Source organism: Sanguibacter hominis ATCC BAA-789, from assembly GCF_012396185.1.
GTDB classification, from domain to species: Bacteria; Actinomycetota; Actinomycetes; order Actinomycetales; family Cellulomonadaceae; genus Flavimobilis; species Flavimobilis hominis.
In genome coordinates this window covers 169,125-226,493 of the sequence record NZ_JAAXOW010000004.1, presented here as the reverse complement: position 1 = coordinate 226,493, position 57,369 = coordinate 169,125, and the positions used below count along the sequence as shown (strand labels likewise).

49 protein-coding genes and 1 tRNA gene (2 of these 50 running past the window's edge) are annotated in these 57,369 nt (G+C 72.1%); 12 read left to right on the top strand and 38 right to left on the bottom strand.

The window, feature by feature from the left end; genetic code table 11:
- Together HF995_RS12410 and HF995_RS12405 are read right to left on the bottom strand one after the other, a co-directional pair.
- Nucleotides 1-698 carry the 5' portion of a hypothetical protein gene (locus HF995_RS12410; RefSeq protein ID WP_168448112.1) on the bottom strand. It extends 223 nt beyond the left edge of the window, so only the first 698 of its 921 coding nucleotides appear in the window; its start codon is at nt 696-698; its stop codon lies beyond the left edge, outside the window.
- 50 nt (nt 699-748) lie between these two features.
- Complete coding sequence (locus HF995_RS12405) at nt 749-1,315, bottom strand: RNA polymerase sigma factor (RefSeq protein ID WP_350308888.1); 567 nt, start codon at nt 1,313-1,315, stop codon at nt 749-751.
- A gap of 138 nt (nt 1,316-1,453) precedes the next feature.
- Between HF995_RS12405 and HF995_RS12400 the strand changes: the two genes are divergently transcribed.
- Nucleotides 1,454-2,383: a universal stress protein gene (locus HF995_RS12400; RefSeq protein WP_168448110.1), complete on the top strand. Its 930-nt coding sequence runs from the start codon at nt 1,454-1,456 to the stop codon at nt 2,381-2,383.
- A gap of 46 nt (nt 2,384-2,429) precedes the next feature.
- Here the strand turns inward: HF995_RS12400 and HF995_RS12395 are convergent, their stop codons facing one another.
- From HF995_RS12395 to HF995_RS12370, 6 genes are all read right to left on the bottom strand, one after another.
- The gene (locus HF995_RS12395) at nt 2,430-3,728 is read right to left on the bottom strand and encodes an MFS transporter (protein WP_350308887.1); all 1,299 of its coding nucleotides are present in this window, start codon (nt 3,726-3,728) and stop codon (nt 2,430-2,432) included.
- A 94-nt stretch (nt 3,729-3,822) separates the two neighbouring features.
- Nucleotides 3,823-3,898 (bottom strand) — tRNA-Thr (locus tag HF995_RS12390).
- 91 nt (nt 3,899-3,989) lie between these two features.
- On the bottom strand, nt 3,990-5,603 hold the full coding sequence (locus HF995_RS12385) for an alpha/beta hydrolase (RefSeq protein ID WP_350308886.1): 1,614 nt from the start codon (nt 5,601-5,603) through the stop codon (nt 3,990-3,992).
- Between the two features lie 53 nt (nt 5,604-5,656).
- Entirely contained in the window at nt 5,657-6,796 is a 1,140-nt protein-coding gene (locus tag HF995_RS12380; RefSeq protein ID WP_168448108.1) for a DNA polymerase III subunit delta', read from the bottom strand.
- On the bottom strand, nt 6,793-7,497 hold the full coding sequence (tmk, locus tag HF995_RS12375) for a dTMP kinase (RefSeq protein ID WP_168448107.1): 705 nt from the start codon (nt 7,495-7,497) through the stop codon (nt 6,793-6,795). Before tmk ends, HF995_RS12380 begins: the two co-directional genes overlap by 4 nt.
- 70 nt (nt 7,498-7,567) lie before the next feature.
- On the bottom strand, nt 7,568-8,608 hold the full coding sequence (locus HF995_RS12370; protein ID WP_286189608.1) for a Gfo/Idh/MocA family protein: 1,041 nt from the start codon (nt 8,606-8,608) through the stop codon (nt 7,568-7,570).
- 175 nt (nt 8,609-8,783) lie between these two features.
- On the opposite strand from HF995_RS12370, the gene HF995_RS12365 reads away from it, so the two are divergent.
- Both HF995_RS12365 and HF995_RS12360 read left to right on the top strand, forming a co-directional pair.
- Nucleotides 8,784-9,620: an ABC transporter ATP-binding protein gene (locus tag HF995_RS12365; RefSeq protein WP_210727459.1), complete on the top strand. Its 837-nt coding sequence runs from the start codon at nt 8,784-8,786 to the stop codon at nt 9,618-9,620.
- On the top strand, nt 9,617-12,211 hold the full coding sequence (locus HF995_RS12360; protein WP_168448105.1) for an ABC transporter permease: 2,595 nt from the start codon (nt 9,617-9,619) through the stop codon (nt 12,209-12,211). Before HF995_RS12365 ends, HF995_RS12360 begins: the two co-directional genes overlap by 4 nt.
- 75 nt (nt 12,212-12,286) lie before the next feature.
- Here HF995_RS12360 and HF995_RS12355 read toward each other — a convergent pair whose 3' ends face one another.
- From HF995_RS12355 to HF995_RS12320, 8 genes are all read right to left on the bottom strand, one after another.
- A complete protein-coding gene (locus HF995_RS12355; protein WP_168448104.1) occupies nt 12,287-13,921 on the bottom strand; it encodes a methyl-accepting chemotaxis protein in 1,635 nt (544 codons plus the stop codon).
- A 124-nt stretch (nt 13,922-14,045) separates the two neighbouring features.
- Nucleotides 14,046-16,814, bottom strand: coding sequence for a type I DNA topoisomerase (topA, locus tag HF995_RS12350; protein ID WP_168448103.1), 2,769 nt, complete (start codon nt 16,812-16,814; stop codon nt 14,046-14,048).
- A 108-nt stretch (nt 16,815-16,922) separates the two neighbouring features.
- Nucleotides 16,923-17,555: a nucleotidyltransferase family protein gene (locus HF995_RS12345; protein WP_350308885.1), complete on the bottom strand. Its 633-nt coding sequence runs from the start codon at nt 17,553-17,555 to the stop codon at nt 16,923-16,925.
- A complete protein-coding gene (locus HF995_RS12340) occupies nt 17,542-18,414 on the bottom strand; it encodes an ABC transporter permease (RefSeq protein ID WP_168448102.1) in 873 nt (290 codons plus the stop codon). Before HF995_RS12340 ends, HF995_RS12345 begins: the two co-directional genes overlap by 14 nt.
- Complete coding sequence (locus HF995_RS12335) at nt 18,411-19,205, bottom strand: ABC transporter permease (RefSeq protein WP_168448101.1); 795 nt, start codon at nt 19,203-19,205, stop codon at nt 18,411-18,413. Before HF995_RS12335 ends, HF995_RS12340 begins: the two co-directional genes overlap by 4 nt.
- Entirely contained in the window at nt 19,202-20,032 is an 831-nt protein-coding gene (locus HF995_RS12330; protein ID WP_168448100.1) for an ABC transporter ATP-binding protein, read from the bottom strand. The genes HF995_RS12335 and HF995_RS12330 overlap by 4 nt, the downstream gene beginning before the upstream one ends.
- Nucleotides 20,033-20,042: 10 nt before the next feature.
- Complete coding sequence (locus tag HF995_RS12325; protein WP_168448099.1) at nt 20,043-21,116, bottom strand: ABC transporter substrate-binding protein; 1,074 nt, start codon at nt 21,114-21,116, stop codon at nt 20,043-20,045.
- Nucleotides 21,117-21,248: 132 nt separating this feature from the next.
- Nucleotides 21,249-21,743: a nucleoside deaminase gene (locus tag HF995_RS12320; RefSeq protein ID WP_210727458.1), complete on the bottom strand. Its 495-nt coding sequence runs from the start codon at nt 21,741-21,743 to the stop codon at nt 21,249-21,251.
- A 112-nt stretch (nt 21,744-21,855) separates the two neighbouring features.
- On the opposite strand from HF995_RS12320, the gene HF995_RS12315 reads away from it, so the two are divergent.
- Nucleotides 21,856-22,884, top strand: coding sequence for an XdhC family protein (locus tag HF995_RS12315; protein WP_168448098.1), 1,029 nt, complete (start codon nt 21,856-21,858; stop codon nt 22,882-22,884).
- Nucleotides 22,885-23,109: 225 nt separating this feature from the next.
- Here the strand turns inward: HF995_RS12315 and HF995_RS12310 are convergent, their stop codons facing one another.
- The 11 genes from HF995_RS12310 to HF995_RS12260 all read right to left on the bottom strand — a co-directional run bounded on the left by HF995_RS12310 (nt 23,110) and on the right by HF995_RS12260 (nt 36,096).
- The gene (locus HF995_RS12310) at nt 23,110-25,893 is read right to left on the bottom strand and encodes a molybdopterin-dependent oxidoreductase (RefSeq protein ID WP_168448097.1); all 2,784 of its coding nucleotides are present in this window, start codon (nt 25,891-25,893) and stop codon (nt 23,110-23,112) included.
- On the bottom strand, nt 25,890-26,738 hold the full coding sequence (locus tag HF995_RS12305) for an FAD binding domain-containing protein (RefSeq protein WP_168448096.1): 849 nt from the start codon (nt 26,736-26,738) through the stop codon (nt 25,890-25,892). The genes HF995_RS12310 and HF995_RS12305 overlap by 4 nt, the downstream gene beginning before the upstream one ends.
- Nucleotides 26,729-27,610, bottom strand: coding sequence for a MurR/RpiR family transcriptional regulator (locus HF995_RS12300; RefSeq protein ID WP_168448095.1), 882 nt, complete (start codon nt 27,608-27,610; stop codon nt 26,729-26,731). Before HF995_RS12300 ends, HF995_RS12305 begins: the two co-directional genes overlap by 10 nt.
- Nucleotides 27,607-28,869 (bottom strand): allantoate amidohydrolase, encoded by a 1,263-nt coding sequence (locus tag HF995_RS12295; protein ID WP_168448094.1) that lies wholly within the window; start codon nt 28,867-28,869, stop codon nt 27,607-27,609. The genes HF995_RS12300 and HF995_RS12295 overlap by 4 nt, the downstream gene beginning before the upstream one ends.
- Nucleotides 28,866-30,083, bottom strand: a complete 1,218-nt coding sequence (locus HF995_RS12290) for a pyridoxal-phosphate-dependent aminotransferase family protein (RefSeq protein ID WP_286189606.1) — start codon at nt 30,081-30,083, stop codon at nt 28,866-28,868. The genes HF995_RS12295 and HF995_RS12290 overlap by 4 nt, the downstream gene beginning before the upstream one ends.
- A gap of 50 nt (nt 30,084-30,133) precedes the next feature.
- Nucleotides 30,134-31,546: an allantoinase AllB gene (allB, locus tag HF995_RS12285; RefSeq protein ID WP_168448093.1), complete on the bottom strand. Its 1,413-nt coding sequence runs from the start codon at nt 31,544-31,546 to the stop codon at nt 30,134-30,136.
- A gap of 10 nt (nt 31,547-31,556) precedes the next feature.
- Nucleotides 31,557-32,462, bottom strand: coding sequence for a factor-independent urate hydroxylase (pucL, locus tag HF995_RS12280; protein WP_168448092.1), 906 nt, complete (start codon nt 32,460-32,462; stop codon nt 31,557-31,559).
- A gap of 1 nt (nt 32,463) precedes the next feature.
- A complete protein-coding gene (locus HF995_RS12275) occupies nt 32,464-32,784 on the bottom strand; it encodes a hydroxyisourate hydrolase (RefSeq protein WP_168448091.1) in 321 nt (106 codons plus the stop codon).
- Nucleotides 32,781-33,317: a 2-oxo-4-hydroxy-4-carboxy-5-ureidoimidazoline decarboxylase gene (uraD, locus tag HF995_RS12270; protein WP_168448090.1), complete on the bottom strand. Its 537-nt coding sequence runs from the start codon at nt 33,315-33,317 to the stop codon at nt 32,781-32,783. The genes HF995_RS12275 and uraD overlap by 4 nt, the downstream gene beginning before the upstream one ends.
- Nucleotides 33,318-33,400: 83 nt before the next feature.
- A complete protein-coding gene (locus HF995_RS12265; protein ID WP_168448089.1) occupies nt 33,401-35,026 on the bottom strand; it encodes an AtzH-like domain-containing protein in 1,626 nt (541 codons plus the stop codon).
- A complete protein-coding gene (locus HF995_RS12260) occupies nt 35,023-36,096 on the bottom strand; it encodes an acetamidase/formamidase family protein (protein ID WP_168448088.1) in 1,074 nt (357 codons plus the stop codon). Before HF995_RS12260 ends, HF995_RS12265 begins: the two co-directional genes overlap by 4 nt.
- 94 nt (nt 36,097-36,190) lie before the next feature.
- Between HF995_RS12260 and HF995_RS12255 the strand changes: the two genes are divergently transcribed.
- Nucleotides 36,191-36,883: a DUF1275 family protein gene (locus HF995_RS12255; RefSeq protein WP_350308884.1), complete on the top strand. Its 693-nt coding sequence runs from the start codon at nt 36,191-36,193 to the stop codon at nt 36,881-36,883.
- Between the two features lie 24 nt (nt 36,884-36,907).
- Here HF995_RS12255 and HF995_RS14175 read toward each other — a convergent pair whose 3' ends face one another.
- Nucleotides 36,908-37,969, bottom strand: coding sequence for a phosphatase PAP2 family protein (locus HF995_RS14175; RefSeq protein WP_350308883.1), 1,062 nt, complete (start codon nt 37,967-37,969; stop codon nt 36,908-36,910).
- Nucleotides 37,970-38,124: 155 nt separating this feature from the next.
- On the opposite strand from HF995_RS14175, the gene HF995_RS12245 reads away from it, so the two are divergent.
- Nucleotides 38,125-38,868, top strand: a complete 744-nt coding sequence (locus HF995_RS12245; protein WP_168448086.1) for a response regulator transcription factor — start codon at nt 38,125-38,127, stop codon at nt 38,866-38,868.
- On the top strand, nt 38,865-40,469 hold the full coding sequence (locus tag HF995_RS12240) for a sensor histidine kinase (protein WP_350308882.1): 1,605 nt from the start codon (nt 38,865-38,867) through the stop codon (nt 40,467-40,469). The genes HF995_RS12245 and HF995_RS12240 overlap by 4 nt, the downstream gene beginning before the upstream one ends.
- 19 nt (nt 40,470-40,488) lie before the next feature.
- Here the strand turns inward: HF995_RS12240 and HF995_RS12235 are convergent, their stop codons facing one another.
- From HF995_RS12235 to HF995_RS12220, 4 genes are all read right to left on the bottom strand, one after another.
- Nucleotides 40,489-41,184, bottom strand: coding sequence for an endonuclease/exonuclease/phosphatase family protein (locus tag HF995_RS12235; RefSeq protein WP_168448085.1), 696 nt, complete (start codon nt 41,182-41,184; stop codon nt 40,489-40,491).
- Between the two features lie 740 nt (nt 41,185-41,924).
- Nucleotides 41,925-43,586, bottom strand: a complete 1,662-nt coding sequence (locus HF995_RS12230; RefSeq protein ID WP_168448084.1) for a NucA/NucB deoxyribonuclease domain-containing protein — start codon at nt 43,584-43,586, stop codon at nt 41,925-41,927.
- A gap of 345 nt (nt 43,587-43,931) precedes the next feature.
- Entirely contained in the window at nt 43,932-44,114 is a 183-nt protein-coding gene (locus tag HF995_RS12225; protein ID WP_168448083.1) for a hypothetical protein, read from the bottom strand.
- Nucleotides 44,115-44,234: 120 nt separating this feature from the next.
- Nucleotides 44,235-44,834, bottom strand: a complete 600-nt coding sequence (locus tag HF995_RS12220) for a hypothetical protein (protein WP_168448082.1) — start codon at nt 44,832-44,834, stop codon at nt 44,235-44,237.
- 224 nt (nt 44,835-45,058) lie between these two features.
- On the opposite strand from HF995_RS12220, the gene HF995_RS12215 reads away from it, so the two are divergent.
- The gene (locus HF995_RS12215; RefSeq protein WP_168448081.1) at nt 45,059-45,484 is read left to right on the top strand and encodes a hypothetical protein; all 426 of its coding nucleotides are present in this window, start codon (nt 45,059-45,061) and stop codon (nt 45,482-45,484) included.
- A 7-nt stretch (nt 45,485-45,491) separates the two neighbouring features.
- Here HF995_RS12215 and HF995_RS12210 read toward each other — a convergent pair whose 3' ends face one another.
- The 4 genes from HF995_RS12210 to HF995_RS12195 form a co-directional block, all read right to left on the bottom strand.
- Nucleotides 45,492-47,063, bottom strand: coding sequence for a DUF7059 domain-containing protein (locus tag HF995_RS12210; protein WP_168448080.1), 1,572 nt, complete (start codon nt 47,061-47,063; stop codon nt 45,492-45,494).
- Between the two features lie 28 nt (nt 47,064-47,091).
- A complete protein-coding gene (locus tag HF995_RS12205) occupies nt 47,092-48,072 on the bottom strand; it encodes a hypothetical protein (RefSeq protein ID WP_168447941.1) in 981 nt (326 codons plus the stop codon).
- A gap of 147 nt (nt 48,073-48,219) precedes the next feature.
- Nucleotides 48,220-50,526 carry a sodium-translocating pyrophosphatase gene (locus HF995_RS12200; RefSeq protein ID WP_168448079.1) on the bottom strand — a complete coding sequence of 769 codons (2,307 nt, stop codon included), beginning with the start codon at nt 50,524-50,526 and terminating at the stop codon, nt 48,220-48,222.
- Between the two features lie 203 nt (nt 50,527-50,729).
- Nucleotides 50,730-51,119 carry a phage holin family protein gene (locus HF995_RS12195; protein ID WP_168448078.1) on the bottom strand — a complete coding sequence of 130 codons (390 nt, stop codon included), beginning with the start codon at nt 51,117-51,119 and terminating at the stop codon, nt 50,730-50,732.
- A 323-nt stretch (nt 51,120-51,442) separates the two neighbouring features.
- Between HF995_RS12195 and HF995_RS12190 the strand changes: the two genes are divergently transcribed.
- From HF995_RS12190 to HF995_RS12175, 4 genes are all read left to right on the top strand, one after another.
- Complete coding sequence (locus HF995_RS12190) at nt 51,443-51,994, top strand: RNA polymerase sigma factor (protein WP_168448077.1); 552 nt, start codon at nt 51,443-51,445, stop codon at nt 51,992-51,994.
- Nucleotides 51,991-53,736, top strand: coding sequence for a hypothetical protein (locus HF995_RS13645; protein WP_210727457.1), 1,746 nt, complete (start codon nt 51,991-51,993; stop codon nt 53,734-53,736). Before HF995_RS12190 ends, HF995_RS13645 begins: the two co-directional genes overlap by 4 nt.
- Nucleotides 53,737-54,030: 294 nt before the next feature.
- Nucleotides 54,031-54,582: an RNA polymerase sigma factor gene (locus tag HF995_RS12180; RefSeq protein ID WP_168448076.1), complete on the top strand. Its 552-nt coding sequence runs from the start codon at nt 54,031-54,033 to the stop codon at nt 54,580-54,582.
- Nucleotides 54,579-55,859 carry a hypothetical protein gene (locus HF995_RS12175; RefSeq protein ID WP_168448075.1) on the top strand — a complete coding sequence of 427 codons (1,281 nt, stop codon included), beginning with the start codon at nt 54,579-54,581 and terminating at the stop codon, nt 55,857-55,859. The genes HF995_RS12180 and HF995_RS12175 overlap by 4 nt, the downstream gene beginning before the upstream one ends.
- A gap of 16 nt (nt 55,860-55,875) precedes the next feature.
- Here the strand turns inward: HF995_RS12175 and HF995_RS12170 are convergent, their stop codons facing one another.
- Complete coding sequence (locus tag HF995_RS12170; RefSeq protein ID WP_210727456.1) at nt 55,876-57,147, bottom strand: aspartate aminotransferase type Ic; 1,272 nt, start codon at nt 57,145-57,147, stop codon at nt 55,876-55,878.
- Nucleotides 57,148-57,265: 118 nt separating this feature from the next.
- Nucleotides 57,266-57,369, bottom strand: partial view of an HAAS signaling domain-containing protein gene (locus tag HF995_RS12165; protein WP_168448074.1) — the 3' end only. 610 nt of this gene lie beyond the right edge of the window; the window shows 104 of its 714 coding nt (coding positions 611-714); its start codon lies beyond the right edge, outside the window; its stop codon occupies nt 57,266-57,268.

Here is a 57,369-nt window from a genome sequence, read left to right as displayed (position 1 = left end):
GCACCGCGCTCGCGGCTCACGGCGTAGACGGGGTCCCCGAGCCGCTCCGCAGCCTCCTCGACCGTCACGAGCGGCAGCTCGCCGACGAGCTCACCGCGCACGAGCGTCCCGTTGTCCTCGAACAGGTCGTCCGCGAGCACACCCTCCGTCGGGAGGTCCCCCGACGGGGCGCTCGGGTCGACCGACGGGTCCAGCACCCACACCGACGCCGTACCAGGACCCTCCGGGAGGTCCCCGGCGACGAACGCGAGGCGCTGCGGCTCGTCCGCCTCCTCCGCGGGATCCTCGACGGACTCCGCACCGAGGACGGGGGGCGCGGACGCCACGACGTCCGCCGCACCCGGCGCTCGTTGCGTGCCGATCGCGTAGCCGCCACCAGCGGCGACCGCCACGACCGCGGCCGCGGCGGCGACCCGCACGAACCTGCGACGACCGCGCGCGGCAAGGTTCACGACGACACCCGCGCTCTCGTCCGAGGCAGCGCCCGGCACGTCGACGAGCAGCGTCGACGACCCGCCCGACGACGAGGTGCCGTACTCGCCCGCCCCGTCCTCCTGGGTCCGCGCCATCACGAGCGGCCACAGTCGCTCCGGGTCAGGGACGCTCGCACCAGCGGGGTCGCTGAGGACGAGAGCCTCGAACGCCACGTCCCGCGCGTCGTCGCCGACCAGGTGACCCTGGTTCTCGCGTCCTGTCATGTCTTCCTGCCCTCTCGAACCGTCGTCACCCCTGGGACCCCGTCCACCGCTCATCGCCCCTCCACCGCCTCGCGCTTCTCCCACTGCTCTCGCAGCCGGGCGCGAGCCCGGCTCAGCGCCGCGTCCGCGCCACCGCGGGAGATCCCGAGCACCGCCGCGAGGTCGTCCCCCGTGAGGCCCTCCCACGCGTTGAGCACGAGCACCTGCCGGTCGCGCGACGACATCGACGCGAGCACCTGCCGCACCGACTCGTCGACGACCACCAGGTGCGCCGGGTCGGCGTGGTCAACCTGGTCCGGGAGGCGGTCCACCGGGACCGGCCTGCCCTTGCGGTGGTGGTTGGCGAGCAAGAACCCTGCCGTGCGGTAGAGCCACGGCAGCTCCGCGCCGTCCGGCACGTCGGCGCGCCGGCGCCACGCCACCACGAACGTCTCCGCCGTCAGGTCGTCCACCTCACCGACGTGGGTGCGACGCACGAAGTACCGGTGCACGGCCGGGGCGTGCGTGCGGAAGATGCCCTCGAACCACACCTGGTCGTGCCCTGTCACACCCCCGCCGCCTTCCAGGTCCGCCGTCAGGTCGACAGACCAGACGCTCTCCTCGTCATGTGTCTCCACGCCCCCCATCCTTGCGGCTCATCCTGCGATCCGTGGAATCTCACGTCGCCACCGGCACTGTTGTCCTCCCGCGCGGACAGGGCCAGACTGGAAGAACGGACGCGACGGAGCGTCCGGCGACGGGAGCAGGTGATGACCATGTCCTCGAACCGCGTCGTCGTCGGTGTCGACGGCTCGCTCAACTCAGACCACGCCCTCGCCTGGGCGGCCGACGCCGCCGAGTCGCGGCACGTGCCCCTCGAGGTCGTCCTCGCCTGGGACGCCACGTGGGTCCACGCCTCCGAGGGAATCATGGCGATCACGGACGTCGACGAGACGTTCCGGCGCCTCACCGCGCTCGCCGAGGAGCGGATCGACTCCTCGATCTCCCGCGTGCAGGAGAAGCACGACCTCAGCGGGCTCGAGATCATCCGCACCCCCGTGCAGGGACCGGTCGTCCCCGCAGTCATCGAGGCGGCCGCGGGTGCGTCGATGCTCGTCGTCGGTCGCCGCGGCGTCGGGCGGCTCGGTCGGCTCTTCATGGGGTCCGTCTCGGCGGGCATCGTCCGTCAGGCGCACCTGCCGGTCACCATCATCCCTGACCCTGAACGGGCCGAGCAGCAGCGGGAGGCCGCGCTCGACGGCGCGGAGGCTGACGAGACGCCGCGCATCGTCGTCGGCGTCGACGGCTCGCCCGCCTCGGTCGCCGCCCTCAAGTTCGCCGCCGAGGCCGCGCAGCGTCGCCACCTCCCCCTGCACGCCGTGACGTGCTGGCAGTTCGCCACGAGCGGCATCCCGAGCGAGTCGTTCGGCTGGGTGCCACCGATCGAGGACTTCGAGGACCGCTCCGGCCAGCACCTCGACGAGGCGATCGAGCGCGCGGGGATCAGCCACCTCCCGGAGGACCAGCTCGTCCGCACGATCTTGAGGTCCAGCCCCGGACGCGGGCTCCTGCGCAGCGCGGCAGGTGCGACGTGGCTCGTGCTCGGCTCGCGCGGCATGGGCGGGTTCGAGCGGCTCATGCTCGGCTCGGTCTCCAGCCAGCTCATGGAGCACGCGCCGTGCCCCGTGACGATCGTGCGCACCTGACCCTCGCGCCGCCAGCCCTGAGCGGGCCCGTGCCTGGCCCGGTCGGCTAGACCGGCCGCGCCGGCAGCGGGCGCGCCGACGCGACGGCGAGACCCGCCGTCGCCATGACGGTGAGCGCACCGAGCACGACGACGAGGGGTACGGTCCAGCCACCGCTCGCCGTGTGCACGACCCCGAGCAGCGTCGGCCCCGTCGCCGCGAACCCGTACCCGCAGCCCTGCACGAACGCCGACATGCGCTGCATCTCGCGACCGTCCCGCGCGCGCCGCCCCATGATCGTGATGAGCACCGTGAAGTTGCCGCCCTGGGCGACGCCCGCGCACGACATCCACACGACGTTCGCCCCCGGCGCGAGGAGCAGGCCGACGGGCAGCGCGACCCACAGCAGCGCGAGGCCGACGAGCACGACACGGGTCGACACGCCGCGCGCCATGAGCACCGGCGCGCCGATCGCTCCGACGACAGCGAACGCCTGGAACGCCGCCGACGCGACGCCGGCGCCGTTCGCGTCGAGGCCGACCGTGTCCGCGAGGAGCGTGGGCAGCCACGCGCTAAGCGCGTAGTACGAGAACGACTGGCCTCCCATCGCAGCGACGAGCAGCCAGACGTCGCCCCGGCGCCACACCGGGCGCGCCGGGCCGCCGCTGCCCCGCTCGAGGGCAGCGCCCGTGCTGCGCGCTGCGACGGGCGGGCTACCGGTCGCCGAGGCGTCGCGTGCGCGCCCTGGCGCCGCGTCGACGCCCGCCTCCTCCCCTGCGACAGCCTGTGGGCCCGGCATTGCACGACCGCGCACCCGCCACCACACGGCGCCCGCGACGAGGGTGAGCAGCGCCCACGACGCGAGCGCCCACCGCCACCCGACAAGGTCGGCGAGCGGCGCCGTGAGCGCCGTCGTGAGGACCGAGCCCGCGTTGAGCGACGCCGTGTACACGCCGTTGACGACCCCCTCGCGCCCGCGGAAGTCCCGCCGCACGATCACCGGCACGACGACGTTGCCCACCGCGATCGCCGCACCGATCACGACGGTGCCCGTCACGGCCCACGCGAAGTCGCCGAGCGACCGGACGACCGTGCCGAGCGCGACGACGGCGAGGGACAGGAGGATCGTCGTCTCGAGGCTGGCCCTGCGCATGAGGAACGCCGCGAGCGGGGTCGCGACCGCGAACAGCACGACGGGGATGCTCGAGAAGACCCCGGCCGCGGCGACGGAGATCCCGAGGCCCGCCGCGACGTCCTGCACGATCGGGGCGACGGCGACGATCGGACCGCGCAGGTTGAGCGCGTAGAGCACGACGGCAGCGAGCAGCAGCCCTGCCGCGGTGCCGCCGGTGGCACGTGGACGCACGGGTCCGTCCTTTCCTCGCCCGGCGGGAACCGTCACGGCCCGCATCACCCGGGATATGCAGAAGGCCCTCGGGATGATCCCGAGGGCCTTCTGGTGGAGCCGCCTAAGAGAATCGAACTCTTGACCTTTTCATTACGAGTGAAACGCTCTGCCGACTGAGCTAAGGCGGCTGGTCATCAACGGGCGGACCCGTCGAGCCGCGACAACTATAACCACGTCAACGGGAGCGGTCCAACTCGGTCGGCGCGAGGCGCCCCGACATCAGCAGACGAGGCCGTCCTCGGGGACGGTGCCGTCGAGGAGGTACGCGTCGACGGCGCCCGCGATGCAGTCGTTCGAGCGGCCGTACGCGGTGTGCCCCTCGCCCTCCCAGGAGAGCAGCACACCGGACTCGAGCGTCTTCGCGAGCGACTGCGACCACTCGTAGGGCGTCGCCGGGTCGTTCGTCGTGCCGATCACGACGATCGGGGCGGCGCCCGGCGCCGACGGGTCGGCCGTGAAGGGCTTTGCCGGCGTGGGCCAGCCGGCGCACACGAGAGCGTTCCACGCGAACGACTCGCCGAGGGTCGGCGCGACGGCGAGGATCTTGTCCCGCTCGGCCTGCATGTGCGCGAGGTCGGCGGGGGCGCGGCCGTCGGCGCAGCCGATCGCCGTGAACGCCTCGGTCGAGTTGTCCTGGAACCCGCCGTCGAGGTCCCGGGAGTTGTAGGCGTCAGCGAGCGACAGCAGGCCGGAGCCGTCGTTGCGCTGGAGCGCCATCGTGAGCGCCTGCGTCAGCACGGGCCAGGACTCGTCGGCGTAGAGAGTGATCGCGATCCCGTAGAACGCGAGGGTGCGGGTCAGGACGCGGCCTGCGTCCTGCGTCGGCAGCGGGTCCGTGAACGCGCGCTCGGTCAGGTCGCGGATCTGCTTGAGGCCGTCGTCGACAGAGCCCGTCAGCGGGCAGCGTGCGCCCGCCATGCAGTCGGTCACGTACGCGCGCAGGGCACGCTCGAAGCCCTCGGCCTGGCCGGCGCTGAGCTCGTCTGCCTCGAGCGTGTAGTCGACCGCGCCGTCGAGGACGAGACGCCCCACGCGCTCCGGGAACAGCGCGGCGTACGTCCCGCCGAGCTGCGTCCCGTAGGAGTAGCCGAGATACGTGAGCTTCTCGTCACCGAGGAGCGCCCGCAGCAGGTCCATGTCGCGGGCCGCGCTGCCGGTGTCGACGTGCTCGAGCATCGCGCCGGTGTTCGACTGGCACGCAGCGCCGAAGGCGGTCCACGCCGCCTGGAAGCCCGCTCGACCCGCGTCTGTCGACATGTCGAAGTCGCTGGAGAGCAGCTTGTCCTTGCCCGCGTCGTCGAGGCACGTCACAGGGCTCGACCTCCCGACGCCGCGCGGATCGAAACCGACGACGTCGTACGCCTCCTGGACCTCCGGGCTGATGACCGAGACCGCTGCGTCGAGGAAGTCGATGCCGGACGCGCCCGGACCGCCCGGGTTGATCAGGAGCGAGCCCTGCTTCGTCCCGGACGCCTGGGTCCGCTCGACCGCGAGGCTCGCCTTGCCCGCGGACGCGTCCGCCCAGTCGACGGGGATGTCGATCGTCGCGCACAGGTGGTCGTCGTTGCACTCCTCCCACGCGACGGACTGCTCGTAGAACGGCAGCATCGACGGGTCGAGATCCTTCGGGGCGAGCCCGGCACCGGCACCGGGCTGCCCGGTGCTCGTGGCGCTCGGGTCGACGTCGATCGCTTCCTTGCCCGCCGTGCACCCGGCGAGGGCCAGCACGAGCACGAGGGAGCCTGCGGACCACCGGGCGGCACGCCTGGTCCCGCGGTTCCCGCCGTGCAGGGCGGACGAGACGGACAGGCGGGCGGCGGTGGTCTTCAGCACGTGCTCCACCGTAACGGCTCGCGCCGCTGCGTGTCGGACGTGCGAGACGTTGCTCAGCCCTGGGGGCGCAGGGCGATCATCATCGCCTCGACCGCGAGCAGCGGAGCGACGTTGCCGGTCAGGCGCGTGCGCGCCGCGCCGATCGCGTCCATGCGACGCAGCGTCTGCTCCGGGGTCGACTCCTCGGCGAGCGCACGCACGGTCTCGGCGTGCGCGGTGTTGACGAGCTCGACGTCGGAGCCGAGCTGGATGACGAGCACGTCCCGGTACAGCGACAGCAGGTCGACCATCGCCCGGTCGAGCGTGTCGCGCTGCGCGCGCGTCGCGCGGCGCTTCTGGTCGTCCTCGAGCTGCTTGACCTGCGCGCGCAGGTTCGGCGGGACGGTCTGCCCCGGCTCGACGCCGAGCGTGCGCAGCAGGTCGGCCTTCTCGGCCGCGTTGCGCTCCTCGGAGTGCGCGGCAGACTCCGCCTGCGCGACGTCGACGAGCTCGCCGGCCGCGAGCACGGCGTCCCCGACGCCGCGGATGCGCCGCGCGACCGACAGGACGGCGTCCCGGCGCTCGCGCGCCGAGGGGTCACGGGCGAGACGCCGTGCGAGGCCGATGTGTGACTGCGCCGCGCGCGCGGCCTCGAGCGCGACCGACGGCTCGGCGCCGTCGCGCCGCACCAGAAGGTCCGCGACCGCCTCGACGGGCGGCACACGCAAGGCGATCTTGCGGCAGCGCGAGCGGATCGTCACGACGACGTCCTGCGGGCTCGGCGCGCACAGCACCCACACGGTGCGGGAGGGCGGCTCCTCGATCGCCTTCAGGAGGACGTTGGAGGTGCGTTCGAGCATGCGGTCGGCGTCCTCGACGATGATCACGCGCCAGCGGCCGTGCGCAGGGCTGCGCTGCGCGAGGCCGATGAGCCCGCGCACCTCGTCGATCGAGATGGTGACCTTGTCGGTCGCGACGACCGTCACGTCAGGGTGCGCGCCTCGCATGACCGCGGCGATCTCGCGCTCGTCCACGGCCGGGTCGCCCGTGCACTGCAGCGCGGCCGCGAACGCGCGCGCGGCGTTCGAACGGCCCGAGCCGGGCGGGCCCGTGACGAGCCACGCGTGCGTCATCGCCGCGTCGTCGGCTGCTGCCGCGCGCAGCGGCGCGATCGCGTCCTCCTGCCCGACGACGTCCGCCCAGACGTCCGTCACGCGTCCCCCACTGCCGGGTCGCGCGGGGAGTCCTCGACGACCGCGAGCGACGAGTCGACGTCGATGCCGAGGCGGCGCGCGACGAGCTCGACGACGTGCGCGTGCACCTCCTCGATCGACCGTGCCGCGTCGACGACGACGATCCGACCGGGGTGAGCGGCGGCGCGCGCGAGGTACGCCTCGCGCGTGCGGACGTGGAACTCGGCGCCGGCGCGCTCGAGCCGGTCGAGCCCACCCGGGACGCGGGCGACCCCGATCGCCGGGTCGACGTCGAGCAGGATCGTCACGTGCGGCAGCAGACCGTGCGTCGCCCACAGCGAGAGGTTCTCGATCTCGGCGGCGCTCAGCTCGCGGCCGCCAGCCTGGTAGGCGACGGACGAGTCGAGGTAGCGGTCCGTGATGACGACGCCGCCACGCTCGAGCGCAGGCCGCACGACCGTGTCGACGTGGTGCGCCCGGTCCGCGGCGTACAGCAGAGCCTCGGTGCGCGGGTCCATGTCCTCGCCGTGCAGCACGAGGCGCCTCAGGTCGAGGCCCATCGCCGTGCCGCCCGGCTCACGCGTCGTGACGACCTCGTAGCCGATCCGCGAGAACCAGTCGGCGAGCAAGGAGATCTGGGTCGTCTTGCCGGAGCCGTCGCCGCCCTCGAAGGACACGAAGACACCCGACGCCGAAGGCGATCCGAGGGAGGAGACAGTCACGGCGCCAGCCTACCGACCCCCTCCGACGCAGCGGACCGCGAGCCGGGCCCCGCAGGGCCCGGCCGCCACGTCACTCGCCCGGGTAGGCCACGCCGATCTGACGACGGACCTCGTCCATCGTCTCCAGGACGTCGATCGTCCCCTGCCACGTCATGCGCTCCGACTCCGTGCGCCCCTCGGCGACGCAGCGCGCGACCTCCGCCGCCTCGTACTGCAGCCCCTTCACCGCAGGACGGTCGTACGTCCAGCGCGAACCGTCGTTCAGCGTCACCGTGAACGACGTCGGCGAGTAGAAGCTCCCCGCGACCTCGATGTACCCGTCCGTGCCCGAGACCAGCGCGACCGTGGGCGTCCGCGCCCACAACGTCGTCGACAGCGTCGCGTGCGCACGCTCGCCGTACGTCAGCGCCATCGAGATCTGACCGTCCACGCCCGTGTCCGTCAGCGCACCGACCGCCGTCACCGACGCAGGCGCCCCGAGCAGGTCGTGCGCGAACGACACCGGGTACACGCCCAGGTCGAGCAGCGCGCCGCCCGCGAGCGCCGGGTCGAACAGCCGCGACGAGGGGTCGTGCACGAACTTCTGCCCGTGGTCCGCCGACACGTTGACGACCTCGCCGATCAGCCCGGACCCCACGACAGCGCGCAGAGCGGCGACGTGCGGCAGGAAGCGCGTCCACATCGCCTCCATGACGAACGTGCCCGCCGTGCGAGCAGCGTCGAACACCTCACGAGCCTCCGCCGCGTTGCGCGTGAAGGACTTCTCCACGAGGAGGTGCTTGCCCGCCGAGATCGCGAGGAGCGCCTGGTCCTTGTGCTCCGAGTGCGGCGTCGCGATGTACACGGCGTCCACGTGGTCGTCCGCGACGAGCTCCTCGTAGCCGATGTGCGTCGTCGGGATGCCGTGCGCCGAGGCGAACCGCTCCCCGCGCACACGGTCGCGCGACCCGACCGCCACGAGCTGCGCACGAGTGTGAGCCGTCACCGCTGCGGCGAACGAGCCCGCGATGTTGCCGGCACCGAGGATGCCCCAGCGGATCGACGGCGCCGTCGCCGGGTCAGGGACGGTCGCGGAGGGCATGGACTGGATCAGGGAGGCGTCGTTGCTCATGAGGCAACGCTAGCGCGCACCACCCCCGCCCGCGTGCCCCGTTCAGGGAGCTCTCAGGGTGGGGAATCAGGGGTGCACTGGGGGGAAATCCCGATGACGCCCGAGAGCCCGGCGCGGGAGGCTCATGGAGACACAGACCACACCCACGCTTCTTCACGACACGAACGGAACGATGATGACCGCCACCCCCGACAGCTCGACCGCGACACTCGGTGTCCTCACCGACGGGACCGCCCCGCAGGCGTGGGCCCGCGGCCTGACCAAGGTCTACGGCTCGGGAGAGACCGCCGTGACCGCTCTCGACGGGATCGACGTCGACTTCGCGTCCGGCCGCTTCACCGCGATCATGGGTCCCTCCGGCTCCGGCAAGTCCACGCTCATGCACTGCATGGCAGGCCTCGACCGCGTCACGTCGGGCCGCGCCGTCGTCGACGGCCACGAGATCGGCCGCATGAACCAGCGCAACCTCACCAAGCTCCGCCGCACCCACCTCGGCTTCATCTTCCAGTCGTTCAACCTCATCCCCACGCTCACCGCCGAGGAGAACATCACCCTCCCCCTCGACATCGCCCGGCGACCCGTCGACCGCGCCTGGTTCGACGAGGTCATCGAGACCGTCGGCCTGCGCGACCGCCTGCGCCACCGCCCCGACGAGCTCTCGGGCGGCCAGCAGCAGCGCGTCGCGTGCGCCCGCGCCCTCGTGTCCAAGCCCGCCGTGATCTTCGCCGACGAGCCGACCGGCAACCTCGACTCCCACTCCGCGACCGAGGTCCTGTCGTTCCTGCGCCGCTCCGTCGAGCAGCTCGGGCAGACCGTCGTCATGGTCACGCACGACCCGCGTGCGGCGTCGTACGCGCACCGCGTCCTGTTCCTCGCCGACGGCCGACTCGCAGCCGACCTGCGCGAGCCCACCCACGACGCGATCCTCGCCCAGCTCGCCGAGCTCACCCCCGCCCGCAGCGAAGGTGCGCGCAGCGCGCTCGACGCAGCAGCCGAGGTGCCGGCCCGATGATCCGCGTCGCGCTGCGCGGCATCCGCGCCCACTTCGTCCGCTTCGGGATGGCGGTCCTCGCCGTCGCCCTCGGCGTCGCCTTCGTCGCCGGCACCTACTCCCTGCGCGCCGTCCTGGCGAGCACCTTCGACGCGATCGTCGACTCCTCCTACTCCGCCCAGACCTACGTCCGCGGCGCAGACATGGTCGTCGGCATGGACTCCACGACCGGCTCCGCCGGGAGCGTCCACGCCCCCGTCCCCGCCAGCCTCGTCGACACGGTCCGTGAGGCCGACGGCGTCGACCGCGCCTACGCCGACTACAGCGGCACGCTCGTCCTCGTCGGCAAGGACGGCACCGCGGTGACGACGTCCGGCGCACCGACGCTCGGCGTCGCGCTCGCCCGCGACGACACGGTCGTGCGGGTGACCGACGGCGACTACGCCGTCGGGCCCGAGCAGATCGTCCTCGAGGAGTCGACCGCCGAGCGAGCCGGCCTCACGACCGGCGACCGCACCAAGATCATCCTCGCGGGCGACATCCTCGACGTGACCGTCTCCGGTCTCGCGCACTTCGACGCGACGATGGCCGGCGCGCTGCTCATCGGCCTCGACCCCGAGGTCGCCGCCGCCGCCTACGCCCCCGAGGGCACCGTCCCCACCATCTCCGTGTTCGGCAAGCCCGGGGTGAGCGAGACCCAGCTCCGCGACGCCGTCGCACAGAAGCTCGCCGCGAGCACCTCCGTCGACGGCGCGGCCACCGCCGAGGTCGTCACGGGCGACACGATGCGCGAGGAGCAGAGCGACGCCATCGGCGAGATGCTCGGCTTCATCCAGGTGTTCCTCCTCGTGTTCGCCGGGGTCTCGCTCTTCGTCGGCGGGTTCCTCATCGCCAACACGTTCTCGATGAGCGTGCGCGAACGCATGCGGGAGTTCGCGCTCCTGCGGGCGATCGGTGCGAGCCCGTCACAGGTGTTCGCGTCGATCCTCGGCCAGGCGCTCGTCATCGGCGTGCTCGGCTCCGCGGTCGGCATCGGGCTCGGCATCGGCATCGCCGCAGGTCTGTCTGCGCTCCTGTCCAACATGGGCATGGAGATGGGAGGTGCGGTCGAGCTGACCGCCGACACGGTCGTGATCTCGCTCGTCGTCGGCACCGTCGTCTCGCTCGTCGCGGCCGCGATCCCCGCCCGGCGGGCGGCCCTGACCGCGCCCGTCGAGGCGATGCGCGCGGAGGCGCCCTCCGAGAAGGGGCTGCGCGTGCGCACCGCGATCGGTGCGGTGCTCACGCTCGCGGGCATCGGCGGCGTCGCGTACGCGTCGCTCGCCAAGACCGCCGACGGCCTCGTGGTCGAGGGCGCCCCGACGATGCTCGGGATCGGTGCGGTCACGCTCGTCGTGGGCATGCTGGTCCTCGCTCCCATCCTCGCCCGCTGGATCGTCCCGGTGCTCGCTGCGCCGTTCGCCGCGCTGGGCAAGCCGCTCGGCGGGCTCGCACGCGGCAACGTCGTGCGGAACCCCCGCCGCACCGCGTCGACCGCTGGCGCCCTCATGATCGGCATGGTCCTCGTGAGCGCCTCGGGTGTCCTCGCGGCGTCCACGACCGCGTCGATCGGCTCCGTCATCGAGTCCGACCTCAAGGCGGAACTCATCGTCCAGTCGCAGGGCGGAGACCTCCCTCAGCAGGTCGCCGACGCCATGGCGGCCACGCCGTCGGTCGCCGCGCTCGACGTCGCCGACTACGGCGTGACGTTCGCGTCCGGCATCAGCACCCCGCAGTTCGTGTTCTCCGCGGAGCCTGCGCTCTGGGAACGCTCGATCGACGTCACGGTGGAGGACGGCGAGCTCGCCTCCTACGGACGCGGTGAGGCCCTCGCGCTCAAGCCGGCCGCGAAGAGCAACGGCTGGAAGGTCGGCGACGTCGTCACCCTCGGCTCCGAGCAGGGCGTCACCGACGGCACGGCCGGCACGCAGGTCCGCATCGGCGCGATCATCGACTCGCAGGCGTTCGGCGGCGCGATGTTCGTCCCTCGCGACGTCTACGAGAAGGTCGTGCGACCGGAGCTCTCCGGGATCGCCGTCGCGTTCGCGACCGCAGCCGACGGCGTCACGACGGACCAGCTGCGCGCCGACCTCGTCGAGATCGCCAAGCCGTACTTCGTGATCTCGGTGATGGACTCCGAGGAGATGGTCAACGCGCTCGCCGACCAGGTGAACATGATGCTCACGGTCATCTACGCGCTGCTCGGCCTGAGCGTCCTCATCGCGGTGCTCGGGATCGTCAACACGCTCGCGCTGTCGATCATCGAACGCACCCGCGAGGTGGCGCTGCTGCGGGCCGTCGGTCTGGGTAGGCTCCAGCTCTCGACGATGGTCGCGATCGAGTCGGTGCTGACCGCCCTGTTCGGCACGATCCTCGGCGTCGGCGTGGGCGTGGGCATCGCGACCGCGCTGCCCGCCGTGTTCAAGGACGAGGGCATGACGCAGCTCGTGATCCCGTGGGGCACTCTCGGCGGGATGGTCGTGCTCGCGGCGCTGGTCGGGCTCGTCGCGGCCGTGTGGCCGTCGATCCGGGCGGCCCGCATGCCGGTCCTGGACGGCCTCGCCGCCGAGTAGCCGGCCCGCTGCCAGACGCAGATCGCCCGGTCGCACGCGCAGAGCGTGCGACCGGGCGATCTGTCGTGGCGGCCGTCAGTAGACGAAGCGTGCAGCCTGCGCCCGCAGGTCGGCGGCCATGCGCGCGAGCTCGTTCACCGCGTCACCGACCTGGGCGACGACACCTGAGGTGACCTGCGCGGCGGACGCGACCCCGGTGATGTTCGCGGCGATCTCGCCCGAGCCGGTCGCCGCCTCGTTCACGTTGCGCGCCATCTCGCTCGTGGTCGCGGTCTGTTCCTCGACCGCCGACGCGATCGTCGTCTGGAAGTCGTTGATCCGCCCGATGATCTCGGTGATCTCGTCGATCGCGCCGACCGCTCCGGTGGCGTCCGCCTGGATCGCCTCGATCCGACGAGCGATGTCGTCGGCCGCCTTCGCCGATTCCTGCGCGAGCTCCTTGACCTCCGACGCCACGACGGCGAAGCCCTTGCCCGCGGCTCCTGCGCGCGCAGCCTCGATCGTCGCGTTGAGCGCGAGCAGGTTCGTCTGCTCGGAGATCGACGTGATGACCTTGATGACGTTGCCGATCTCCTGGGAGCTGGCACCGAGCTTCGAGACCGTGTCGTTCGTCGCGAGAGCGACATCGCTCGCCTTGCCCGCGACGCGTGCCGCGTCGCTCGTGCTCTGCGAGATCTCCCGGATGGAGGCGCCCATCTGCTCCGCGCCGACGGCGACGGTCTGGATCCGCTGCGACACCTGGTCCGCAGCCGAGGCCACGCTCCCTGCCTGCACCGACGTCTCCTCAGACGTCGCGGTGATCTGGGAGGTCGACGACGACAGCTCCTCGGCTGCGCTCGCGACCGTGTCCGACGTCGCGACGACGGACGCGATCGTCTCCCGCAGAGCCGTCTGGGCACGGCCGAGCGCTCTCGCCATCTGCCCGAGCTCGTCCGCCGTCCCCACGTCAGCACCGAGAGTGAGGTCGCCCTCCGCCATCGCCTCGAGCGACCGCTGAACCTTGCTGATCGGGCCGCGCACGAACCGGGCGAGCGCGAGGCCGAAGGCCAGGGCGAGGCCGGTCCCGACGAGGATCGCCACCGCGATCGCGAGCATCTGTCGCTGGGCTGCCTGGTCCGCGTCGTTCGCGAGACCCTGCAGGTGCTCGATGATCTCGTCGTTCGTGCTGCTCAGGGTTGCGACGACGGTCCCGCCGATGGGGGTGATCTCCTCGTCGACCTTGGCGTACGCGGCGTTGTCGCCTGCCTGCGCGGCAGGGATCATCCCGTTCGTGAGCAGGTCGCGATAGGCGGCGAGCGACGTCGCGAAGTCGGTGAGGTTCTGCGAGTCTCGGCCTGCCGAGGCGTGAAAGCCGTCGGCCAGCTCGGTCACCGCGCCGTCGAGCTGGGTGGTCGCCTCGTTCAGCGCGGCGACCTGGTCCGTGACGTCACCTCCGATGTAGCTGCCAAGCATCGAAGCCCGGTTACGCATGTTCCAGACTCCGTCCTTGACGGCTGCGAGCGAGACGTTGAGGCTCGCCTGGTCCTGGACGAGGTTGTTCATCGTGCTGCGCAGGGCGCTCACAGACTGCAGCGCGAGCCCGCCCAGCAGAAAGGTCACGAGGGTCGTGACCGCGACGAGCCCGAGCAGCTTCGTGCGGATGGAGCGGTCACCGAAGGCAGCCGAGATTCCCCGGCGGCGAGGAGGGGTGGGTGCGTCGAACGAGTTCATCTCAAGCTCCTGACGGCGTGTGGTATCTCGTCAATCGACGCGCCGCCAGGAGTTTGAAGAAATGACAAGGCCTGTGTGACGAACTTCTCCCGAGCGTTCGGCCGGGCCGCCGCGGGAGGGCGGGCTACTCGGCCGTCTTCTTCGCCGCCGGCTTCTTCGCGGGCGCCTTCGCCGGGGCCTTCTTCGCCGCTGGCTTCTTGGCCGGCGCCTTCTTCGCAGCCGTCTTCTTCGCCGGGGCCTTCGCGCGCTTCTCCGCGAGGAGCTCGACCGCCTGCTCGTGCGTGATCGACTCGATCGACGCGTCCTTCGGCAACGTCCGGTTCGTCGTCCCGTCAGTCACGTACGGGCCGAAGCGGCCGTCCTTGACGACGATCGGCTTGCCCGACGTCGGGTCCTCGCCCAGCTCCTTGAGCGGCGCCGCCGCCGTCGCGCCGCGGCCACGCTTGGGCTGCGCGTAGATCGCGAGCGCCTCCTCGAGCGTGATCGTCAGCAGCAGGTCCTCGCTCGCGATCGTCCGCGAGTCCGTGCCCTTCTTCAGGTACGGCCCGTACCGGCCGTTCTGCGCCGTGATCTCCGCACCCGTCTCCGGGTCGACGCCCACCACGCGCGGGAGCGACAGCAACCGCAGCGCATCCTCGAGGGTGATCGTCTGCAGCGACATGTCCTTGAACAAGGACGCCGTGCGGGGCTTCGGGAGCGCCGCGAGCGCTCGCTTCTTCGCCGCCGCGGACAGCCCCTCCTCAAGCTTCGGCTCGGGCAGCACCTCCGTGACGTAGGGGCCGTACCGGCCGGAACGCGCGACGATCGGGTGACCGCTCTGCGGGTCAGCCCCGAGCACGATGTCGCCGTCCGCCTGCGTCTCGATCAGCTCACGAGCCTTCGCGACCGTCAGCTCGTCGGGCGCGACGTCGTCCGGCACCGAGGCGCGCGGCGGGTTCTCGCCCTCCTTGACCTCGGCGGCGGTGTCCTCGATGTACGGCCCGTAGCGGCCGACGCGCAGGACGATGCCCTCGCCGACAGGGACCGAGTTGATGTCGCGTGCGTCGATGTCGCCGAGGTTGTCGACGAGAGCCTTGAGGCTGTCCTTCGAGTCGGCGCCGTCGCCGAAGTAGAACTTCGACAGCCACGCCGTGCGGTCCACGTCGCCCGCGGCGATCTGGTCGAGGTCCGCCTCCATCGCGGCCGTGAAGTCGTAGTCGACCAGACGGTCGAAGTGCTCCTCGAGGAGCCGCACGACCGCGAACGCAATCCACGACGGGACGAGCGCCTGCCCGCGGGAGAACACGTAGCCGCGGTCGAGGATCGTCGAGATCGTCGACGCGTACGTCGACGGGCGGCCGATGCCGCGCTCCTCGAGCGCCTTGACGAGGCTCGCCTCCGTGAAGCGCGGCGGAGCCGACGTCGTGTGCCCGTCCGCCGTCAGGTCGCGGCTCGTGAGCGCGTCTCCCTCCGACATCTCGGGCAGGCGCGACTCGCCGTCCTTCTTCGCGTCGTCGTCATACCTGTCGGTGTCGCGACCTTCCTCGTACGCGGCGAGGAAGCCCCGGAACGTGATGACCGTGCCCGACGCCGAGAACACGGCGTCGACCTTCGTGCCGTCCGCGCGAGTGCCGTCGACCCCCAGGCGCACCGACGCCGTCGACCCGCGCGCGTCACCCATCTGAGACGCGACCGTGCGCTTCCAGATGAGCTCGTACAGCTTGAACTGGTCGCCCGACAGCTCGCCCGCGACCTGCGCGGGCGTGCGGAACGAGTCACCAGCAGGGCGGATGGCCTCGTGAGCCTCCTGCGCACCCTTCGCCTTCGACGCGTAGTGGCGCGGCTTGTCGGGGACGTACGCAGCGCCGTACAGCTCGGACGCCTGACGGCGCGCGGCGTCGATCGCCTGCGTCGACAGCGCCGGCGAGTCCGTACGCATGTAGGTGATGTACCCGTTCTCGTAGAGCGTCTGCGCCGTGCGCATCGTCTGACGAGAGCTCATGCGGAGCTTGCGCGACGCCTCCTGCTGGAGCGTCGACGTCGTGAACGGCGCCGCCGGACGGCGCGTGTACGGCTTGGTCTCGAGGCTGCGCACCGTAGCGGCCTGGCCGTCGATCGCCGCGGCGACGGCGCGAGCCGTCTCCTCGTCGAGGTGCACCGTCGACGCCGACTTGAGCTCGCCACGGTCCGAGAAGTCGCGGCCCGACGCGACGCGCGCGCCGTCGAGCGACGTCAGACGAGCGTTGAACCACTGGTCGTCACGCTCGCCCTGCGGCGTCGTGAACTCGGCCGTGAGGTCCCAGTACTCGGCAGCGACGAACGCCATGCGCTCCCGCTCGCGCTCCACGACCAGCCGTGTCGCGACCGACTGCACACGCCCCGCAGACAGGCCCTGCCGGACCTTGCGCCACAGCACCGGCGACACCTCGTAGCCGTACAGGCGGTCGAGGATGCGGCGCGTCTCCTGCGCGTCGACCAGACGCTCGTCGATCTCCCGGGTGTTCTCGAGCGCCCGCGTGATCGCCTCGCGGGTGATCTCGTGGAACACCATGCGCTTGACCGGAACCTTCGGCTTGAGCGCCTCGAGGAGGTGCCACGCGATGGCCTCGCCCTCGCGGTCCTCATCAGTGGCCAGGAAGAGCTCGTCGGCGTCCTTGAGCAGACGCTTCAGCTCGGCGACCTTCTTCTTCTTGTCGCCGTACACCTCGTAGTACGGCGTGAACCCGTTCTCGACGTCGACTGCGAACTTGCCGAACGGGCCCTTCTTCATCTCGGCAGGCAGCTCGGACGGCTGCGGGAGGTCACGGATGTGCCCCACGCTCGCCTCGACCTCGTACCCGTCACCCAGGTACGACGCGATCGTGCGCGCCTTCGCGGGGGACTCCACGATGACGAGCTTGCGTCCTTGCGACATGGCCAGCCTGCTTCCTCTGCCGAGCGAGCGCGCCACCGCGGCGCACTCGCAGCCAGCGTAAGGGATGCATCGGACCGCGCGAGCCGGGGCGTCAGCCCGCTGTGGACGTCACCCGCGCGGCGGGGAGTCGACGTCGCACCCTCCGCCGATGTCCGTGCAGTCGACCGGCTCGCAGCCCGCGCGACGCAGGTACGGGCCCGCGCCGCGGTCCCCACCAGCACGATCCACCTGGCGCAGGAGCGCAGCCCAGTGGTCTCTCCCGACGACCACGGGATGCCCGGGAGCGTCGTCGTACACCGCGCGCCGCAGGCTCGCCGCGCACGGCGCGGAGCCGAGCACGCGGCGCACCGCGGCAGGCCTCAGGTCCGGCAGGTCGACGAGCGAGACGACCGCGCAGTCAGCGCGGGCGCGCTCGTCGTCACCGAGGAAGCACGCGAGTCCCGCCGCGAGCGACGCCGACAAGCCCGCCGCCCAGCCGTGCGCCGTCACGACCCGCACGCCCGCTGGCACGAGCGTGCGCGCGACGTCGGCCTGCGCCCCGAGCACGACCGTCACGTCCTCGCAGCCACCCTCCTCGAGGACCTCGACGGCACGGCTCAGCCACGTGCGCCCGTCCGCGTCGCGGACGAGCGCCTTGGGCACGCCCATCCGCGTGCCGGCGCCAGCCGCGAGCACGAGCCCCGACGCACGGGGACGCTGCCACGGCCGCGGCTCGACGCCGCGGCCGTCAGCGAGGACCACCGCCGTCCCCGAACCGGGCCAGCACGAGGCGCTCGACGAGCTGCGCGAACGTGTACAGCACGAGCGAGACCAGCGTGATCGCGGCGACCATCGCCCACACCTTGGTGTTCTGCGCGCGCCCCACCGCCGACACGACGCCGTACCCGATGCCCTGCCCCGTCGCGAGCCACTCCGCGATGAGCGCCCCCGTGATCGCCGCCGGGACCGCCACGCGCACCGACGCGAACAGCGCCGGCAGCGCCGAGGGCAGCGCGACCTTTGTCAGGACCGCCCGGTCGGAGCCCCCGAACACGTGCACGACGTCGCGCATCTGCGGCGACGCCGAGCGCAACCCGAACACGATCGTCACGAGCGCCGGGAACAGCACGACGATCCCGCTCATGACCGCGACCGTGACCGCGCCACGCCCCAGCAGCAGGAAGATGATCGGCGCGAGCGCGATGAGGGGCACCGAGCGCAGCAGCATCGCGACCGGCATGACCGTCGCCTCGACGCCGCGCGACAGCACGATCGCCCCCGCGAGGACGAGCGCGGCGACCATGCCCGTGACAAAGCCGAGCGACGCGTCGCGCAGCGTCTCGCCGAGCAGCGTGACGATCTCCGCGCGGTTCGCGGCCGCCTTCGGCACCTCGACGAGGTACTCCCACACGTCGCGCGGTCCCTTGCCCACGTACGGCGAGACGTCGAAGACGCGCAGCGCGGCCACCCACAGAACGAGGACGATCACCAGGGTCGTGGCGGCGTCGACCACGACGCGCAGCGTCCCCCGGGTCGCTGCGCGCAGCGTCCCGTGGCCTGCGGCCCGCAGCGTCCCCGGGCCTCCGGCGCGCACCGCCACGCTCGTGCTGGTCTGGCTCATCGTGCCGCCTCCGTCCGACCGCCGGCCCACGGCGTCACCCACCGGGCGACGAGGCCGAAGAACGCGTAGCCCGCCCCCGCGACGAGCGCGCACACGAGCGCGATGCCCCACGCACGCTCGGACGCGAGCGACTGCTGCGCGTTGACGAGCGCCGGACCGACACCGCGGTCCATCCCGCCGATGTACTCGCCGAGGATCGCGCCCAGCACCGCCGCAGGCGCCGCGACCTGCAGTGCCGAGACGACGCTCGGCAGCGACGCGAAGAGCTGCACCTTCGTGAGCTGCTTCCACCGGCCGCCGCCGTAGACCGTCACGACGTCGAGGCTCGCGCGGTCCGCCGCGCGCAGCCCCAGGACAGCGCCGACGACCGTCGTGAAGAACACCGACAGCCCAGCGAGGACGACTGCGGTCCCGGACGGCTCGCCCGACGGCGGCGGCCCGATGACGATGTAGATGATCGGCAGGATCGCGACGAGCGGCAGGCAGTAGCTGATGACAGCGACCTGCATGACGACCCGCTCGACCAGCGGCACCAGCAGGACGAGCGACGCGAGCGCGAGCGCGAGTCCGTTGCCGATCAGGAACCCCCGCACCGCCTCCTCGATCGTCACCCCGAAGTTCGCGGAGTAGAACGCCCACCCGTCGTCGACGAGCGCCCGGACGACACCGCCCGGCGTCGGCAGGGTCGAGCCCGCGAGGACCGTCACCGCCGCGACCCACCAGAGCGCGACGAGGGCCACGAGGCCGACGGCGCCCGGGAGCCAGCCACGCAGCCGCTCGACCGTCGTCACGGCTCCTCCCCGACCACCCCGCCCGACCCGAACAGCAGGTCGGACGCGTGGTCGCACAGCGCGTGGAACTCCGGCGTGCGCTGCATCTCCGGGAGGCGCGGCCGCGGGAGGTCCACCTCGATGACCTCCTTGACCCGCCCCGGGCGTGCGCTCATCACCGCGACACGGTCCGAGAGGAAGATCGCCTCGGAGATGCCGTGCGTGACCATGAGGGTCGTCGCCGGCTTCTCCGTCCAGATCCGCAACAGCTCGAGGTTGAGACGCTGCCTCGTCATGTCGTCGAGCGCACCGAACGGCTCGTCCAGGAGGAGGACGCTCGGCCGGACGACGAGCGCACGCGCGATCGACACGCGCTGCCGCATGCCTCCTGAGAGCTGCGACGGCTTCGCCTTCTCGAACCCCTCAAGACCGACGAGCCTGATCAGCTCCTCGACGAGCGCGTCGTCGGGGCGAGCACCGGCCACCTCGAACGGCAGCCGGATGTTCGCCATGACCGACCGCCACGGCAGCAGGGCCGAGTCCTGGAACGCGATCCCCAGCTCGTGCGCCTCGCGCAGCTCGAGCGGCGTGCGGCCGTCGACGAGCGCCGTCCCGTTCGTCGGCTGCTCGAGCCCCGCGAGGATCCGCAGGATCGTCGACTTGCCGCAGCCGGACGGACCGAGGAGGGACAAGAACGTCCCCTGGTCCGTGAACAGCGTCGCGTCGTCGAGCGCCGTGACCGTGCGCCTGCCCGAGCCGAAGGTCTTCGTGAGGTTCTCGATCCGGACCCCCGTGCCCAGGGAGCCCGCGACTCCCTGGGCAGCGGAGCCCGCCACCGTGACGGTCATCGTGCTTCCCCTACTTCGTGAGGTCCGGCTCGGCCGCGAGGAGCTCGGCGAGCAGCGACAGGTCGAACAGGTCGGACGCCTCGAGCTCGATGCCCGACGCCCTGAGCGTCGCGAGGTTCTGCGCGATCAGCTCGTCCGAGATCGTGAACAGGCCGTTGGCCTTCGTGTCGTCCGTGACGATCAGCGACGTCTGGACGGTCGCCTGCTCGACCTCCTTCTCCAGGTCGAGCCCGAGGTCCTTGCCGTACTTCTCGACAGCGAGGCGCGCACCCTCCTCAGGGTCGGCGACCGCGTCCTTCCAGCCGAGGATCTCGGCCTTGAGGAACGCCTTGACCTTCTCCGGGCTCTTCTCGATCATCTCGTCGGTCGTGACGACCGACTCCGCGACGAACGGCAGACCGTTGTCGGCGAAGAGCAGGTTCGTCACCGGGTGCCCCTCCGCCTCGACCGTGATCGCCTCGTTCGTCACGTACGCGAGGAACCCGTCGACGTCGCCGTTGACGAGCGGCGCCGGGTCGTACTCGACCGGGACCTTCTCGACCGTGCTCGCGTCGATGCCGTTCGCCACGAGGAGCGCGTCGAACAGCGCCTCGTTCGGTCCGGCCTGGACGCCGATCTTCTTGCCGACCAGGTCGGCGGGCGTCGCGATGTTGCCGCCGTCCTTGAGGGACAGGATCGTGAACGGGTTCTTCTGGAACGTCGTGCCGACGATCTTCAGCGGCGCGCCCTCCTCCGCGATGACAGAACCGACGGAGACCGCGTTCGAGAGGCCGAAGTCCGCACCGCCCGACAGGACGATCGACTCGGTCGCGCCCGGGCCCGCGTTGAGGATGACGTCGCTGAACCCGGCGTCCTTGAAATACCCCTTCTCGATCGCGAAGAACTCTCCCGCAAACTCGGCGTTCTTGATCCAGGAGAGCTGGACGGTCAGCGTGCCGAGGTCGGCGGCCGCGCCACCCGGCGCCGGGCTGTCCGCTGCGTCGCTCTCGCTGCTGCACCCCGCGAGGGCGAGCGTGGCGGCTGCGGCGAACGCTGCAGCCTTCAGGCCGAGACGACGGCGGTGGGTCGTGGTCGAGACGGTCATGCGGATCTCTTTTCTGTCGGGCGGCCCCAGCCGCACCCGCTTTTCCCCTACGCCACTGAAACTAGGTGGGACGTATTTCAGGAGGGCGCAACGGACGTTTCACTGCGGTAAACCTCTGCAGAGCCGGAGCGTTCAGTAGTCCGTGCGGGCCGCGTGCGAGTTCCACGCGTCGAACGGCGTGAAGGCTGCGGCGGTACGCACACCCTCGACCGGCGTCGGCCACGTGCGGGGCTCCTGCGTCATGAGCTCGTAGAAGGCGCGGTCGTCGAACCCGCCCGCTGCGGCGTCGTGCCGGTCCGCCGCGAAGACGACGCGGTCGATCCGCGACCACAGCGACGCCGACGCGCACAACGGGCACGGCTCGCACGACGTGTACAGCTCGCAGCCCGCGAGCGAGAACGAGCCGAGCTTGCGGCACGCGGCGCGGATCGCCTGGACCTCCGCGTGAGCCGTCGGGTCGAGGTCGCGCGTCACGCGGTTCTGGCCCGTCGCGACGAGCTCCCCGCCGCGCACGATCACGGCGCCGAACGGTCCACCGCCCTCGGCGACGTTGCGGACGGCAAGGTCGACGGCCAGGTCGAGCCACCGCGTCTCGATGGCGGTGGTGGGCTCGGTGGTGATGGTCATGGTGGTCTCCCTCGTCTGGTCCTGCTGCTGTGCCCATGCTGCGCGGCGCGTGTTGCGCGGACGTCTCCGGGCGCTTACGGCCCTGAAACATCTGTTCCGTAGCGTCGTCCGCATGCTCGAGCTCTCCCGAGACCTGCTGGCGTGGCAGCGCCAGGGTCACCGCGTCGCCGTCGCGACGATCGTCGCGGTGCACGGGAGCGCGCCCCGGCCGGCAGGGACGTCGATGGCCGTGCGCGACGACGGCGCCGTCCTCGGTTCGCTGACCGGCGGTTGCGTCGAGGCTCAGGTCCACGAGGCGTGCGTCGCCGTGCTCGCGGGCGAGCCCGCGCACGTGCTCGGCCGGGCCGACGCCGCGTCGTCCGACACCGACGGTGCCGCGGACGTCGCCGCCCTGTTCGAGCCCGCAGGCTCGCCGCCCGACCTGCTCGGTCTCGGCCCGCTGACCGACGACCTGTCGATGGGCGTCACGTGCGGAGGCCGGATCGAGGTGCTCGTGCGCCTCCTCGACGACTCCCCCGACGCTCTGCACCAGCTCGAGCGCGCGGCCGAGGGGCTCTCGGCGCGCTACGGCGTCGTCGTGGACGGTCCCGCGACAGGTCGCGACCACGCGTCCGCACCCGACGGCGCGCCCCTGTTCTGGGAGGAGCAGGCGGCGGCGCCACGGCTCGTCCTCGTCGGCGCGACCGCCGAGGCGGCAGCCCTGTGCACGCTCGGGGCCGCCGCCGGCTGGTCCGTCGTCGTGTGCGACCCGCGCCCCGTGTTCTGCACGAAGGAGCGCTTCCCGGACGCGACGCACGTCGTCGCCGCGTGGCCGCAGCGCGTGCTGCCGACGCTCGGTCTCGGCGTGCGCGACGCGCTGTGCGTCATGGCGCACGACGAGCGGTACGACGCCGCCGCCCTCGGCCTGGCGCTGCGCGCCGGCACCGGGTTCGTCGGGGCGATGGCGTCCCGCCGCACGCGCGACCGCCGCGCCGCGACGCTCCTGGCCGACGGCGTCGACCCCGCGCTCGTCGCGTCCGTGCGCTCCCCGCTCGGGCTCGACGTCGGCGCCCGCACGCCGGGCGAGCTCGCCGTCTCCGTCCTCGCGGAGATCCTCGCGGCCCGCGCGGGCCGCGCGGCGCGACCGCTCTCGGCGGCCTGAGCGCCGCCGATCCTCGGCGAGGGGTTCGGCAGCGGGACCCGCCAGCCAGAGCCGAGCCCGAACCGGCCGCCGAGGTAGGGGCGCCCACGCGAGACAGGGCCCTGCAACCCCCTACCTCGCGCCCACACACCTACCTCGCGCGCAGAGGCCTACCTCGGCGAAGGGCACGGCAGCCGAAACCCGCCAGCCGAAGCCGCGCCGGGACCGGCCGAAGCCACGCCGTGGTCAGGCGTTCGCGAGCCGCCAGACGCGGTCCCGGGACATCGGGAGCTCGTGCGGACGCACGCCGATCGCCCGAGCGATCGCGTTCGCGACCGCCGGGGCGACCGGGTTGTACGGCGCTTCGCTCATGGACTTCGCGCCGCGCGGCCCGATCGCGTCGCAGGTGTCGGCGAACAGGACGGTGATCGGAGGGACGTCCGCCATCTGCGGCACCCGGTAGTCGCGGAACGTCCGGGTGGTGACGGCGCCGTCGTCGAGCATGACCTCCTCGTACAACGCGCCACCGAGCCCTTGCGCGAACCCTCCCTCGACCTGCCCCCGCAGCTGCTCCGGGTTCACGACGACGCCCGCGTCGACCGCCTGGACCGCGTGCAGCACCCGCACCTCTCCCGTCGCAGGGTCGACGGCGACCCGCACGCCCTGCACGTTGAACGCGACCGAGCGCGGCGAGCCGTGATGCTCGCCCTCGCACGTCATCGGCTCGTCGAGCAGCACCGACCACGGCACGAGGACCCCGGCGACGAGGACGCCGTCGGCGACGACGCGACCCGCCTCTCGCGGCGTCTCAGCGACCCGGACCCCCGCGCTCGTCCCGACGACGGCCCCGACCGGGGCGAGGACGCGCTCCTCGGCGCGCGCCACGAGCGCGTCGCGCAGCGCCCGCGCGGCGTTCACGACGGCGCCGCCGGCGACGACCGACCCCGTCGAGCCGTACGCACCCGTGTCGTAGCCGGACGTGTCCGTGTCCGCCGTCTGCAGGCGCACCCGGTCCGCAGGGACGCCGAGCTCGGTCGCGGCGAGCTGCGTGTGCACGGTCGCGGTGCCGTTGCCGAACTCCGCCGTCCCCACCGCGACGGTCACCGTCCCGTCGGGCCCCATCGTGACTGCGGCGTGCGAGTGGTGGCCGCGCGGCGGGATCGTCGCGATCATCGCAGCCGCCATGCCGTCCGCGACGCGCCAGCCCGCGGGCACGTCGGCGTCGACCCCGCGCGCGACCGCCGCGGCGAGGTCTGCCTCGACGAGGTCGAGGCACTGGTCGAGGCCGTACGACCCGAACGCCAGGTCGCCGCCGGGCGGTCCGTTGACGACGAAGTCGTCACCAGGCACGACGACGTTGCGCCGCCGCAGGTCGAACGGCGACATGCCGAGCCGCTGGGCGAGCTCGTCCATCGCCGACTCGATGCCGAACACCACCTGGCCGAGCCCGTACCCGCGGAACGCACCCGACGGCGGGTTGTGCGTGTAGACGGCCTCGGCGTCGACGCGCTTGTTGGCGCAGCGGTACGTCGCGACCGACTCGTGGCAGCCGTGGAACAGCACGCCGGGCCCGTGGTTGCCGTACGCGCCCGTGTCGGACAGCACGTCGACCTGCATCGCCGTGAGCGTCCCGTCCGAGCGCGCACCGAGCGTCACCGAGACACGCATCGGGTGCCGCAGCGGCACGGCCGCGAACTGCTCCTCGCGCGTCAGCTCCCACTGCACGGGCTCGCTGAGCCGCAGGGCGGCGAGGCTCACGAGGTCCTCGACGAGCAGCTCCTGCTTGCCGCCGAACCCGCCGCCGACGCGCGCGGTGAAGACGCGGACCCGCTCGGGGTCGAGACCCAGGACGTGCGCGAGCTCGTCGCGCACGAGGAACGGCACCTGCGTCGAGCTGCGCACGACGAGCCTCCCCGCCGAGTCGACCCACGCGCGCGCGCCGTGCGTCTCGAGGCTCGCGTGCGTGACGCGAGCGGTGCGCCACGTGCCCGTCACGACGACGTCCGCCTCGGCGAGGCCCGCCGCGACGTCGCCCACCTCGCCGTGCGTCTGCGCGACGACGTTGCGCCCCGGCTCGGCGATGCGGCTCGCGTCCGGGTCCTTGTCGCCGTGCACGAGCGGCGCGCCCGGCTGACGCGCCTCCTCGGGGTCGACGACGTGCGCGAGCACCTCGTACGTCACGTCGATCAGCTCGATCGCCGCGTGCGCGATCCGCACCGACTCCGCGACGACCGCCGCGACGCGCTGCCCGCGGAAGCGGACCACACGGTCGAGCATGCGGGTGTCGTCCGGATCGTCGAGACGCGACTCGTGGCGGCCGGTCGAGTACAGGACGTCGGGCACGTCCTCGTGCGTGAGCACCAGCCGCACACCGGGGAGGGAGCGGGCACGCGTCGCGTCGATCGCGGTGATGCGGGCGTGCGCGTGCGGGCTGCGCAGCACCGCGAGGTGGAGCACCCCGACGGTCGGCTGGTCGAGCGTGAACTCCTCGGTCCCCGTGACGATCCGCGGGCCCGCTGGCGCGGCGAGGGAGCGTCCGTGCGGGGCGTCGCCTGCGCTGCTGTGCGCCGCCCGGTCGACGTTGCACGTCCCGGCGAGCGCGTCGCGCACCGAGCGGTACCCGGTGCACCGGCACAGGTTCCCCTTGAACGTGCGCTCGAGCTCGGTGTCCGTCATGGGTGGAAGGTTGCCGTCCTCGTTGGCGAGCGCTGTCGCGGTGACGACGTAGCCGGCGGTGCAGAAGCCGCACTGGAACCCGGCCGCGTCGACGAACCGCTGCTGGACGGCGCCGAGCGTCTCGGGCGTGCCGAGGCCTGAGACGGTCGTGACCTCGCGACCCTCGGCGCGGTGGGCGGGGGTGAGGCACGAGTGCACGGGGGCGCCGTCGAGCATGACGGTGCACGCGCCGCAGTCGCCCGCGTCGCAGCCCTTCTTCACGCCGAGCGTGCCCTCGTCGCGCAAGAACGTGCGCAGGCACTGGCCGGGGGCGGGCTCGTTCGCCGCGGTGCGGCCGTCGATCGTGATGCTCATCGGTCCTCCTGTCCGGCAGGCTGCTCCTGCTCGGGTGTCGCGAGCTCGGCCCGCACCTGCTCGGCCAGCTCGGCGGCCATCGCGGCGCGCCAGTCCGCGGGGCCGTGCGCGTCGGCGTACCAGCCGACGTCCGTACCGAGGTGCGCGACGGCGTCGCGCAGGTCGGCGGATGTCGGGAGCGTCGGGAACCGCAGGACGGCGGGGCGCGGCGTGGCCGCGCTGACGGTCACGGTCGCGGTGCCGTCGAGATCGACGCGGCCGACGACGACGCACGACGAGCGCCCGAGCCTCGTCAGGGCGATCTTGCGCATCGCATGGCGGCCTGCGAGCGCGCGGCGCGGCACGTCGATCGCGCGCAGCACCTCTCCGGGCTCGAGGCTCGTCTCGCGGACCCCGCGCACGAGTGAGGCGACCGCCTCGCGCCGCGGGCCGCCCGGCCCCCACACGACGGCGGTCGCGTCGAGGGCGGCCAGGAGCGAGATCATCGCACCGGCCGGGAGCGCCATGGCGACGTTGCCCCCGACGGTCGCTGCGGTCTGGACCTTGAACGACATGAGGAACGCGTCCACGCACGACCGCACGAGCGCGTGCGCGGGGCCGACGACGCCTGCCGGGACCTGCTGGAGGCGCTCGACGGTGCAGGTCGCGGCGATGCGCAGGTCGCCGTCGGGCAGCACCTCCCAGTCCTCCCACCCGAGGCTGGTCAGGTCGACGAGCCCCGTCACGCCGGGCTGCGGCTGGGAGAAGAGCCAGGTGCCGCCCGCGACGAAGGCCTCGCCGGGGCCGAGCTCGAGGTCGTCGACGGTCCGGGCGCGCCGGTAGCTGGTGACGGTGGTCAGATCCATCGCTCGACCTCCTGCAAGGTCTCGAAGCTGTGCGAGATGCGGCTCGTGCGCTCGCGACCGGCGGGCCCCGTGCGTCCCAGGACGCCGTCGGCGAGGACCGCCGCGACAGCCATGGGCGCCGCGTAGCTGTCGAACGCGAGCCCCGACGCGACGGGGCAGCTCAGCCACGCGTGGGCGGACGCGGCGTGCCGGTGCCCTGACGGGTCGGAGAGCAGCACGACGTAGGCGCCGGTCGCGGCGGCTGCGGCGACGGCCGGCCCGAAGACCGTGGGACGGCGCCGGAAGCCGACCGCGACGACGACGTCGTCCGGACCGAGGTCGACGAGCTCCTCGCCGACGACCTGCCCGGGCGTCGGTGCGACGACGACCAGGCTGCGCGCCTGCAGGAGCTGCTCGCGCAGGTGCAGCGCGACGGGGTAGCTGTTGCGCCAGCCGAGCACGAGCACGCGCCGCGCGGCGACGAGGTGGTCCTGGACGTCGGCGACGACGGCGTCGTCGAGCACGGCGAGCGCCTCACGGACCACCTCCGCCTCCGCGTGGGCGCGCGCGACGAGGGACGACGGCGCCTCGACGTGGCGAGGCTCTCCTGCGGAGCGCAGGTCGCGCAGGTGCTCGCGCACCTCTTCGAAGTCGGCGAAGCCGAGGCTGCGGAACAGCCGGCTCATCGTCGCCTTGGAGACGTCCGCGAGCCTGGCGAGCTCGCTCGCACGGTAGGTGGCGAGGTCGCCGAGGTGCTCGAGCAGGGTCTCGGCGGCGCGCCGCTCCTGGCGGGACAGCTCGCTCATCGCGGCCTCGATGCGGGCTTCGATGCGGGTGGCCGGGGGGACGTCGACGACGGTGCGGTGCGCGGCGTCGGCCGGGCGGACGGTCATCGTGCCTGGCTCCCGGCGACGCGGTCGGCGCACGAGCGGACCGCCGCCTCGAACGCCTCGAGGGCGCGGGCGACGTCGACCGCGCGGACGTCCTCGTCGCGGTGGTGGCTGATGCCGTCGTGGCAGCGCAGGAACAGCATGCCGACGTCGGCGACCGCAGCGACCGCCATGCCGTCATGGCCTGCACGGCTCCACATGACGGTCGGGTCGGGGTCTCCCGAGGCGCGCACGCCGTCCGCGACGGCGTCCTGCAGCCAGGGGGCGCACGGGGTCGACGGCGCGGAGTGCGTCTCGCGGACGTCGAGGGCGAGGCCGCGGCGCGCGCACACGGCGTGCATCTCGTCGAGGAGGCGCTCGTACATCGCGTCGCGCTCGGTGTCGCTCTCGGCGCGCAGGTCGAGCGTGAGCTCGGCACGGCCTGCGATGACGTTGACGGCGCCTGGCTCGACCGTGAGGCGGCCGACGGTGGCGAGGCAGGCGGTCGGGCGGGCGGCGGCCTCGATCGCGACGACGATCTCGCTCGCGCCGGCGAGCGCGTCGCGCCGCCGCGGGTACGGCGTGCCGCCCGCGTGCCGGGCCTCGCCCGCGACGGTGATCGCGAAGCGTCGGGCGCCGGCGATCGACGAGACGACGGCGAGCGACCGGTCGGCTGCCTCGAGCTCGGGGCCCTGCTCGATGTGCGTCTCGAGGTAGCCGACGATCTCCGCGGGGAGCCGGGCGGCCTCGCCGACGCGTTCGGGGTCGAGGCCGAACGCCTCGAGGGCGCCCCACAGGCTGACGCCGTCGGCGTCGGTCACGTCGAGGAGCACCGGGTCCCACAGGCCGGCGACGGCGCGGGAGCCGAGGAGCGGCGTCGCGAACCGGGTGCCTTCCTCGTCGCTGAAGGCGACGACCTCGATCGCGAACGGCGCGTCCGCGAGCAGGTCGGCGACCTGGGACACGACGGCGATCGCGAGGACCACGCCGAGCATGCCGTCGTAGCGGCCCGCGTCGGGGACGGTGTCGGTGTGGGAGCCGAGGACGAGCGCGGGCAGGCCGGGCGTCGCCCCCTCGACGCGGCCCCAGCGGTTGCCTGCCGCGTCCTGCCACGTGCGCATGCCGGCGGCCTGCATCCACTGCTCGACGAGGTCGTGCGCGCGGGCGTGCTCGGGAGTGAGGTGGAGGCGCTCGAGGCGGTCGGGACGCGCGGAGATCGCGGCGAGCTCGTCGCAGCGCGCGAGGATGTCCGTGACGAGAGGGCTGAGCGTGGTGGCCGTCATGAGGCGTACACCGCCTGGGCTCCGTCGACGCCGCCGCCCGCCGGGACACGCACGCCCGCGCGCCGCAGCACCTGCTCGAACGCGGCGAGCGTCGTGAGCACGGCGTCCTTGCGAGCGTTGTAGCCCATCGTGCCGATGCGCCACACGCGGCCGTGCAGCGGCCCGAAGGACGTGCCGATCTCGATGCCGTAGTCGGCGAGCATCTCGCTGCGGACCGCGTCGCCGACCACACCGTCAGGGATGACGACGCCGACGACGTTGTTCATCTTGTGCCGCTGGTCGCCGTAGACCTCGAGGCCGAGGCCCGCGACGCCCGCGGCCATGGCCGCGCCGTGCAGGCGGTGGCGCTCGACGGCGGCGTCCATGCCCTCCTCGACGAGGAGGCGGGCGCACTCGCGGGCGCCGTAGAGCATCGTGGTGGCCTCGGTGTGGTGGTTGAGCCGGCGCGGCCCCCAGTAGTCCATGATCTGCGCGAGGTCGAGGTAGTTCGACGCGATGCGGCGGCCGGCCGCGTCCTGCTCGTCGGCGTCGCGGATGCCGGCCTCGGTGTGGCGCCGGGCGACGATCCGGTCGACGGCGCGCGGGGAGAGCGTGACGGGCGCGCTGCCGGACGGCCCGCCGAGGCACTTCTGCAGGCCGGCGGTGACGACGTCGAGCGCCAGGTCGTCGGTCGCGAGGTCGTTGCCGCCGAGGGACGCGGTCGCGTCGACGTAGAGGATCGCGTCGTGGCGTCGGCAGATCTCGCCGAGCCCGTCGAGCGGCTGGGCGAGCGTCGTCGACGTGTCGCCGTGGACGATCGCGACGACGGACGGCCGTACGCGCTCGACGGCGGCCTCGATCTCCTCGGCCTCGAACACCTCTCCCCAGGGCCGCTGGATCGTGTGCACCTCGGCACCGCACCGCTCGGCGATCTCGACGAGGAGGTGCCCGAACCTCCCGAACACGGGGACGAGCACGCGGTCGCCCGGCTCGACGAGCGACACGAGCGCCGCCTCGATGCCCGCGCGGGAGGTACCGTCGACGAGGAGCGTCTGCTCGTTGTCCGTGCGGAGCACGCCGCGCAGGAGACCCATCGTCTCGGTCATGTAGCCGGTCATGACCGGGTCGTACTGACCGACGAGCTGGGCGGACATCGCGCGCAGCACCCGCGGGTCCGCGTTGACCGGGCCCGGGCCCATGAGCAGGCGGGGCGGTGGTGCGATCTGGCTCGACATCGTGGTCCTTCGGGGTTCGGGTGCGGGTCGGGCGACGAGGGTCGGGAGGGTCAGGGCCGCGTCAGGAGCGCGCCTCCCGCGGGCGCCTCGAGGTCGAGGACGCGCCCGCCGAGGACGGTCGTCGTGACGGCGCCACGGATCTGGCGACCGTGGTACGCAGAGATCGGGTTGCGGTGCGCGAGGAGCTCTTGGTCGACGACGACGCGCGCGTGCGGGTCGTAGACGAGGAGGTCCGCGGCGGAGCCGACGGCGATCCCGCCCTTGGCCGGACGGCTGCCGCGCACGTCGAGGCCGACGAGCCGCGCGGTCGCGGCCGACGTCCAGCGTGAGACGTCCGCGAGGGAGACGCCGCGGCGTCGGGCCTCGTCGGCGAGGGCGACGAACCCGACCTCGAGGCCGGAGATACCGCCCCACGCGGCCTGCAGGTCGCCGTCGCCGCGCTGCTTCTCCTCGGCGGTCGAGGGCGAGTGGTCGGAGACGACGCAGTCGATCACGCCGTCGGCGAGCGCCTCCCACAGCAGGTCGCGGTTGGCCTCGGAGCGGATCGGCGGGCAGCACTTGAGCTGCGGCGCCGCGTCCGGGATGGACTCGGCGGCGAAGCACAGGTAGTGGTGGCACGTCTCGACGGTGAGCGGCAGGCCCTCCGCGCGGGCATCCGCGAGGAGGTCGAGCGCGCGGGCGCTCGACAGGTGCAGGAGGTGCGTGCGGGCGCCCGTGCGCCGGACGGAGTCGATCAGCCGCGCGATCGCTGCGGTCTCGGCGGAGTCGGGGCGTGACGCGAGAAAGTCCTGGTAGGAGCGGCTCGGCCCGTGGGCGGCGGCCTCGAGCTCGGCCGGGTCCTCCGCGTGGACCACCATGAGCGCGTCCAGCCGGGCGATCTCGCGCAGGTGCTCGTCGAGCGCCGCGTCGTCCTCGAGGTGCCCGAACTCGGGCACCCCCGAGGGTGAGAGGAAGCACTTGAAACCCATGACGCCCGCGTCCCACAGGCCCGCGAGCTCGCGCACGTTGCCGGGGACGGCGCCGCCCCACAGGGCGACGTCGACCGCGAGCCCCGCAGCGGTCGCCGCCGCGCGCTTCGCCTCGAGGCCCGCGACGGTCGTCGTGGGCGGGACCGAGTTGAGCGGCATGTCGACGACCGTCGTGACGCCGCCGCGTGCCGCGGCGCGCGTCGCGGACGCGAAGCCCTCCCAGGAGGTGCGGCCGGGCTCGTTGACGTGCACGTGCGTGTCGACGAGGCCAGGCAGGACGACGTGCCCGTCCGGCACGGTCCACGTGTCCCCGGGTGCGGCGTCGTCCGGGGCGGCGTCGTACGGTGCGATGGCCGCGACCCGGCCCTCGGCGAGGACGAGCGTCGCCGGCCGGAGCGCGCCGTCGACGAGCACCTGGCGGGCGCGCAGCAGGCCGACCGGGCCGGGCGCAGGCGCGGGTGCCTGCACCGGGGCCGTCCGCACGTCGGGAGTCATCGCGCCGTCCTCAGCAGAACCCGGCGACGGCGGCCCAGACGTCGGGGCGACGCGTGCCGCCCGAACGCTCGACCGTCGCCTGGATGAGCCCGTACGGGCGGTCGGCGGCGAAGAAGACCTCGCCCGGGTTGTCGAGCCCGAACGGCTCGAGGTCGACGAGGAAGTGGTGCTTGTTCGGGCACGAGAGGCGTACCTCGACGATCTCGTCGAACACCTCGAGCACGGCGCTGCCCATCTCGAAGATGGTCTGCTGGAGCGACAGCGAGTGCTGCGTCGCGAACGTCTCGAGCATGAGCCGGCGCACGGCGTCGTACGTCTTGTCGAAGTCGACGTCGGTGCTCGCGTAGCGCCACCAGGCCGTGACCGACGTCGCCAGGATGCGGTCGTCCGTCTCGGTGAGGGTCGTGTAGCGATCGCGCGGGAAGCCGTGGAACTCGGAGCCGGTCGACTTCAGCACGGTCGCGTCGGTGAAGCCCGAGACGACGACCGTCTCGTCGCCCTCCGTGATGACGGTCGTGCGGCGCACCTCGCCGCCCGCCCGGGCGAACGCGTGGTCGTGGCCGACGCCGTCGACCGCGATCCGGTCCCACGCGTACGACTCGGCCGACAGCACCGCGCCGGTGACCCACTCGAAGCTCCCGGTGAAGTGCTTGCTGAGCCGCAGCAGGAACTCCTCCGGGGTGCCGATGCCGTGCTCGCGGGCGAACGCGTACACCGTGTTCTTCTGCGTGTCGGTCGCGACGACCTTGGCGTTGTCGCCGGTCGCGTGGCAGTCGGTGAAGTCGCCGAGGAGCTGCGTCGTGACGTTGAGGTCCTCGATCTGGTGCGTCGCGGAGTCCCGGGTGACGCGCACGAGGCGAACCTCGCCCTTCCCGTACTGGTTGGCTCCCAGGACGATGTCGGAGGCGGTGGTCATGTCAGCTCCCTCGGTAGGCGGTGCAGGCGAACGGGCTCAGGAGGAGAGCCACGTGGTAGTGGTCCTGGGCGGGGTCGACCTCGAAGCCGAGGACGACGCGCGTGAGGAACGTCGGGGTGTCGACCGCAGCGAGGTAGTCGCCTGCAGCGATGACGAGGTCGTGAGGGCCGCCGGCGATCTCGCCGTCGAGCCGGAAGCGGCCGTCACCGTCGGTGCGGGCGCTCGCGACGACGCTGCCTGCGGCGTCGCGCAGCTCGAGGTGGACGCCGATGGCGGGGCCGCCGCGGGCGGCGTCGAGGACGTGCGAGGAGAACGTGGTCATGCGGGTCCGCCCGTCGGGTCGAGGGTTGCGCTGGTCGGCGCGTGGTCGAGGAGACCGGCGAGGCGCAGTGCGCAGATCTCGCGGAGCTCGCGCGCGACGACGCGCAGCTCGGTCGCGGGGTCGTTGCCGAGCCGCTCGTCGAGGAGGGCGAGGATCTCGGGGGCGGTGCGGCCTGCGGCGCGGACGAGGTAGACGCGGCCGAAGCGCTGCTCGTACAGGCGGTTGCCCGCGGCGAGACGCTCGCCCGGGTCGGCGCTCGCGCGCAGGGCGGCCTGCTCGCGGGCGGACGCCTCGGCGCTCGCTCCCGTCCCCGCGTGGTTCTCGCCGAGGCGGGGGTGGTCCGCGAGCGCGGCGTCGACCTCGGCGTCGGTCCAGGTGGCCGCGAGGCGGTCGGCGTGGACGAGCAGCGACTGCGCGTCGGGGTAGGGCCGCCCGTCGGCGACCTGGGCGGCCCAGGCGGGCACGGCGGCGCACGCGACGAGCGCGTTGATCGCGTCGTCCCTGCTCAGGGCGTTGAACTCGGTGACGTTCATGCGTCACCTCCTCTCCGCCCTCGACGGTACGGAGCGGATGTTAAGCGGGCTGCAACGCCTGTTTCGATGAGGTAAAACCTGTGTCAGCCGTGCCGGGCGGCGAGGGTGACGGCAACGGCGAGCAGGTCGGCGTCGCGCCCCGGGGCGCTGAGGAGGCTCACTCCGCACGGCAGTCCTGCGGCGGTGCGCAGGGGGACGGTCAGCGCGGGCAGGCCTGCGATCCCGGCGATGCAGGTCAGCTCCATCGTCCGCTGCCGGGCCGCGTCGACGGTGGCGACGTCGGCGGTACCGCCCGCGAGGGCGGGCGCGACGGACGAGGCGGCGGGCAGCGCGACGATCGCGTCGCCGAGGTCGGCGCGGACCGTCTCGCGGACCTGGTCGACGACGTCACGTGCACTGCGGGCGGCGTCGTCGGTCACGGTCGCGGCGTGCGCGAAGCGGCCGCGCACGTCCGCGCCGAGGACGTCGAGGCCGACCTCCTCGAGCCATGCGCCGTGCGCGCGCCACGCCTCCCAGGCTTGGACGGTCTGGAACGCGGTGCGCCAGGCCGGCAGGTCGACGCAGGCGAGGATCTCTGCGGTCTCCCAGCCCTGCAGTGCGGAGAACGCGCGGATCGCGTCCGCGACGTCCGGGTCTGCGTGCGCGACGAGCGCGGGCAGCACGACGACGTCGGCTGCGCGGCTCGCGCCGTCCGACGGGACGGAGGTGCCGGGGAGGAGCACGTGCGTCGCCCGCGCGAGCACCTCGGGTGTGCGGGCGAGACAGCCGACCGTGTCGAACGAGGGGGCGAGCGGCACGAGGCCGTCGCGCGGGACGGCGCCGTGGGTCGTGCGCAGCCCCCACAGGCCCTGGTAGGCGGCGGGGACGCGGACCGAGCCGCCCGTGTCGGTGCCGAGCGCGATGCTCGCGTGCCCGAGGCTCACGGCCGACGCCGGGCCGGATGTCGAGCCGCCGGGGACTCTTCCCGGAGCGGCGGGGTTGGGCGGGGTGCCGTGGTGCGCGTTGGTCCCGGCGAGGGAGTACGCGAGCTCGTCGGTGCGCGCGATGCCGACGACGTCGGCACCCGCGTCGACGAGCGCCGCGACCGCCCAGGCGTGCTGCGTCTCGACGGGCGCTCCCGCGAGCCAGGCAGGGTTGCCTGCGCCGATGCGCTGGCCGGCGACCGCGAAGAGGTCCTTCACGGCGACGGTCTCGCCTGCGAGCGGGCGCGGGGCCCCCGGAGCGGCGCCGTGCCCGCGCTGGGCGTGCGCCTCCGGGCGCGCTCCCGGGACGAGGGGCTCGCCGACGACGCGCCACACCCGCCCGTCCACGCGCGGCGCCGGGACGGTCACGTCGGCCGCGCGCACGGCCCATCCGTCGGACCCGCGGTGCCAGAGCTGCGTCTGCCGCCCCCGTCCTCCGCGGGCGAGCGCGGTCACGGCGACGACGAGAGCGTCGTCGGGCGTGATCGTCCGGACGTGCACCGCGAGGACCGTGCGGCTCGGCGCTCCCCCGCGCGAGGACCGGAACGCGGCGATCTGCGCGTGCCCCACGAGGAGGCCCGCAGCGTCGCCCCGGAGCGTGTGCGGGCCCGCCGCGAAGAGCCGGTCGAGCTCCGCGACGTCGTCCGTGCCGAGGGCGCGCTCGTACGCCCAGAACGCCTCGAGCAGGCCGTCGGGAACCTCGCCGTCTGCGTGCAGGACGGCCGCCGTGAGCAGGTCCGCGCTCATGCGAAGTCCGCCAGACGGATGCGCGCGTGCACGCCCTTGACCACGTCGACGACCTGCGAGATGTCGAAGTCCGTCGCAGCGCTCAGGTAGGCGTACGCCATCCGCCGGTCCATGCCGTACCGCGCCTCGAGCAGCGCGAGCGCCGCCCGCACGCAGTTCGCGACCGCCGTGTCGAGGTCCTCGTCCATGCCCGTCGGCACGAGGTGCTCGCTCGTGCGTGCGAGCGGCCCGACGAGGTCGCCGAACTGCGCGACCGCGTCCTCGCGCGCCACGACGTCGAACCGGACGGTCGCGCGCAGCGACGCCTCCATCGCCGTGAGCGCGACCTCGCCGTCCCCCTGCGCGAAGTGCGGGTCGCCCACGTACGCGAGCGCGCCGTCGACCTGGATCGGCAGGTACAGCGTGCTGCCTGCCGTCAGGAGCTTGATGTCGATGTTGCCGCCGTGCGCGCCCGGGGGGACCGAGTGGGGGCGTGCGTCGTCGTCGACCGCGACGCCCATGATCCCGAGGAACGGCGCGAGCGGGAACCGCACGTGCCGGTCACCGCCCGGGACGAGCGGCAGCAGGCCGTGCGTGCCGGCCTCGTCGACCGCGGCGAACGCCGAGAACGTCTCCCCGTCCGCGGGCATCTCCCCGGGCAGCGCGCCCTTGCCGTGCCGGTTCGAGATGACGCCGTACGGGACGCGCGGCGTCGCGTCGACGAGCGTCATCGCGAGGAGGTCGCCGCGACGCGCTCCGGCGACGCGGACGGGGCCCGTCACGACGTGCGGCCCGTCGACCCCCCACGTGCGGGGATGGTCGGACCCCGCGAGCTCGACCGCATCGTCGAGCACGTGGTCGCCGTCCACGCCGTGGCCCCCGAAGAAGGCGCGCGGGTCGCGGCCCTGGTCCTCGAGGATCCCCTCGTGGCTGATCGTGTCGAACGTGACCGCGGTGCCCGGGTCGATCGTCAGGACCGGCGCGTCAGCGGCGCACGGGAGGCGTCCCCACAGCACGGTGTCGAGCTCGGCAGGCAGATAGGTGGGCGACGTCGTCGGGCCCGCTCCCCGGTGCAAGATCTCGTGTGACATGCCGCCACGGTAGGAGGACGCTGCGAACAGCAGTTTTCCGCCATGAAACGAACGTGTCACAAGGCTGAGCGGACGGCCCCGCACAATGGTCCACGTGATCGACCGAATTCGCGGCGTCGCGTCCGACCGGATGCACCTGGCGCTCATGCTCATCCTGACCTTCTCGACCGGCATCATCGACGCGGTCGGCTACCTCGGCCTCGACCGTGTGTTCACCGGCAACATGACGGGCAACGTCGTCATCCTCGGCATGGGCCTCATGGGTGCCGACGGGCTGCCCGTGCTCGGCCCGGTCGTCGCCCTCGGCGGGTTCATGGCGGGGGCTGCGGTGGCGGGGCGGGCGCTGCGCGGCCGTGGCGGCTGGAGCAGCCGGTCGACGGCGCTGCTCGGCGTGGTCGGTGGTGTCATGGCGGCGCTCGCGCAGACCGTGCTGCTCGTCCCCGAGCTTCCGCACGTGCTCGCGGTGAGCGTGACGTGCGTCCTCGGCGCCGTCATGGGGTTGCAGGCGGCGGTCGCCCGCGTCATCGCGGTCAAGGACGTGACGACGGTCGTCGTGACGTCGACGATCACGGGCCTGGCTGCGGACTCCGTGCTCGGTTCGGGTGCGGCGCGCGCCGCGGGCAGCGGGAGCGGGCGCCGCTTCCTCGCGGTCGTGCTCATCCTTGCCGGGGCTGGTGCGGGTGCGCTGCTGCTGCGGATCGACCTCGCGGCGGGTCTTGCGGCGTCGGCCTTCGTGACGCTGGCCGTCGCCGCGGTGGGCGCGGTGCACGAACGCCACCACCGCTGAGCGCGGCCCCGGGGTGCCCGGTGGTCAGTACTCCGCGCGGCCCCGGGCCGTGGACTGGCGCAGCAGCAGGCTGACCATGAAGACGAGTCCCGTCGTCGCGACGACGGCGAACGCCGTCCCCACGTAGTCGACGACCTCCTGGCCCCGGTCTGCGAACAGGCTGACCGCGCCGGTCAGCAGACCGGCCGCGAGCACTCCCGCGACGGCCGTGCCGATCGCGAGGAGGGTCGTCGCGACGGTCGTCCCGACGGACGTGTGCTTCGCCTTCCGGTCGATACCTGTCGACGGGGTGAGCGCGAGCACGAGCGCCGTCCACACGAGGACGACGAGGAGCGCCGCGACAACGTCGGACGGCCGGTGCCAGCCCCCCACGAGCGTCGAGACTCCCGTGAGCGCCGTGTACACGGCGCCGAGCAGCGCGACCGCGGGCCGCATCCTGCGCGGCACGACGAGCAGCAGCGCGATCGACACCGACGCCGCGACCGTCGTGTGCCCGGACGGGAGCGAGTTGCCCGGACGCTCGGTCAGCACGCCGAGGTGCCCACGCTCGAGCACCTGGTGCTTGAGGATCTGCGTCGTGAGGTTCGCTCCCGCGACGAGGACCACGACCTGGGCCGCGAGGCCCCAACGGCGACGCAGGAGGGAGATGAGGATCGCCCCGCCGAGGGCGAGGACGACGAACGAGTTGGAGACGACGTCGAGCACGGGCTCGCCGACCTTCCACAGCGTGCCCTTGCCGAACGACGTGCCCGCGAGCGCGCTCTCGTCGAGCTCCTGCCCCCAGACGGTCCCGAGGGCCAGCCGGGTCACGTACGCGAGCGCGACCACGCCGAGGAGGGCGACGAGAAGGCCGACGACGCGCGGTGCGACACGCGCTTCCGTCGCGTCGACGACGGTGCGGGTCGACGCCGTCGTGTCGCCTGCGGGTCGCGCGTGCGCGGGCGCGTGCGAGCCCCCGGGGGCAGCGGCGGGCGTCCCGAGCGCGGGGGTGCCGAGAGCTGGCGTCCGCGGCTCGACTCGTGCGATCGACACGGTCGGGGCATCGGGGCGCTGCTGCTCGTGCGGGCGGGTCGGCGGAAGACTCACCCGTCCACCGTAGGGCGTCGGTGTGTGGATCTCGCGCAGACCCGGTCGGGGCGTCGCGTCGTTTCGCCCAGAGTGTCCGCTGGGGACAGCAGCCTCACAGGTGACGCACAGGAGCCCCTGACGTGGTTCGCAGGGCGGCGGGGCACGCTCGTCCCATGAGCCCGCCCACTGTCGACCGTTCGGAGTTCACCCGCCCGGACGGACAGCCGATCCGCGCACTCGTCGTCGATGACGAGCCCAACCTCGCAGAGCTCGTCGCGACCGCCCTGCGCTACGAGGGCTGGGACGTGCGTACCGCGCACGACGGCCGGTCCGCAGTCGACGTCGCACGCACCCACGATCCCGACGTCGTCGTGCTCGACATGATGCTTCCCGACCTCGACGGCCTCGCGGTCCTGCGCCGCATCCGGGAGCGTGGCTGCCACGCGCCTGTCCTGTTCCTCACGGCGAAGGACGCGGTCGAGGACCGCGTCGCGGGACTGACGGCGGGGGGCGACGACTACGTGACGAAGCCCTTCTCTCTCGAGGAGGTCGTCGCGCGGCTCCGCGTCCTGCTGCGCCGCGCGGGCGCACGGCAGGAGCGCGAGGAGGCGGTTCTCGTCGTCGGCGACCTCGTGCTCGACGAGGACGCCCACGACGTCGTGCGGGCGGGCACGCCGGTGCACCTCACGGCGACCGAGTTCGAGCTGCTGCGGTTCCTCATGCGCAACGCCCGTCGGGTCGTGTCGAAGGCGCAGATCCTCGACCGGGTGTGGAGCTACGACTTCGGTGGGCAGGCGAACATCGTCGAGCTGTACATCTCGTATCTGCGCAAGAAGATCGATGCTGGCCGCGAGCCCATGATCCACACGTTGCGCGGGGTGGGCTACGTGCTCAAGCCTGGCGTGGACGTCGTGTGACGGCCGGACCCGGTGCCGGCGCTCCGGTCGCGCGCGCTGCGGGGCGCGCACCGCGTCGTCGGGCGTGGTCGCTGCAGCGCCGCCTCGTCGTCACGGTCGTCGCGCTCCTCGCGGGCGTGTGCCTCGCTCTCGCCACCGTCTCGACGCTCGCACTGCGCGCGAGCCTCGTCGAACGGATCGACGGCTCGCTCGGTGCCGCGTCGATGCGCGCGGGCCGTGCGCCAGACGGGAGCGCACCGGTCTTCCCCGTCCCTGGCGACGTCCCGTCGCTTCCGGACGTGACCGATCCGTCGACGACGGCGCCGGGCACCACTGCGCCGCCCGTCGCCGACGGACGCCCACCGTTCCTCGCGGTGCCGGGCCAGTCCACAGGGACTCTGGGGCTGCGCCTCCAGGAGGGTGAGGTGCGCGAGCAGGGATATCTCGACGATGACGGCACCGTGCAAGACCTCACAGCGGACCAGCTCGCGATCCTCGCGTCGGTCGAGCCTGACGGCACTCCACAGACGGTCGACCTGCCCGGGCTGGGCTCCTACCGGGTGGTCGCGGTCGAGCGTGGCGGCGCGACCGCGACAACGCCGTCGTCGGTCCAGGTCACGGGCCTGTCGCTCGACGGCACGACGGCAACGTTGACGAGGTACCTCACGGTCGAGATCGGCATCGGCGTCGCAGCGGGCGTGCTCGCGGCGATCGCCGCGAGCATCCTCGTGCGGCGTGCGCTGCGCCCGCTCGCGCACGTCACGCAGACTGCGACGCGCATCGCGCGCCTTCCTCTGCACGAGGGTGCGGTCAACCTCCCCGAGCGGGTCGACGACGACGACACGCGCACCGAGGTCGGTCGCGTCGGGGCCGCGCTCAACCGGATGATCGACCACGTCGAGAAGGCGCTCTCCGCGCGCTTCACCTCGGAGACGCAGGTCCGCCAGTTCGTCGCGGACGCCTCCCACGAGCTGCGGACCCCGCTCGCCTCGATCCGCGGGTACGCGGAGCTCGTGCGCCGCTCCGACGACCAGGTGCCCACGGCCACCTCCCAGGCACTCGCCCGGATCGAGTCCGAGTCGGTGCGGATGTCCGGGCTCGTCGAGGACCTCCTGCTGCTCGCGCGGCTCGACGCCGGCCGGCCGCTCGAGCGCGAGGCGGTCGACCTGCTGCCGCTCGCGGTCGAGTGCCTGGCGGACGCGCACGCTGCCGGTCCGGACCACGTCTGGCGGCTCGACCTGCCCGCCGAGGACGAGGACACGACATCCTTCGAGGTGACGGGCGACGACGCGCGCCTGCGCCAGGTGCTCGTCAACCTGCTGTCGAACGCGCGCGTGCACACCCCGCCGGGGACGAGCGTGACCCTCCGGCTGCGCGCAGCTGCTGACGGAGGCGTCGACGTCGACGTGTCCGACGACGGGCCCGGCATCGCCCCGGACCTGCTGCCGCTCCTGTTCGACCGCTTCACCCGTGGCGACTCGGCGCGTGGTCGCGAGGCAGGATCGACCGGTCTCGGGCTCGCGATCGCGCACGCGATCGTCGCCGCGCACGGCGGCGAGCTCAGCGTCACTACCACTCCCGGCGCGACGACGTTCCGCGTCCACCTGCCTCGCCCGGCCTGACGGGGCCCGTACTGCGGCCCTACCAGCTCATGTCGAGCACGGCGGGACGGTGGTCGCTGCCGACGAGGACGTCGGGCCCGTCCGGCACGGTGACCCCGTGGACCGTGACGGTGCTGCCGACGAGGAACCCGTCGAGCCTGGTGCGTGGCACGTCCACGGGCTCGGTGTGCGCCTGGTCGGCGTCGGCGTCGCGCAGCGGCGGCTGGAGGGCGAGGACGCTCGGCCCGCGCGGGTTCTCGTTGAGGTCGCCGCCGAGCACCAGGTCGGGCGCCTCGCGAGCCACCAGCTCCACGTACACGGGGACGTGCCGTGCACGCTGCGGGCGCTGCGCAGACAGGTGCACCGACACGAACGTGAGGGCCCCGCCGCGACCGTCGCCGCGGGCGAGACGGGCGAGCGCGTAACCGCGCGGCGTCGGGAAGCCCTCACGGAAGCGCACGGTCCGCGGCTCGAACGCCACGCCACGCCCTTCGACGACCTGAGGCACGAGATGCGGGGCGACGGCGATCGCCGCACCCCGTCCCGCGATGCCACCCGCGACGACGACCATGCCGACGTCCCGCGCGAAGCTGCGCGTGCGGCGTCGACCCCGTACCCACCGGGGCGCCTCCTGCAGCAGCAGGACGTCCGGACGCTGCGCGCGCACGACACGGCGCGCGGCAGCGCCGTCGAGCTCGAGGCTCTTGATGTTGTACGTCATCACGCGCAGGTCCACACCGCGAGGCTATGCGGCACGTCCGGGGCGCGCAGCACCGCCCGTTGCCGTCGCGGCCACCGCCCGAGGGACTCCCAACGACGGGCGGCGATACCCCTGAGCGCGCTGCGTCGCGCGACCCTAGTATCCGGGCTCCGTGAACACGTGCAACTCCCGAAGAGACTCGGGCAGCGGCAGCCCCGATCGGTCCCACGGCGCACCCCGGTCATAGTTCCGGCGGAAGAATCCGTGCTCGAGCAGCTCGCTCAACGTGTCCGCCAACCACCGGACGCCTCCGCAACCGACCACCTTGGATGAGCCTCCGACCAGAGGCGCGAAGATCACAGGAGCCCGGTCGTCTGCCACATCGACAGCCCAGGCCACGCTGTTCGATCCGATGAGCGGCACCCACGACGGACTCCAGAACGAGTCCGCAGTCTCCGCGGGCTGCGTTTGGGCCGCAATAGTGCAATACCAGCGGGCATACTCGGCCGCATCCCCTGCGGGTAACGCAAAACCACCTAGAGGCAGGAAGTGCAGGTTTCGCACCGTCCCATCGCCCAGATCAAAAGAGGCTGCCCATTCCCACCAGGACCGCATGTCCCTGAGCCAGACGGGCGGAATCGCAGGCCAAGGCGCCAGGCTCAAGGGAATACCCGGCGAGGCAGCCGGTTCGTAGTAGATACGGTCACCTTGAACGTCGCGGAGCGCCGTATCAAGGCGCTCGACCCACTGCGGCAGTGCACTTTTCGACACGCTCGTCACCCTACCTCACAGAAGCCTATGGTTGGGGGTGCCGACAAGTTCGATTCAAGCTCCTCGCCGTCAGGCTGGACCGCGTCGACTACCGTAGGCACAACAAGGAACATCTCCCCATTGTCTACATTGCATCGAGCCCAGAAGGAGCTCAGAAACGCGCCCTCGGCAGAATTGCTGGATCGATCGATAATTCGCAGCGAAGCACGCGCTTTCCCGAAAGGAACGGCAGGCCCTCCCTGTTGTGTTGATCTGTATGGATACTCATCGCAGGGCGTGGCCGGACTGCTTCCCACGCACTCTGCCTCATTGGCATACCAACGCTCCTTGGACTCGGGACGATATCCTCGGGTGAGTTGGATCCATTCAGGGTGTTGGACGATAGCTCGGTGCTTATGCTTGGCTGCGCCAAGAATGTTCGACCCCGGCATGAATATTGCCCGCGACTCGCATGGGTGAGGCCTCCCGCCGCTGGTAAACAGGTAAGCGGCCGTCTTATAGCACTGCCGAGCGAGAGTGCGGGCTTCCCCCTCTCCCAGCGTGCGCGTGGCGTCTGAAGCGAGAAGCCGAGTCTGGATACGATCGATCCACACAAAATAGGGATCGCCCACTATCTCCGGCGTCTCACCGGGAGGGTCGACGGGATTCGGCGGCGGAACAGGTCGTGCAGGATCAGTTGCGGCCTGATCTGACGGATACAGGGCGTTCGCGATGAGAGCTGACACTACAGACAAACCGTACGTCGCCGCGATTGAACGTACGAACGACGTCGTGATGCCGGCCTGCCCAAGAGTGGTGCACGTCAGATAGGCCTCCGTCGTCGAGCCGTCGCTCGGGGTCCGCAGATTATTGAGCGGGAGGCAGATTTCCTCTGGAGTGAGGGAAGACTCGGCGAGGAGTGCCGCCGAGAGGGCAAGGTTCACGCCGTTCGACACCTGGTCATTCTTCCCCGGAACAGCGTACGACTGACCGAACTCTCGCCGAGCCGCGTGGAGGTTCGATAATGCCGGCATGACGCGCTCAAACTCACCGATTGAAAAGTAGCCACGAATTTCAGATTCGGCACTACTCTTAATGAGACGCTTTTCGCCGGACGGATAGACGCCCCACAGTTCTATATTACAGCCCGATTCGCAGACCTGGCCCGGAAGCCACCTCCGCTCGTCCCGTTCGATCCGTACTTGAAACTGCACATAACTTCCCTTAGTGTACCATTCCTTCGCATTCATCGCAATGGGCAGGACCGGGTGCGGCTTGTAGATCTGAGTCAATGCGCTACTAAGTTCGGCTCCCGTCCAGCCATTCTTGAGCCTTACGCGCATGTGCGTAGTCCGCGGGGGCGCGCTGGCATTAAGTTGGAATTCTGCCGGGAGCGGATTGGATTGACCGGCGACCGTGACGCTTTCCGGGTCGTGAGGGAGACTCCACGGTCCAGATGGATCGATGTAGGAGTACTCGGCGTAGATCTCGCGGCTGTTCTGTGGAATCTTGTTGAGCGCCGAAAGGAAAGACGCATCATTGACGGAAACGATGATGCCACCACTCTCGGAGCGGCTCAGAGTCAGCCCAGAGGACTCCTCTGCAGAAGCAGGACTCGGGGCTGGCGATACAACGGACATGAGACTCGTGGCGACGATCGCGGCAAGAACTCTCGAACGAATGCGCATGTTTCCCCCTGCATTAGCGCCTAGGATTTTTCCGTGTTCACGTATGCCTCCTGAGCGACCCAGCCGACCCATGAGGGCAAACGCCTCACCCTCTTGGCCTCATGCGAGCCGAACATGCTCAGTGAAGCATGACCCGTAGCAGATCTCCGGCTTCTTTGTGGTGGAGATCCGCCAGGACGCACCACTGATATCCTGTCCACTCTTGCTTCTCAGGTCAATGCCAAGCTCTTCATCCGAGGGTGCATACAGCGTCCTGGCAGCGTGCGATGCCGCCGGTGTTGAAGCGAGCCTCCATCTCGACACGCCCCGGACGTGTTGACTGGCTAGGACTCCGGAGATCCACACTCACGTTCGAACCGGCTCATGGTCGTGGCCATCCCAGCGCCGTTTGGTCGGTGTTTCGCCTGCTCGTGAACTTGCACGCTCGTCTCGACGAAGCGCGCGAAGCTGTGCGCGCACGACACGGCGCGCGGCAGCGCCGTCGAGCTCGAGGCTCTTGATGTTGTACGTCATCACGCGCAGGTCCACACCGCGAGGCTATGCGGCACGTCCGGGGCGCGCAGCACCGCCCGTTGCCGTCGCGGCCACCGCCCGAGGGACTCCCAACGACGGGCGGCGATACCCCTGAGCGCGCTGCGTCGCGCGACCCTAGTATCCGGGCTCCGTGAACACGTGCAACTCCCGAAGAGACTCGGGCAGCGGCAGCCCCGATCGGTCCCACGGCGCACCCCGGTCATAGTTCCGGCGGAAGAATCCGTGCTCGAGCAGCTCGCTCAACGTGTCCGCCAACCACCGGACGCCTCCGCAACCGACCACCTTGGATGAGCCTCCATCCAGAGGCGCGAAGATCACAGGAGCCCGCTCGTCTGCCACATCGACAGCCCAGGCCACGCTGTTCGATCCGATGAGCGGCACCCACGACGGACTCCAGAACGAGTCCGCAGTCTCCGCGGGCTGCGTCTGGGCCGCAATCATGCAATACCAATCGGCGTGCCCGGCTGCGTACTCCGCGGGCAGCGCCACGCCCCCTAAGGGCAGGTAGAGCAGGTTTCGCGCTACCTCTTCGCCCAGATCGAAGGAGGCCGCCCAGTCCCACCAGGACTGCATGTCCCTGAGCCAGACGGCCGGAATCGCGGGCCACGGCGCCTGACTTAAAGGAATCCCTGGCGCCGGAGCGGGGAAGTAACAAATATGTTCGTCTTGCACGTTGCGGAGCGCCGTATCAAGGCGCTCGATCCACCCAGGCACGCCACTTTCCAACATTCTCGTCATCCAATCTCACAGATACCCACGATGGGAGACGCCGCCAAACTTGAGAGACCTCGTCGCCATGAGTCCGGACGGCGTTCGTCATCACGCGCAGGTCCACACCGCGAGGCTAGGTGAGGATCCCAGCACCCGCACAGGGCAGCCAGATCTCGCTCCCAGGTCCGCCCAGCACGATGAAGGCCCACGAGAGAGAGGACGCGGAGATGACCGCCGACGACACCACCCGACCCGACGTGACGCCCGCTCCCGAGAGCGACCCCGGCCGCGATGTGCCCCTGAGCCCTCCTGCTGCGGCTTCCGGTCAGGACTCCGCAGCCCCCGCCTTCTCGCCCCAGGGCGACGACGCACCACGCGGAAGCGGCAGGGCCGCGCAGACGCTCACCCGACGCCCGATCGCCTCAGCGCTGACCGTTGCCATCACGGCCGGGCTCCTCGGCCTCGGCGGCGGCTACCTGCTCGGGGCAGGCCTCGACGATCGCGAACCCGCGTCTGCCGCGTCCGAGCATCGCGAAGGGTGGCGCGAACGTCCAGGCATGGACTCCCAGGGGCACGGCGACGGAGCCCCCGGCGCGCGAGGTCCGGGTGAGCGAGGGTTCGCCGACCGGGGCGCGGATCCCGAACGGCCTTGAGCCCACATCAGGCCGGGGTGAGGAAGAGGTCGCGGACCAGCCCGCGCACCCCCGGCAGCACGTCGGCCGCAAGCTCGGAGGCGTCGACGTCGAACAGTGAGGCGATCGCGCCGACGATCTGGCCGACGCTCAGCTCGCCGTCGCACACACCGACGAGGGCCGCGAGGGCTGTCGACGCGTGCACGCCCCGCCCGAGACCCCCGCCTTGCCGCACGATCACGACGTTCGGGTCGTCCTGACCCGGCGTGAGGTACCGCTCCTCGGTGACGTCCGGCGCGACGACGAGGTGCTCCGCGAGGAGCGCGTCGTCGTCCCGAGCCTCGAGCCAGTCGTGCGCCGCGACCGACGCCGCGAGGTGCTCGCCGAGCGGCTGGTGCACCGAACCCGTGTGCTCCTCGAGGCGCCGCAGCGTCACCCGTCCGTCGGCGGGGCGTCGCAGGTAGACGATGCCGAAGCCGACCGCCTCGACGTCGCGCGACTCGAAGTCCTCGAGCCACGCCGTGTACATCGACGCGAAGCCCTCCGGGTCGCGCTCGGGCGTGGTGCCGCCGTCGCGCAGCCACGTCTCCGCGTACTGCGCCGGGTCGAGGACCTCGCGCTGGATCACCCAGCCGTCGAGCCCGGCGGCGTCGAGCCAGCCGCCCACCCGGTCCGCCCAGTCCTGTCCACGGCGGTGCTCCCAGTTGCCGAGCATCTGCACGACGCCGCCCGGCGCGAGCACGCTCCCCACGGTGAGGACGAGGTCCCGGACGAGGTCGTCGCCCGACCGGCCCCCGTCGCGGTACTCGAACATCTCGACGCCCGCCGACGCACGCGGCGTGATGACGAAGGGCGGGTTCGAGACGACGAGGTCGAACACCTCCCCTGCGACGGGCTCGAGCATCGAGCCCTCGCGCAGCTCGAGGTCGACCTCGTTGAGCGCCGCGTTGAACCGCGCGAAGGCGAGCGCCGCTTCCGAGATGTCCGTGCCCACCACCTGCCGGGCGTGCCGGGACGCGTGCAGAGCCTGGATGCCGCAGCCCGTTCCGAGGTCCAGGACCCGGCCGACCGGACGGCGCGCAGTCACCTGCGCGAGCGTGAGGGACGCACCGCCCGCACCGAGGACGTGGTCCGGCTCGAGGCCGGCACCGGTCGCGAGCTCGCCCAGGTCGGAGGCGAGCCACCAGTCGAGGTGCCCCGCGGCGTCGTCGGCTGCGTAGGGCCGCAGGTCGAACCGGGCGCGCACCCGGTCCGGGCCGACGTCGCGGGTCAGGCCGAGAGCTCGTGCGCCCTCGAGCCCGAGGGTGGGCAACGCGAGCGCGAGCGCGTCGCGCGCGACCGAGTCGCCGAGGAAGAACACCGCGGCGAGCGCTGCACGGCGGCGGTCCGCGTCGGCAGGGGCCGTCCCCGCCGCGTCGAGCACGCCGCGCAGGACGCGGCGCGCAGGCAGCGCCTCCTCGCGGTGCAGCGCGTCGAACGCGAGCGGACCGAGCAGCGCCTGGACCCCGGCGACCGTGTAGTCGGCAGCGGCGAGATCGGCGCGCAGGCGCGCAAGAAGGTCAGGGGCAGCGTCGACGTCGAGGATCGGAGGATGGCTCACAGGTCCATCCTGCCCTCGTGCGGGCCTGTCAGTAGCAGCGGTCGGAGACGAACTCCGTCAGCGCCGTCTCCTGCGTCACGAACTCGTCGCCCTCGAGCGCGGCCTGGATCTGGAACGACATGTAGGCGTCGATCGGCTTGAGCGACTGATCGCCCGCCTTGATCGCAGCGATCATCTCGGTGTCGTTCGTGTGCTTGAACGCCCACGCCTCCGCGATCTCGGCAGGCGGGGCAGCCTGCGGCATCACAGCGACGGCAGGCTCGTAGATCGCGATGAACTCGGCGACCGTCTCGGTCGACGTGGCCTGGCCGAACGCCGTGTAGAGCGACAGCGCCGCAGGGCAGAACGCCGTGGTCGCGGCCTGATCGTCCCCACCTGCGGGAGGGGCTTCCGTCGGCGTGGCCTCGGTCGGGGGCGGCTCTGGGGCGGGGTTCTCCGCCGGCGGCGGGGTCGTCGCCGGGTCGGGCGTCGGTGTGGCGGTCGCGGTCACCGTCGGTGCCGCGGAGTCCGTCGGCTTGTCGTCGGGGCCGCTCAGGAGCGCGATGACTCCCCAGGCCACGCCACCGACGAGGAGGAGGACGAGCGGCACGAGCCACACGAGCGGGCTGCGGCGGCGACGCTCCTGGACGAGGCCCGGCTGGCTCGCCGAGCCTGCAGCAGGCACGTGGTTGTACTGCGCGTAAGGGACACTCGCGGGCGCCGCCTGCGGCGGCATCCCTCCACCCGCAGGAGGCGCCGGTGCGACGGCGGGCATCGGCGTGGTCATCGCGGGGTTCGCCGACGCGGGGCTCGTGGCTGCAGGCGGCGGCATCGGCGTGGTGGGCTGCGGCGCGGTGGGCTGCGGCGCGGCGGCCGGGCTCACGGGCGCCGCGGCGTCGGGCACCTCCAGCCAGAAGTTCCAACCGGCGGGGGCCGGAGGCCACGCAGGATCGGGGACCCAGCCCTCCGGCGGCACCCATCCCTGAGGGGGCACGGGCCATCCGGGAGCGGGGTTGAAACGGTAAGCCATCGGTTCTCCTGACAGGGAGGTGCCGCATCGCACAGCACCACAAAGGCCCCCGAACGGAGTCCCGGACGCATCTTCCCGTAAGGGCGCGTCTCCCGCGAGTCGAGAGACGGGTGCAGCGACCTATGCCCCTGCACCCGCTCCCGCTGGTCAGACCGGCAAGCCCATGTCGTGCTCAAGCTCGCCCTGCTCGTCGACGCTGGCCGCACGCAGGCGCGACCAGACGACCGCACCCATCGCGATGAGCGCGGCGACCGTCGCGACCGCGACACGCAGGACGTGGTTGGCGTCCGCCGGGACGCTCATCGCGACGACCGCGGGCGCGATCAGCACGGACACGAGGTTCATGACCTTGATGAGCGGGTTGATCGCCGGGCCGGCCGTGTCCTTGAACGGGTCGCCGACCGTGTCACCGATGACGACGGCCGCGTGCGCCGCAGAGTTCTTCCCGCCGTACGCGCCGTCCTCGACGATCTTCTTCGCGTTGTCCCACGCACCGCCCGCGTTCGCGAGGAACACCGCCATGAGCACGCCCGTGCCGATCGCCCCGGCGAGGAAGCCCGCGAGCGGGCCGACACCGAGACCGAAGCCGACGGCGATCGGTGCGAACGCCGCGAGCAGGCCGGGCGTCGCGAGCTCGCGCAGCGAGTCTCGCGTGCAGATGTCCACGACCCGCCCGTACTCGGGCCGCTCCTCGCCGGTCATGATCCCCGGGTGGTGGCGGAACTGACGCCGCACCTCGAACACGATCGCGCCCGCCGCGCGCGTCACGGCGTCGATCGCGAGGCCCGAGAACAGGAAGACGGTCGCACCGCCGAGGATCACGCCGACGAGCGTGATCGGCGAGATGATCTGGTAGCTCAGGAGCGCGGCGACGATGCCGTCCTCCCCCACCGGGTTCTCGACGTCGCGAAGCGCCGTGGCGACGGCGTCCGCGTACGACCCGAACAGCGCGGTCGCGGCGAGCACCGCGGTCGCTATCGCGATGCCCTTCGTGATGGCCTTCGTCGTGTTGCCCACAGCATCGAGGTCGGTGAGGATCTGCGCACCCTCGGCGTCGACGTCGCCGCTCATCTCGGCGATGCCCTGCGCGTTGTCCGAGACAGGCCCGAACGTGTCCATCGCGACGATCACGCCGACCGTCGTCAGCAGCCCGCAGCCCGCGAGCGCGATGAGGAACAGCGCGAGCCACACCGAGCCGCCCGCGATGAGGAACGCGCCGCAGATCGCGGCGGCGATGATGCCCGCCGTGTACACGGCCGACTCGAACCCGACGCCGATACCCGAGAGCACGACCGTCGCCGCGCCCGTCTGAGAGGTGCGGGCGACGTGCAGCGTGGGCTTCGACGTCGTGCCCGTGAAGTAGCCGGTGACCCACAGGATCACGCCCGCGAGCAGCACACCGATGACGACAGCACCCGACGTCATCAGGCGCGGGTCCCCTGACCTGCCCGCGAGATCGGCGGCGACTCCCTCGATCGCACCGAAGCTCGACGGGAGGTACAGGAACGCGGCGATGCTCGCGAGCACGGCGCCCGCGAGCGCCGACAGGTAGAAGCCTCGGTAGATCGCGCGCAGACCGCCCTCGCCGGGGCGGACGCGCGTGATCGCGACGCCGAGCACCGCGACGAGCGCACCGACGGCCGTGACGATGAGCGGGAACACGAGGCCCTGCTCACCGAACACGGCCTTGCCGAGGATGAGGGCCGCGACGAGCATCACGGCGTACGACTCGAACAGGTCCGCTGCCATGCCGGCACAGTCGCCGACGTTGTCCCCGACGTTGTCGGCGATCGTCGCCGCGTTGCGCGGGTCGTCCTCGGGGATGCCCTGCTCGACCTTGCCGACCAGGTCGGCGCCGACGTCGGCCGCCTTGGTGAAGATGCCCCCGCCCACGCGCATGAACATCGCGAGGAGCGCCGCGCCGAAGCCGAAGCCCTCGAGCACGGCCGGCGCGTCCGCACGGTAGACGAGCACGACCGCGCACGCACCGAGCAGGCCGAGACCGACCACGCTCATGCCGACGACGCCGCCCGTGCGGAACGCGATCCGTGCACCCTCCGCGCGGCGCGCGTCGACCGAGCCAGCCACCTGGGCCGACGCCGCGACTCGCAGGTTCGCGCGCACCGCGAGCCACATGCCGAGGTAGCCGATCGCCGCCGAGAAGCCTGCCCCGAACAGGAACGCGACCGATCGACCGACCCGCACGCCTGCGTCACCGGGGAGCAGGAAGAGCAGGCCGAACACGATCACCGCGAACAGCAGGAGCGTGCGGAACTGACGGTTGAGATAGGCCGAGGCACCTTCCTGGATCGCGAGGGCGATCTCCTGCATCCGCGGTGTGCCCTCGCCTGCGGCGAGGACCTGCCTTCTGAGGACCACCGCGACGACGAGCGCGAGGATCGCGACGACGGCGATCACGGTGACGATGGTCAGGCTGGCGCTTCCGAGCTGCATGCGTCCTCCTCGACGTGCGGCGGTCAGCGCACCGTGCGCCTCAGGCGCGGCCGGAGCCGTGCCGGGCGGGAAGGTGCGAAGGCCCGAACGACCCCATCGTCGTCCGGGTTGCCGTCAGCCTACTCATCGGGGACGAAACGTTCAGCCGCAACCCCGGGCGTGATCAACCTGTGACCCGCGAGCCCCGTCGAGGCGGGAGCGGGTCAGCGGTCCCGGTCGCGGATCCTCTTGACCACGAACACCTTCGGCAGCAAGACCGTGGCCAGGGCCGTGACCAGCCAGACGACCAGCGTCGCCACGACCCAGGTCGTCACGCCACCACGGATCGTCAGCGCGTCCCGCAGCAGGCTCGTGACGAGCAGCGCGACGAACGTCGACACGAGGCCGACGCCGCCCACGAACGCCGGCGCGTACCGGTCCGCCATCTTCCCGATGAAGGGCGTCAGCACCGACTGCAGGATCGCGAACACGATCACCGTCACGACGTAGCCGCGCCACGTCACGTGGACGCCGTCGATCAGCAGGGAAGCCACGAGAAGGCCGAGCGCCGCAGACAGGACAAACACCGCGACTCGGACGAAGAACCGGACCATGCTCCGACCGTAGCCCTCGGCACCCACGACGGGAACACCGCGCCCCCAACGATCTGCGCGCGGCAGACGTCATACCCGGTAGAGGCACCCACCAGGGCGCCCACCGGGCCGACGGAGACGACGCGCCCGCCAGGACAGGGAGGCACACCGTGCAAGCAGGAGCAGCGGACGCAGGTCCGACGCCCCCCGCTGCGTGGCCGGGCGCCCGGGACGCGCGACGTCCGACGTTGAGAGCGGTGCCTGCCGCCCCCGACGACGGCACGGACGGCGCGTCCTCGGCTCCGAGCGCCAAGATCTACGCACCGAGGGGGACCATGACAGGCATGACCAGCTGGGAAGAGGCGCTCGAAGACCTCGTGCGGACCCGGACGTCCGCCCTCGTCTCCTCGGCGTTCCTCCTCACCGGGGATCTCGCCGAGGCCGAGGACCTCGTCCAGGACGCGCTCATCGCTGCGTACACGCGGCGTCGAGGGCCCGACGACGTGCGGAGCGCCGAGGCGTACGTGCGCCGCACGATCCGCAACACGTACATCGACGGCTTCCGCCGTCGCAAGCGCTGGGCGACCGTGCGCCACCTGCACGTCGCACCCGTGTCGCAGCCGCCGTCGGACGTCGCGACGGTCGACCACGTCCCCGCGCGGCTCGACGCGCAGCGCGCGCTCGCGCTGCTGTCGCCGCGCGAGCGGGCCTGCGTCGTCCTGCGCTTCTACGAGGACATGACCGTGCCGCAGATCGCCTCGGAGCTCTCGCTGAGCCTCGGGAGCGTCAAGCGCTACCTGCACGACGCCGTCGCACGGCTCGAGCAGCACCTGGGCCCGCTCGCGGACGCCCACCTCGACGACCTGGACGACGCAGCACCCGGAGGTGCCCGATGAACCACCACGACCGCGACCGGTCCCGTCAGGAGCACCTGTCCGACATCCTCAACACCCTTGCCGACTCGGCTGCCGAGACGCACGCGGGCCGCACGCCCGAAGCGCTCCTCGCGACCGCACGCCGGCACGGCACGGCTGCCCGCCGGCGCCAGACGCGCTCCCGGGCGCTCGTCGCCGCTGCGAGCGTCGCCGCGATCGCCGTGGGCGGCGTCGTCATCGCGCAGAACATCGGCGGGGCGACAGTCCCCCCTCCGCCAGCGACGCAGACTCCCGTCCAGACGCCGTCGATCGAGCCCGGCGCGGCGTTCCCCGAGTGCGGGGCACCCGTCGGCGAGCTCGACCACGCGACCGCGCTGCGCCTCGTGACGAACGCGGTCGAGGACGCCGACGGCAACGCCGCGAGCGTGTCCCCCGCCGACGCCACGCCGGTCATCATCCAGAGCATCGACGACCTCTTCGAGGTCGCGATCGCCAACCAGGGCGACAGCACCGTGACGGTCGGGTCGACCGGCTACGCCGCCTACGTGCTCGTGCGCGACGGCGTCGTCGTCGGCGCGACCGACGCGATGCCCGAGCCATATCGCGAGGAGACCCTCTCGCCGGGTGACGTCGGCGAGCCCCTCGAGCACGCCGGCGTCGCGATGTGCGACGGGCCGGAGACCGAGGTCGCCGGGACGTACGACGTCTACTCCTACGTCGACGCGTCGCTCACCGACCCGGCGAGCGACGCGAGCGCCCAGCCGTCGAGCCCGCGCGTGTGGGGCGGCCCGTGGAAGGTCCGCGTCGGCCCCACCGTCGGAGGCTCGGAGAGCCTTGCCCTCTCGTGCGCGATGCCGACGAGCGAGATCACCGCTCCCGAGTACCCGCAGAAGGACGGCAAGCCCGTCGTCGTCGCCGAGGTCACGCCGCCGCAGGACGCGCTCGCCCTCGAGGACGTCCTCACGCGCAAGGTCCGTCTCGACCTCACGAGCGTCGAGGGTGACACGTACTTCGGCGGGGACGTCGAGGTCTACCTGATCCGCGACGGGAAGGTCGTCTCGGCACGGGCCACCAAGGCGGCGAAGGACCCCTGGTACATCGGCAAGCCCGACTTCTGGGCGTCGACCGTCGAGGAGACGGGCGCCACGCCCGCCGATGCCTTCTACCCGGAGATCTCCGGCGTCGACTGCCAGACGGGCGAGCCGCTCGCCGCGGGCGAGTACGAGATGCTCGTCGTCGCGCGCATGTGGGTCCCCGACTACCAGTTCTCCGTGTTCGCCCCGCGCGAGCACATCACGCTCGGGGACGCTCCCGTCCTTCCCGAGAGCGACCCGCTCGCGACCTTCCCCGAGTGCGGCGCGGTGGTGCCGGGCTACTCCGACACGGCGGTCACGCTCGGCCGGCCGGACGAGACCTTCGTGAACGGTGACACGACCTCCCAGGTGGAGACCGTCGTCACCAACGAGGACCAGAGCACCACGTTCCGCGGCCAGCTGGGGGGCGAGATCCAGTCCGTCCTCACGCTCGACGGCCGGGTGGTCGGAGCGGTCGGGACGACGCCGATCGCGAGCAGCCAGCGCACGATCGACCTCGGTCCGGGCGAGACAGCGAACCTGACCGCGGACCTTGCCTCTGAGGTGTGCGGCTCCTCCGAGCGGCTCCCGGCCGGCACGTACGAGATCTGGTCACAGGTCGAGGTGACTCCTGCAGGCGGCTCGACGCAGACGTCGATCGGGCGCCTGGGGTCGGTCAAGATCTCCTGAGACAGGAGTGCAAGACCGGGCATGCACGCGACATATGAGGGATAGGGCTGGTATCGGGCGGCACGCGCAGGGGGCGTGCCGCCCGGCCTGCCCCGCAGCTGGACCCCATCCCCCGAGGCCGGGGTCGGTGCACCGGTCTGATTTCCCCCGAGCCAGACCGCCGCACCGACCTCGGCGCGGCCAGCAGCCCGTCGTGATCTCGTCACCAGGCGACCCCAACCTTTTCCGGCCACCGTTCGTCTGGGCTTGTGACAGCAGGACGGACAGCACGACGACACACGCACAGGGGATCTGATGAGCGGCTGGGAGCAGGCACTCGAGGCGCTCGTGCGGCAACGCCGCAGAGCGCTCACGGCATATGCCTTCCTGCTCTGCTCCGACCTTCGCGAGGCGGAAGACCTCGTCCAGGACGCGCTCGTCTCCGTGTTCGCGGGCCGGCGCCTCCCCGACGAGGTCGACGCGCTCGAGGCATACGTACGCCGGGCGATCCGCAACACGTACATCGACGGCTTCCGGCGCCGCCGCCACTGGGCGACGCTGCGGCACCTCGTCGTGACACCCGACGTGCAGCCACCGACGGGCGACGCGTCGCCCGAGACGGTTCCCGTGCGCATCGACGTCCAGCGGGCGCTCGCTGCCCTGGGTCCGCGCGAACGGGCGTGCGTCGTCCTCCGGTTCTACGAGGACATGACGGTCGCGCAGATCGCCGTCGAGCTCTCGCTCGCGGTGGGGACCGTCAAGCGCTATCTCTCCGATGCTGTCTCCCGGCTCGAGGGGATGGTGGGCCCGCTGCCCGCCGCACACCTCGACGACCTCGACACGATCACCCTCGGAGGCGTGCGATGAACCAGCGGCACCACGACGACCACCCCGACCTTCCCGACCTCCTCGAGGCGATCGGCGCGTCCGCCGAGGAGGAGGCTGGCTTCTCGACCCTGTCCGACGACGCGATGGTGTCGTCCGTCCGCCTCCGCGCCACCGCGCTCCGCGTCCGGCGCGCACGCACCCGCAACCTCGCCGCCGTCGCGACGGTCGCCGCGGTCGCTGCGGCCAGCGTCGGCGTGACGCAGTACGTGGGACGGGTGGCCCCCACGCCCGTGCCGCCAGCGCAGACCACCCCGGCAGTGGCAGAGACAGTGCCCACGTGCGGCTCGACATTCGTTCCGCCGAAGGTCGAGCCGGTCAGGCTCGCGACGGCGTCCGGCACGACGACCGTCACAGAGCTCCCGCAGATCGTCGTCGTCAACGACTCCGAGGTCGATGTCGTCGCAGGCTTCGAGCACGGCCTCTCCTACGCGCTCGTCCAGGACGGCGTCGTCGTCGGCGGGCACACGGGCGCGCCGAGCGGGTACAGCGAGGCCCGGGCTGGCACGGGTGACGTGTCCGAGGTCCTCAACCTGCCCTTCGAGGCCACGATGTGCGACGGCGCTCCCGTCCCCGAGGGCGTGCCGTTCCAGCTGTACGTATACCTGGACGCCGAGGTCGCCGAGAACTCGACCGAGCGCCAGGCGTCGAGCTACTACGGTCCTCGCGGCGTCCCGAAGGTACGCCTGTGGAGCCAGGCGATCGCCCTCACGCTCGAGAGTGGTATCCCGCTCCGGCCGACCGGGTGGGCTGACCACGGCCTGGTGTGCGCCGACCCGACCGCTCAGGTCACGCCCGAGCTTCAGTCGGTAGCTGAGGCAGCCGGCTGGCCGCTCGACATCACGGTCGACCCGGCGCAGGAGCCGGTCCCGGTCGGTGCAGTCATCAGGTCCGCGCTCCAGGTCCGGCTCGCGGCAGACCCCGAGGACGAGACCACCTACGTCGGGAGGTACGTCGAGGCCTACCTGGTCAAGGACGGGCACGTGGTCTCAGGACGGAAGACCACGGTGCCGGGCGGCATGTGGGTCCTCTCGTCCGGGCGGGACGAGGTGGGCGACGCGTACGCCGAGCACCACGGCGCAACCCCGCTGGGCACCCTCTATCCCGAGCTCACCGGGACACGCTGCCAGGACGGCGCTCCCCTCGAGCCGGGCGACTACGAGGTCCTCGTCGTCGCCCACGCGGGCGGCCCGGACGTCGACTTCCACGTCATCGCACCCCCGACGACGATCACGCTCGTCGGGGACGGGTCCAGATGATCGGCGTCGAGGAGGGTCAGGCGGCTTCGGCTGCCGCGAGCAGGACGCACGTCGCGACGCCGTCCATGCAGGCCTTGACGTCGTCGAGCGACGGGAAGCTCGGAGCGAGACGGATGTTCTTGTCGTCCGGGTCCTTGCCATACGGGAAGGCCGAGCCAGCCGCGGTGAGCGAGATCCCGGCCTCCTTCGCGAGCTGGACGACGCGCTTCGCCGTGCCGGGCACGACGTCGAGGCTGATGAAGTAACCACCCTCGGGACGTGTCCAGGTCGCGACGCCCGCAGCACCGAGGCGCTCATCGAGGATGGCGAGGACTGCGTCGAACTTCGGGGCGAGGATCTCGCGGTGCTTCGCCATGTGGGCACGGACGCCCGCAGCGTCCCGGAAGAAGCGGACGTGCCGCAGCTGGTTCACCTTGTCGGGCCCGATCGACTTGATCGAGTAGTGCGACTGGTACCAGGCGAGGTTCTCGGCGGACGACCCGAAGAAGCTCACGCCCGCGCCTGCGAAGGTGATCTTCGACGTCGACGCGACGGCCCACACGCGGTTCGGGTTGCCCTCCTGCGCGGCCAGGTCGACGATCGGCAGCGCGGGCGCGCCCTCCTCGACGAGCGTGTGCACCGCGTACGCGTTGTCCCAGACGATGCGGAAGTCCGGTGCGGCGGTCGGCATCGACAGCAGCGCGCGAGCGACCTCCTCCGAGACGACCGCGCCGGTCGGGTTCGCGTACGTCGGGACGGTCCACATGCCCTTGATCGTCGGGTCGGCCGCGACGAGCGCCGCGACGGCCTCCACGTCAGGCCCGTCCGCGTTCAGCGGGACCGGGACCATCTCGAAGCCGAGGTGCTCGGTGATCGCGAAGTGCCGGTCGTAGCCGGGCACGGGCGCGAGCCACCGGACCTTCTCCTCCTTGCCCCAGGGGCGCGGGGAGTCGGGCGTGCCGTAGAGCGTCGCGAACACGAGCAGGTCGTGCATGGTCTCGAGGCTCGCGTTGTTGCCCGCGACGAGGTTCGCGACGGGGATCGCGAGCAGCTCGGCGAAGATCTCGCGCAGCTCGGCGAGCCCCTGCGTCCCGCCGTAGTTGCGCGTGTCGAGGCCGCTGCCGTCGCGGAAGTCCGCGCCCGGCAGGCTCAGCATGTCGTTCGACAGGTCGAGCTGCGCCGGCGCGGGCTTGCCACGCGTGAGGTCCAGGCTGAGGTTCTTCGCCTTCAGGTCCGCGTAGGCGGCCGTGAGGCGCGCACGCTCGGCGGCCAGCTCGTCGGGGCTCATGGACTCGAACGCTGTGGACATCGCTGACGCCTCTCACCGGTGGGGGCCCGGGTGGTCGTGGTGTGCGGCGACCGTCCGGCAGGACGCCGGGCGACCACGTCCGATCCTAGGGGACCACCCCACGTCCTGGGTGGGGAGGTCACCGTGCGACGAACCACGCGAACGCGCTGAGCACGACGGCAGCAGCCGGCATCATCCAGACGACCGGCTCGACGCGCGACGCCGGGCGCTCGTCGCCCGGCA

What these genes read in the sequence shown, in the direction of transcription:
- HF995_RS12400 (WP_168448110.1), top strand. Translation starts at nt 1,454, where the DNA reads ATGTCCTCGAACCGCGTCGTCGTCGGTGTCGACGGCTCGCTCAACTCA.
- HF995_RS12370 (WP_286189608.1), bottom strand. Translation starts at nt 8,608, where the DNA reads ATGAGCAACGACGCCTCCCTGATCCAGTCCATGCCCTCCGCGACCGTC.
- HF995_RS12365 (WP_210727459.1), top strand. Translation starts at nt 8,784, where the DNA reads ATGACCGCCACCCCCGACAGCTCGACCGCGACACTCGGTGTCCTCACC.
- HF995_RS12360 (WP_168448105.1), top strand. Translation starts at nt 9,617, where the DNA reads ATGATCCGCGTCGCGCTGCGCGGCATCCGCGCCCACTTCGTCCGCTTC.
- HF995_RS12355 (WP_168448104.1), bottom strand. Translation starts at nt 13,921, where the DNA reads ATGAACTCGTTCGACGCACCCACCCCTCCTCGCCGCCGGGGAATCTCG.
- topA (WP_168448103.1), bottom strand. Translation starts at nt 16,814, where the DNA reads ATGTCGCAAGGACGCAAGCTCGTCATCGTGGAGTCCCCCGCGAAGGCG.
- HF995_RS12340 (WP_168448102.1), bottom strand. Translation starts at nt 18,414, where the DNA reads ATGAGCCAGACCAGCACGAGCGTGGCGGTGCGCGCCGGAGGCCCGGGG.
- HF995_RS12330 (WP_168448100.1), bottom strand. Translation starts at nt 20,032, where the DNA reads ATGACCGTCACGGTGGCGGGCTCCGCTGCCCAGGGAGTCGCGGGCTCC.
- HF995_RS12325 (WP_168448099.1), bottom strand. Translation starts at nt 21,116, where the DNA reads ATGACCGTCTCGACCACGACCCACCGCCGTCGTCTCGGCCTGAAGGCT.
- HF995_RS12320 (WP_210727458.1), bottom strand. Translation starts at nt 21,743, where the DNA reads ATGACCATCACCACCGAGCCCACCACCGCCATCGAGACGCGGTGGCTC.
- HF995_RS12315 (WP_168448098.1), top strand. Translation starts at nt 21,856, where the DNA reads ATGCTCGAGCTCTCCCGAGACCTGCTGGCGTGGCAGCGCCAGGGTCAC.
- HF995_RS12310 (WP_168448097.1), bottom strand. Translation starts at nt 25,893, where the DNA reads ATGAGCATCACGATCGACGGCCGCACCGCGGCGAACGAGCCCGCCCCC.
- HF995_RS12305 (WP_168448096.1), bottom strand. Translation starts at nt 26,738, where the DNA reads ATGGATCTGACCACCGTCACCAGCTACCGGCGCGCCCGGACCGTCGAC.
- HF995_RS12300 (WP_168448095.1), bottom strand. Translation starts at nt 27,610, where the DNA reads ATGACCGTCCGCCCGGCCGACGCCGCGCACCGCACCGTCGTCGACGTC.
- HF995_RS12295 (WP_168448094.1), bottom strand. Translation starts at nt 28,869, where the DNA reads ATGACGGCCACCACGCTCAGCCCTCTCGTCACGGACATCCTCGCGCGC.
- HF995_RS12290 (WP_286189606.1), bottom strand. Translation starts at nt 30,083, where the DNA reads ATGTCGAGCCAGATCGCACCACCGCCCCGCCTGCTCATGGGCCCGGGC.
- allB (WP_168448093.1), bottom strand. Translation starts at nt 31,546, where the DNA reads ATGACTCCCGACGTGCGGACGGCCCCGGTGCAGGCACCCGCGCCTGCG.
- pucL (WP_168448092.1), bottom strand. Translation starts at nt 32,462, where the DNA reads ATGACCACCGCCTCCGACATCGTCCTGGGAGCCAACCAGTACGGGAAG.
- HF995_RS12275 (WP_168448091.1), bottom strand. Translation starts at nt 32,784, where the DNA reads ATGACCACGTTCTCCTCGCACGTCCTCGACGCCGCCCGCGGCGGCCCC.
- uraD (WP_168448090.1), bottom strand. Translation starts at nt 33,317, where the DNA reads ATGAACGTCACCGAGTTCAACGCCCTGAGCAGGGACGACGCGATCAAC.
- HF995_RS12265 (WP_168448089.1), bottom strand. Translation starts at nt 35,026, where the DNA reads ATGAGCGCGGACCTGCTCACGGCGGCCGTCCTGCACGCAGACGGCGAG.
- HF995_RS12260 (WP_168448088.1), bottom strand. Translation starts at nt 36,096, where the DNA reads ATGTCACACGAGATCTTGCACCGGGGAGCGGGCCCGACGACGTCGCCC.
- HF995_RS12245 (WP_168448086.1), top strand. Translation starts at nt 38,125, where the DNA reads ATGAGCCCGCCCACTGTCGACCGTTCGGAGTTCACCCGCCCGGACGGA.
- HF995_RS12230 (WP_168448084.1), bottom strand. Translation starts at nt 43,586, where the DNA reads ATGCGCATTCGTTCGAGAGTTCTTGCCGCGATCGTCGCCACGAGTCTC.
- HF995_RS12215 (WP_168448081.1), top strand. Translation starts at nt 45,059, where the DNA reads ATGACCGCCGACGACACCACCCGACCCGACGTGACGCCCGCTCCCGAG.
- HF995_RS12205 (WP_168447941.1), bottom strand. Translation starts at nt 48,072, where the DNA reads ATGGCTTACCGTTTCAACCCCGCTCCCGGATGGCCCGTGCCCCCTCAG.
- HF995_RS12200 (WP_168448079.1), bottom strand. Translation starts at nt 50,526, where the DNA reads ATGCAGCTCGGAAGCGCCAGCCTGACCATCGTCACCGTGATCGCCGTC.
- HF995_RS12195 (WP_168448078.1), bottom strand. Translation starts at nt 51,119, where the DNA reads ATGGTCCGGTTCTTCGTCCGAGTCGCGGTGTTTGTCCTGTCTGCGGCG.
- HF995_RS12190 (WP_168448077.1), top strand. Translation starts at nt 51,443, where the DNA reads ATGACCAGCTGGGAAGAGGCGCTCGAAGACCTCGTGCGGACCCGGACG.
- HF995_RS13645 (WP_210727457.1), top strand. Translation starts at nt 51,991, where the DNA reads ATGAACCACCACGACCGCGACCGGTCCCGTCAGGAGCACCTGTCCGAC.
- HF995_RS12180 (WP_168448076.1), top strand. Translation starts at nt 54,031, where the DNA reads ATGAGCGGCTGGGAGCAGGCACTCGAGGCGCTCGTGCGGCAACGCCGC.
- HF995_RS12175 (WP_168448075.1), top strand. Translation starts at nt 54,579, where the DNA reads ATGAACCAGCGGCACCACGACGACCACCCCGACCTTCCCGACCTCCTC.
- HF995_RS12170 (WP_210727456.1), bottom strand. Translation starts at nt 57,147, where the DNA reads ATGTCCACAGCGTTCGAGTCCATGAGCCCCGACGAGCTGGCCGCCGAG.